Source organism: Microvirga lotononidis, assembly GCF_034627025.1.
In the GTDB taxonomy this organism is placed as follows: Bacteria; Pseudomonadota; Alphaproteobacteria; order Rhizobiales; family Beijerinckiaceae; genus Microvirga; species Microvirga lotononidis.
The window spans coordinates 848,513-906,183 of record NZ_CP141050.1 but is presented as its reverse complement, the minus strand read 5'-3'; the positions used below and the strand labels follow the sequence as shown (position 1 = coordinate 906,183).

51 protein-coding genes (2 of these 51 running past the window's edge) are annotated in these 57,671 nt (G+C 62.0%); 29 read left to right on the top strand and 22 right to left on the bottom strand.

The features are described 5' to 3' along the window. The 5 genes from U0023_RS33945 to U0023_RS33925 all read left to right on the top strand — a co-directional run. Window positions 1–914, top strand: the 3' portion of a protein-coding gene (locus U0023_RS33945; RefSeq protein ID WP_009491810.1) for a mandelate racemase/muconate lactonizing enzyme family protein. 274 nt of this gene lie to the left of the window's left edge; only the last 914 of its 1,188 coding nucleotides appear in the window; its start codon lies beyond the left edge, outside the window; it ends in the stop codon at window positions 912–914. Continuing rightward, on the top strand, window positions 911–1,882 hold the full coding sequence (locus U0023_RS33940) for a carbohydrate ABC transporter permease (RefSeq protein ID WP_009491811.1): 972 nt from the start codon (window positions 911–913) through the stop codon (window positions 1,880–1,882). Before U0023_RS33945 ends, U0023_RS33940 begins: the two co-directional genes overlap by 4 nt. Beyond that, a complete protein-coding gene (locus tag U0023_RS33935; RefSeq protein WP_009491812.1) occupies window positions 1,879–2,727 on the top strand; it encodes a carbohydrate ABC transporter permease in 849 nt (282 codons plus the stop codon). The genes U0023_RS33940 and U0023_RS33935 overlap by 4 nt, the downstream gene beginning before the upstream one ends. Window positions 2,728–2,745: 18 nt before the next feature. Beyond that, window positions 2,746–3,993: an ABC transporter substrate-binding protein gene (locus U0023_RS33930; protein WP_009491813.1), complete on the top strand. Its 1,248-nt coding sequence runs from the start codon at window positions 2,746–2,748 to the stop codon at window positions 3,991–3,993. A 416-nt stretch (window positions 3,994–4,409) separates the two neighbouring features. Then, complete coding sequence (locus U0023_RS33925) at window positions 4,410–5,459, top strand: IS110 family RNA-guided transposase (RefSeq protein ID WP_322883876.1); 1,050 nt, start codon at window positions 4,410–4,412, stop codon at window positions 5,457–5,459. 866 nt (window positions 5,460–6,325) lie between these two features. Here the strand turns inward: U0023_RS33925 and U0023_RS33920 are convergent. The 3 genes from U0023_RS33920 to U0023_RS33910 form a co-directional block, all read right to left on the bottom strand. Further along, window positions 6,326–6,943, bottom strand: coding sequence for a GNAT family N-acetyltransferase (locus U0023_RS33920; RefSeq protein WP_009762672.1), 618 nt, complete (start codon window positions 6,941–6,943; stop codon window positions 6,326–6,328). A 1-nt stretch (window position 6,944) separates the two neighbouring features. Next, window positions 6,945–8,120 carry a Gfo/Idh/MocA family protein gene (locus U0023_RS33915; RefSeq protein ID WP_009762671.1) on the bottom strand — a complete coding sequence of 392 codons (1,176 nt, stop codon included), beginning with the start codon at window positions 8,118–8,120 and terminating at the stop codon, window positions 6,945–6,947. Between the two features lie 62 nt (window positions 8,121–8,182). After that, window positions 8,183–9,469, bottom strand: coding sequence for an ROK family transcriptional regulator (locus U0023_RS33910; RefSeq protein ID WP_009762670.1), 1,287 nt, complete (start codon window positions 9,467–9,469; stop codon window positions 8,183–8,185). 242 nt (window positions 9,470–9,711) lie between these two features. Between U0023_RS33910 and U0023_RS33905 the strand changes: the two genes are divergently transcribed. The 6 genes from U0023_RS33905 (at window position 9,712) to U0023_RS35850 (ending at window position 15,237) form a co-directional block, all read left to right on the top strand. Continuing rightward, window positions 9,712–10,671, top strand: coding sequence for an extracellular solute-binding protein (locus U0023_RS33905; RefSeq protein ID WP_009762669.1), 960 nt, complete (start codon window positions 9,712–9,714; stop codon window positions 10,669–10,671). Next, a complete protein-coding gene (locus U0023_RS33900) occupies window positions 10,668–12,683 on the top strand; it encodes an ABC transporter permease (protein ID WP_009762668.1) in 2,016 nt (671 codons plus the stop codon). Before U0023_RS33905 ends, U0023_RS33900 begins: the two co-directional genes overlap by 4 nt. Then, entirely contained in the window at window positions 12,676–13,734 is a 1,059-nt protein-coding gene (locus U0023_RS33895; RefSeq protein WP_009762667.1) for an ABC transporter ATP-binding protein, read from the top strand. Before U0023_RS33900 ends, U0023_RS33895 begins: the two co-directional genes overlap by 8 nt. Further along, window positions 13,731–14,534 (top strand): inositol monophosphatase family protein, encoded by an 804-nt coding sequence (locus U0023_RS33890; protein WP_009762666.1) that lies wholly within the window; start codon window positions 13,731–13,733, stop codon window positions 14,532–14,534. The genes U0023_RS33895 and U0023_RS33890 overlap by 4 nt, the downstream gene beginning before the upstream one ends. 272 nt (window positions 14,535–14,806) lie before the next feature. Beyond that, a complete protein-coding gene (locus U0023_RS33885; RefSeq protein WP_009762665.1) occupies window positions 14,807–15,001 on the top strand; it encodes a hypothetical protein in 195 nt (64 codons plus the stop codon). After that, a complete protein-coding gene (locus U0023_RS35850) occupies window positions 14,956–15,237 on the top strand; it encodes a DUF3574 domain-containing protein (protein ID WP_195904195.1) in 282 nt (93 codons plus the stop codon). The genes U0023_RS33885 and U0023_RS35850 overlap by 46 nt, the downstream gene beginning before the upstream one ends. A gap of 609 nt (window positions 15,238–15,846) precedes the next feature. Here the strand turns inward: U0023_RS35850 and U0023_RS33880 are convergent. The 8 genes from U0023_RS33880 to U0023_RS33845 all read right to left on the bottom strand — a co-directional run bounded on the left by U0023_RS33880 (window position 15,847) and on the right by U0023_RS33845 (window position 25,681). Next, a complete protein-coding gene (locus U0023_RS33880; protein ID WP_009762664.1) occupies window positions 15,847–16,689 on the bottom strand; it encodes a BKACE family enzyme in 843 nt (280 codons plus the stop codon). Between the two features lie 112 nt (window positions 16,690–16,801). After that, window positions 16,802–17,704: a carbon-nitrogen hydrolase family protein gene (locus tag U0023_RS33875; protein ID WP_009762663.1), complete on the bottom strand. Its 903-nt coding sequence runs from the start codon at window positions 17,702–17,704 to the stop codon at window positions 16,802–16,804. After that, entirely contained in the window at window positions 17,701–19,377 is a 1,677-nt protein-coding gene (locus U0023_RS33870; protein ID WP_009762662.1) for an ABC transporter ATP-binding protein, read from the bottom strand. Before U0023_RS33870 ends, U0023_RS33875 begins: the two co-directional genes overlap by 4 nt. After that, window positions 19,374–20,225, bottom strand: a complete 852-nt coding sequence (locus tag U0023_RS33865) for an ABC transporter permease (protein ID WP_040638871.1) — start codon at window positions 20,223–20,225, stop codon at window positions 19,374–19,376. Before U0023_RS33865 ends, U0023_RS33870 begins: the two co-directional genes overlap by 4 nt. Before the next feature lie 17 nt (window positions 20,226–20,242). Then, window positions 20,243–21,187 (bottom strand): ABC transporter permease, encoded by a 945-nt coding sequence (locus tag U0023_RS33860; RefSeq protein WP_009762660.1) that lies wholly within the window; start codon window positions 21,185–21,187, stop codon window positions 20,243–20,245. 72 nt (window positions 21,188–21,259) lie between these two features. Next, complete coding sequence (locus U0023_RS33855) at window positions 21,260–22,840, bottom strand: ABC transporter substrate-binding protein (protein WP_009762659.1); 1,581 nt, start codon at window positions 22,838–22,840, stop codon at window positions 21,260–21,262. 35 nt (window positions 22,841–22,875) lie between these two features. Further along, a complete protein-coding gene (locus U0023_RS33850; protein WP_009762658.1) occupies window positions 22,876–24,345 on the bottom strand; it encodes a M81 family metallopeptidase in 1,470 nt (489 codons plus the stop codon). Window positions 24,346–24,355: 10 nt separating this feature from the next. Further along, window positions 24,356–25,681, bottom strand: coding sequence for an aspartate aminotransferase family protein (locus U0023_RS33845; protein WP_009762657.1), 1,326 nt, complete (start codon window positions 25,679–25,681; stop codon window positions 24,356–24,358). Window positions 25,682–25,863: 182 nt separating this feature from the next. On the opposite strand from U0023_RS33845, the gene U0023_RS33840 reads away from it, so the two are divergent. Then, a complete protein-coding gene (locus tag U0023_RS33840; protein ID WP_009762656.1) occupies window positions 25,864–26,814 on the top strand; it encodes a MurR/RpiR family transcriptional regulator in 951 nt (316 codons plus the stop codon). A gap of 297 nt (window positions 26,815–27,111) precedes the next feature. Here the strand turns inward: U0023_RS33840 and U0023_RS33835 are convergent, their stop codons facing one another. Beyond that, a complete protein-coding gene (locus tag U0023_RS33835; RefSeq protein ID WP_009762655.1) occupies window positions 27,112–28,005 on the bottom strand; it encodes a LysR family transcriptional regulator in 894 nt (297 codons plus the stop codon). 410 nt (window positions 28,006–28,415) lie between these two features. Between U0023_RS33835 and istA the strand changes: the two genes are divergently transcribed. The 3 genes from istA (at window position 28,416) to U0023_RS33820 (ending at window position 31,889) form a co-directional block, all read left to right on the top strand. Then, window positions 28,416–29,924 (top strand): IS21 family transposase, encoded by a 1,509-nt coding sequence (istA, locus tag U0023_RS33830; protein WP_195904271.1) that lies wholly within the window; start codon window positions 28,416–28,418, stop codon window positions 29,922–29,924. A 13-nt stretch (window positions 29,925–29,937) separates the two neighbouring features. Continuing rightward, window positions 29,938–30,684: an IS21-like element helper ATPase IstB gene (gene istB / locus U0023_RS33825; RefSeq protein ID WP_009494081.1), complete on the top strand. Its 747-nt coding sequence runs from the start codon at window positions 29,938–29,940 to the stop codon at window positions 30,682–30,684. 350 nt (window positions 30,685–31,034) lie between these two features. Beyond that, on the top strand, window positions 31,035–31,889 hold the full coding sequence (locus tag U0023_RS33820) for a D-amino-acid transaminase (protein WP_009762654.1): 855 nt from the start codon (window positions 31,035–31,037) through the stop codon (window positions 31,887–31,889). A gap of 47 nt (window positions 31,890–31,936) precedes the next feature. Here the strand turns inward: U0023_RS33820 and U0023_RS33815 are convergent, their stop codons facing one another. From U0023_RS33815 to U0023_RS33790, 6 genes are read right to left on the bottom strand one after another with little or no spacing between them, the layout of a single operon-like run. After that, on the bottom strand, window positions 31,937–33,460 hold the full coding sequence (locus U0023_RS33815; RefSeq protein ID WP_009762653.1) for a serine hydrolase domain-containing protein: 1,524 nt from the start codon (window positions 33,458–33,460) through the stop codon (window positions 31,937–31,939). 49 nt (window positions 33,461–33,509) lie between these two features. After that, a complete protein-coding gene (locus U0023_RS33810) occupies window positions 33,510–34,250 on the bottom strand; it encodes an ABC transporter ATP-binding protein (protein ID WP_009762652.1) in 741 nt (246 codons plus the stop codon). Beyond that, on the bottom strand, window positions 34,247–35,077 hold the full coding sequence (locus tag U0023_RS33805; protein ID WP_040638604.1) for an ABC transporter ATP-binding protein: 831 nt from the start codon (window positions 35,075–35,077) through the stop codon (window positions 34,247–34,249). The genes U0023_RS33810 and U0023_RS33805 overlap by 4 nt, the downstream gene beginning before the upstream one ends. Continuing rightward, on the bottom strand, window positions 35,077–35,979 hold the full coding sequence (locus U0023_RS33800; RefSeq protein ID WP_009762650.1) for an ABC transporter permease: 903 nt from the start codon (window positions 35,977–35,979) through the stop codon (window positions 35,077–35,079). The genes U0023_RS33805 and U0023_RS33800 overlap by 1 nt, the downstream gene beginning before the upstream one ends. Further along, window positions 35,976–36,989, bottom strand: coding sequence for an ABC transporter permease (locus tag U0023_RS33795; RefSeq protein WP_009762649.1), 1,014 nt, complete (start codon window positions 36,987–36,989; stop codon window positions 35,976–35,978). Before U0023_RS33795 ends, U0023_RS33800 begins: the two co-directional genes overlap by 4 nt. Beyond that, complete coding sequence (locus tag U0023_RS33790) at window positions 36,986–38,584, bottom strand: ABC transporter substrate-binding protein (protein WP_009762648.1); 1,599 nt, start codon at window positions 38,582–38,584, stop codon at window positions 36,986–36,988. The genes U0023_RS33795 and U0023_RS33790 overlap by 4 nt, the downstream gene beginning before the upstream one ends. 397 nt (window positions 38,585–38,981) lie before the next feature. Here U0023_RS33790 and U0023_RS33785 point away from each other — a divergent pair, with 397 nt between their 5' ends. From U0023_RS33785 to U0023_RS33745, 9 genes are all read left to right on the top strand, one after another. Further along, the gene (locus U0023_RS33785; RefSeq protein WP_009762647.1) at window positions 38,982–40,028 is read left to right on the top strand and encodes a dipeptidase; all 1,047 of its coding nucleotides are present in this window, start codon (window positions 38,982–38,984) and stop codon (window positions 40,026–40,028) included. A gap of 51 nt (window positions 40,029–40,079) precedes the next feature. After that, window positions 40,080–41,111 carry an asparaginase gene (locus tag U0023_RS33780; protein ID WP_009762646.1) on the top strand — a complete coding sequence of 344 codons (1,032 nt, stop codon included), beginning with the start codon at window positions 40,080–40,082 and terminating at the stop codon, window positions 41,109–41,111. 293 nt (window positions 41,112–41,404) lie between these two features. Next, on the top strand, window positions 41,405–43,246 hold the full coding sequence (locus U0023_RS33775) for an ABC transporter ATP-binding protein (protein ID WP_009762645.1): 1,842 nt from the start codon (window positions 41,405–41,407) through the stop codon (window positions 43,244–43,246). Window positions 43,247–43,269: 23 nt separating this feature from the next. Continuing rightward, window positions 43,270–44,796 (top strand): glutathione ABC transporter substrate-binding protein, encoded by a 1,527-nt coding sequence (locus U0023_RS33770; RefSeq protein WP_009762644.1) that lies wholly within the window; start codon window positions 43,270–43,272, stop codon window positions 44,794–44,796. Window positions 44,797–44,850: 54 nt separating this feature from the next. Then, window positions 44,851–45,771: a glutathione ABC transporter permease GsiC gene (gsiC, locus tag U0023_RS33765; protein ID WP_009762643.1), complete on the top strand. Its 921-nt coding sequence runs from the start codon at window positions 44,851–44,853 to the stop codon at window positions 45,769–45,771. Beyond that, the gene (locus U0023_RS33760; RefSeq protein ID WP_009762642.1) at window positions 45,768–46,661 is read left to right on the top strand and encodes an ABC transporter permease subunit; all 894 of its coding nucleotides are present in this window, start codon (window positions 45,768–45,770) and stop codon (window positions 46,659–46,661) included. Before gsiC ends, U0023_RS33760 begins: the two co-directional genes overlap by 4 nt. Window positions 46,662–46,692: 31 nt before the next feature. Beyond that, window positions 46,693–47,511 (top strand): M55 family metallopeptidase, encoded by an 819-nt coding sequence (locus tag U0023_RS33755; RefSeq protein WP_009762641.1) that lies wholly within the window; start codon window positions 46,693–46,695, stop codon window positions 47,509–47,511. A gap of 46 nt (window positions 47,512–47,557) precedes the next feature. Next, window positions 47,558–47,818: a WGR domain-containing protein gene (locus U0023_RS33750; RefSeq protein WP_280941390.1), complete on the top strand. Its 261-nt coding sequence runs from the start codon at window positions 47,558–47,560 to the stop codon at window positions 47,816–47,818. 113 nt (window positions 47,819–47,931) lie between these two features. Beyond that, entirely contained in the window at window positions 47,932–48,255 is a 324-nt protein-coding gene (locus U0023_RS33745) for a hypothetical protein (RefSeq protein WP_009762639.1), read from the top strand. Between the two features lie 29 nt (window positions 48,256–48,284). Here the strand turns inward: U0023_RS33745 and U0023_RS33740 are convergent, their stop codons facing one another. From U0023_RS33740 to U0023_RS33730, 3 genes are all read right to left on the bottom strand, one after another. Then, on the bottom strand, window positions 48,285–49,001 hold the full coding sequence (locus U0023_RS33740; protein ID WP_154661178.1) for an IS6 family transposase: 717 nt from the start codon (window positions 48,999–49,001) through the stop codon (window positions 48,285–48,287). A gap of 818 nt (window positions 49,002–49,819) precedes the next feature. Beyond that, on the bottom strand, window positions 49,820–50,083 hold the full coding sequence (locus U0023_RS33735; RefSeq protein ID WP_009762637.1) for a hypothetical protein: 264 nt from the start codon (window positions 50,081–50,083) through the stop codon (window positions 49,820–49,822). After that, window positions 50,083–50,262, bottom strand: a complete 180-nt coding sequence (locus tag U0023_RS33730) for a hypothetical protein (protein ID WP_009762636.1) — start codon at window positions 50,260–50,262, stop codon at window positions 50,083–50,085. Before U0023_RS33730 ends, U0023_RS33735 begins: the two co-directional genes overlap by 1 nt. A 1,234-nt stretch (window positions 50,263–51,496) precedes the next feature. On the opposite strand from U0023_RS33730, the gene U0023_RS33725 reads away from it, so the two are divergent. Both U0023_RS33725 and U0023_RS33720 read left to right on the top strand, forming a co-directional pair. Continuing rightward, window positions 51,497–51,814, top strand: coding sequence for a hypothetical protein (locus tag U0023_RS33725; protein WP_009762634.1), 318 nt, complete (start codon window positions 51,497–51,499; stop codon window positions 51,812–51,814). 262 nt (window positions 51,815–52,076) lie between these two features. After that, window positions 52,077–52,241 (top strand): hypothetical protein, encoded by a 165-nt coding sequence (locus U0023_RS33720; RefSeq protein WP_009762633.1) that lies wholly within the window; start codon window positions 52,077–52,079, stop codon window positions 52,239–52,241. Window positions 52,242–52,462: 221 nt separating this feature from the next. Here U0023_RS33720 and U0023_RS33715 read toward each other — a convergent pair whose 3' ends face one another. Further along, window positions 52,463–53,239: a M10 family metallopeptidase C-terminal domain-containing protein gene (locus tag U0023_RS33715; RefSeq protein WP_009762632.1), complete on the bottom strand. Its 777-nt coding sequence runs from the start codon at window positions 53,237–53,239 to the stop codon at window positions 52,463–52,465. Between the two features lie 1,124 nt (window positions 53,240–54,363). Here U0023_RS33715 and U0023_RS33710 point away from each other — a divergent pair. The 3 genes from U0023_RS33710 to U0023_RS33700 form a co-directional block, all read left to right on the top strand. After that, complete coding sequence (locus U0023_RS33710; protein ID WP_009762631.1) at window positions 54,364–54,609, top strand: DUF6894 family protein; 246 nt, start codon at window positions 54,364–54,366, stop codon at window positions 54,607–54,609. 909 nt (window positions 54,610–55,518) lie between these two features. Further along, on the top strand, window positions 55,519–56,145 hold the full coding sequence (locus tag U0023_RS33705; RefSeq protein WP_009762629.1) for a TetR/AcrR family transcriptional regulator: 627 nt from the start codon (window positions 55,519–55,521) through the stop codon (window positions 56,143–56,145). 191 nt (window positions 56,146–56,336) lie between these two features. Beyond that, window positions 56,337–57,671, top strand: partial view of an aldehyde dehydrogenase family protein gene (locus tag U0023_RS33700; RefSeq protein WP_009762628.1) — the 5' portion only. 153 nt of this gene lie beyond the right edge of the window; 1,335 of the gene's 1,488 nt are visible here — the first part of the coding sequence; the start codon lies at window positions 56,337–56,339; its stop codon lies off the right edge, out of view.

Here is a 57,671-nt window from a genome sequence, read left to right as displayed (position 1 = left end):
CTGTCCTCATCAATCGCATCCTGCGCCCCCGCGGCGGCAATCGCCGGATGCTGCCCTACGGCTTCGCCGAGGCCATCGACCAAGCCCTATGGGATCTCCACGCCCAGTCCCTCGGGCTGCCATTGTGGCGGCTCCTCGGCGGAAAGGAGGGGCGCGTGCGCGCCTATGCTAGCGGCCTCGACTACCATCTGTCCGACAGTCACTACAGCCACTTCTTCGCCCAGGCCAAGGCCAAGGGATACGAGGCCTTCAAGATCAAGGTCGGCCACCGCGACGTTGCATGGGATCTCAACCGCCTCAGCCTGCTGCGTGATGCCGTTGGACCTGAGGCGCTGATCATGGTCGACTCCAACGAGGCCTGGACGCCCAAGGAGGCCATCCGGCGCATCAATGCCTATCAGGATGCTGGCTTCCCGATCTACTGGCTTGAGGATCCCTGCCTGCGCGAGGACTTCGAGGGCCTGCGCCAAGTCGGAGAGGCGTTGCATTACACCCATCTCAACACGGGCGAGTACCTCGACCTTGCGGGGAAGCGGGCGCTCATCGCGGCCCGCGCCGTCGACATCCTCAACGTCCACGGCAAGATCTCGGACTCGCTGCGGGCCGGGTGGCTTGCAGCCGAGCATGGCCTCGAGGTGTCGCTCGGCAACACCAGTATGGAAATCGGCGTCCACGTGGCCTGCGCGCTGCCCGAGTGCCACTGGCTCGAGTACAGCTTCCAGAATACGACGATCCTTGTCGAGGAAACCGTCCGGATCGAAGGTGGCTATGCCTACGCGCCGGACAGGCCGGGCCATGGGATTCGGCTCTCCGATCGGGCGCGGGCTGAGTTCCGCTGCCCCGAGGCTGGCCAGGAGACTGCCGCCCGCATCCTTCCCGCTCCTCCGATCCCCCTCGAGATGTCCGCCGCATGAGCGCTTTCCAGGATTCCTCGCAAGGGCAGGGGATGCCGCGGCTGGCGCTGATCGCCGACCGCTACAACCCCTTCTACCTCCTGGGTCACTGGTCCGACGGCAGGTTCTGGGTCGTCGCGCTGCTGGCGCCAGCCGTAATCCTGCTCGCCCTCATCGTGCTCTACCCGCTGTTCTATGGGCTCAGCCTCAGCGCGCATGAGATGCGCCTGACCCGACCCGAACTCGGAACGGGGTTCGTCGGACCGAAGCATTTCGTCGCCATGCTGTCCGACGACGTGTTCTGGCTTGCGGTACGCAACACCTTCCTGTGGGTCGGCATCGCCTGCGTCCTCGAGGTCGGCCTCGGCATGATCAGCGCGCTTGCCCTCAATCGTGCACTGCCGGGGCTGAAGGTCATCGCCGTGCTCGTGCTGCTGCCTTGGTTCCTGCCGAAGGTCGTGGCGGGCAATATGTGGGCGCTGATGCTCGACCCGCGTCTCGGCGTCCTCAACGACATCCTGGTCCATCTCGGCATCCTGGCGCAGTACAAAGCCTGGTTTTCGGATCCGGCCACGGCCTTCGGCACGGCCGTCGTCATCGAGGCCTGGTGCGGCTTTCCCTTCTTCACGCTGCTGTTTATGGCCGGGTTGAAGGGTATCCCGAATGAACTCTACGAGGCTGCGTCGATCGACGGCGCCACTCCCACGCAGCGATTCCGCTTCGTGACCCTGCCCATGCTCCGTAACGTGATGCTCGTGGCTGTGATCCTACGGGTGATCTCCCTCGTGAACTCGCCTGACCTGCTCCTCATCCTGACGCAGGGTGGACCGGGCCATTCGACCCTGGTGCTCTCGCTCTACGCCTTCGAGACCGCCTACCGCGGCTTCGACTTCGGGTACGGCTCGGCGCTCGCGGTTGTGATGCTTGTCATCCTGATGCTGTTCACGTTCCTCTATGTCCGGGCCTCGAGTGTCGGGAGACAAGCATGATCGTCGGAAGCGCGCGCGAACGCCGCCTTTGGAACGTCGCAACCTATGCGATTGCCGGGTTCTTCGGCCTCACGGCCCTGGGGCCAATCGTTTGGCTCGTGCTCACGTCCTTGAAGACGGAGGCCGACATCGTCACCGCACAGGGCGTCGTGTACTGGCCGAGCACCCTGACTCTGGCCAACTACCGGGAGCTCTGGGACCAGACCGATTTCCCGACCCTGTTCCGCAACAGCCTCTCGGCTACGACGCTCACTGTCGCCATCTGCCTGGTGGTGGGCACGCTGGCGGCCTATGCACTGTCGCGCGAGGCCTTCCGAGGGCGGCAGCCCCTGCTCATGGGTCTCTTGGCGATCAGGATGTTCCCAGCCGTGATGCAGATCATCCCGCTCTTCATCATCATGAAGGCTATCGGGCTCCTCGACACCAAGCTCGGTCTGGCGCTCGCCTATGCCAGCTTCCTGCTGCCCATGTTCATCTGGCTCATGAAGGGCTTCTTCGACGACCTGCCGGGTGAATTGGAGGAGGCAGCTCGTATCGACGGCTGCTCCAGGCTCGGGGCGCTGTGGCGGATCGCGCTTCCGGTCGCCCGCAACGGCATCCTGGCCACCACCGTGCTCATTGCCATTAGTGCCTGGAACGAGTTCCTGTTCGCCCTGATGCTCACGACCGGGGCGGACACGCGGACTTGGCCTGTCGGCCTGCAACTCATGATCGGCGACTTCCAGTTGCCGTGGGGACTACTCGCGGCGGGCGGGGTCATCAGCATCATTCCCGTCGTCGTGCTCTTCGCCTTCGTCCAGGGATCGATGGTGCGCGGTCTGACCGAAGGCGCCACTAAGGGATAACAATCAAGGGAGGAAACAATGAACAATTATCCGACACGCCGCGGAATACTCCAATACGGAGCCGCCCTCGCAGCACTCGGCGCACCGGGCTTAGCCCGCGCGCAAAGCCCGGTCCGCCTGAGCTACTGGCACCACTTCGCAAGCCAGAGCGAGCAGAAGGGCCTGCGCCGCCTGACCGAGATGTTCCGTGCCAAGTACCCCAACATCTCGATGGCGATCGAGACGATCCCGAACGCCGAGTACCTGACGAAGGTAACCGCCTCCGTGGTGGCCAACAGCCGTCCCGATACCTGCATGGTCGCAGCCGAACGCTTCGCCGACATGTACGCCATGAAGGCCTTGCTCGACCTCTCGCCCGAGGTCGCCAAATGGGATCGCAAGGCCGATTTCAAGCCCAGCGCTTGGAAGGGCGCCGAGCGCGACGGCAAGCCCTTCGGCGTCCCGGCCTATTCATTCGTCAACTGGATGTACTACCGCAAGGACTTCTTCGAGGAAGCAGGCCTGTCCGGGCCACCGGACACGATGCAGGAGTTCCTTGAGGTCTGCATCAAGCTCACGAACCCGGCCAAGAACCGCTACGGCTTTGGCATGCGGGGCGGCGGGGGCGGCCATCAATACCTGATGGACTTGCTGATCGCCTACGGTTCGCCGATCGTCTCCGATGGCAAGCCCGCGATCGATCGGGCGAAGGCAATCGAGGCGGTGCGTTTCTTCTCGGATCTCTACACCAAGTACAAGGTCGTGCCCCCGAGCGCGCCCAACGACAGCTTCCGGCAGATCATGGAGGGCTTCAAGACAGGTCAAACGGCCATCATCTGGCATCACACCGGATCGCTGGCAGAGCTGACAGCCGCGCTCAAGCCGAACCAAATCGGTACCACGTTGCGCCCGAAGGGCCCGGTTCTGCGGGCGGCCCGGGTCGACAACCTTTACAACGGCGTCTCCAACGACCGGAACCGGGAGGCGGCCTGGAACTGGGTCAGCTTCTGGGCCGAGCCGGATCCCGCAATCGCGCTCCTCGAGGAGACGGGCTACTTCCCAGCGTCCTTCAAAGTCGCCCAGGATCCGCGCATCACCGGCAATCCACTCTACAAGCCCGCCATCGAGACGCTATCGTTCGGTCAAAACGCGATCGACACCCCTGGCGTCGAGGCCTGGGGGCAGAACCAGATGTTCCCCGAGTTCCAAAAGATTCTGGTCGGGAGCTCCACGGTCGAGGACGCGGTCGACGCGATGATGCGGAGCCTCGACAAGACGTTGAGCTGACGCCCGGAGCCGAACGGCTAGCAGGAAAAGAGTATCCCACGTCGGCGCCCCGCTATCTGAAAGCGGGTGCCGTCGTGGAGTTGGCGATCGAAGGACTCCGTAAGTAATAGTGGATCCCTGACTACAGCTTGATGCGACTTTGGACATGCCAAGCCCACAGCGCGTCCGCCGAAGATCAGGTTAGTGGCTCAACAGGAAACTGATAGTGCGTGCTCCATGGCTTTCCGGCTTCTCAATACTCGGAAGATGCAAGCTGGAAGGTAGATGTCTTACCAGTTGATGGTGATGGAGAAATCCTGATCATACCGATCAACACGCAATGTTCCTTTGGTGCCGTTGAGCTGCACAATCTCCGCGCCTCCTACACCAGCAGCTTTGTGGATCTACCGTGCTATAGGGAGAGCACAGGTGTTGTCATGTCTGAGATTGCCACCGTCGGCCTTGATATCGCGAAGAACGTCTTCCAGGTCCACGGCATCGACCGAAATGGCAAGATCGTCCTGCGCAAGGCACTGCGCCGCAGCCAGGTGCCGGGCTTCTTCAGCGCCCTTCCGCCTTGCCTGATCGGGTTGGAGGCGTGCGCGACGGCTCACCACTGGGCCCGCACGCTCATGGCCTTCGGCCATGACGTCCGCCTGATCTCTCCCGCCTATGTCAAACCTTATCTGCGCCGGCAGAAGAACGATGCCGCCGACGCCGCTGCCATCTGCGAGGCGGTCACTCGGCCGTCGATGCGCTTCGTTCCGGTCAAGAGCCCGCAGCAGCAGAGCACCCTCATGCGGCACCGAGCCCGCGATCGTCTGATCGGGCAACGGACAGCCCTGATCAATGCCCTGCGCGGTCACTTTGCCGAGCTGGGCATCGTAGTGGCGCAAGGCGCTCGCAACACGCGGCAACTGATTGCCCTTATCCATGATGCCACCAGTCCCGGCCTCCCCGTCACAGCCCGGGTCGCACTCCAGCCTTTGGCGGCGATGCTGGTTGAGATCGAAGCGCAGATTGCCAGGCTCGACAAAGCCATTCTGGCCGCCCACCGCAGCGATCCGGTCAGCATGAGGCTCGCCAGCATTCCCGGCATTGGGCCGATTGTGGCCTCCTGTCTCTCGGCCAGTGTTCCAGACCCCAGCCTGTTCCACGGCAGTCGGGAGTTTGCCGCCTATCTCGGTCTCGTGCCGCGGCAGCCCTCAACCGGCGGTAAGCCGCGGTTGGGCTCCATCTCCAAGATGGGCAACCGGCACCTGCGCAAGCTGCTGGTCGTCGGCGCGCATGCGGCGCTCTACAGCCTGAAGTCCGGCAAGACCCGAACGCCCCTGGCGGACTGGGCCCGGTCTCTGCTGGTCAAGAAGCCGTTCAAGGTGGTCGCCATCGCACTGGCCAACAAGATCGCCCGGATCGCCTGGGCGGTGATGGCCAGGAGCACGGCTTATGAGCCTGGCAACAAGGGAGCTGCCGCGCCGGCGGTATAGCCGCCCCGTTCACACTATTCGCCCCTCGGGGCATCCAGTTGGCACGGTGATGATGAGATGATGTGAAGCCACAGCGGATATGGACCGCCAGATCTGGCAAACCCGTGGTGTTGTCTTGCGCCAGTCGAGCGCGATAACGTGAGAGGGACCAGGTTCAGCGGAAAACATCAGGGCCAGCGGTCATGCAGCACCGCGCTTACAGGCCGGAGACATGACTGCACCCGCCCCGCTAGGCCCAAGCATCATCAACAAGCACATTGCCAAACAGGCGCCATCCAGACATGACATCACCCCCCTGCTGCGGGACTGCAAAGCTATAATCCAGAAGTCCGGCTCTTCTGCCTCGCCGCGATTGCTGCGGTCCAGAAGCGTCCGCTGCTCAAGGCGGCGTTGTTCACCACTGGTATCGATCACTTCGCCAGAGTCGCCTTGCTGCGGACCTATCACAAGGAGGCCCGATTGCTCGCCACCGTCGATCGTATTGCGTGCCGGATACAGCACCGAGTTCGCACCTTGAGATCAAGGAGCCGCGAACAATCCTGATCGGCATCTCACCTTTAAGGGCAAAGAATATCGCTTGCCGTCACCCAACGCGACGAATCTCAGAGTTAAAGGCAAAGCGACAGCGGCCCATGAGGCCGGCCAGCTATAGAGGCGTGCTCGAGCGGATTCCCCATTGGGGCGCCCCAATGACGGGTGACGCCGGATAGGTGTTTGCAACTGACCAACGCCGATCAGAGCCACTTCTCGCGGCGAAATCAGGCGACCTGAAAGCGCGATTCAGTCGGGACAACGCGGACGTCACGCGACGGAGGGCAAGGCATCGATCAAGTGGCCTGAGGGTAGGCGGATCGGCCCCGGGCCCGCTAAAGCGGCCGACCGAGAATGATGGCCTGATCACGCGCGATCTCCCGGAAGCCCAGTTTTACGTAGAACGGGACCACCTTCTCGTTCGCCAAGCTGATCCCCAGGTGGACAGCCGGCGCACCGGACGCTTTCAGGGAAGCCATCTCGGCTTCAATCATCGCCCGTCCCCAGCCCTGGCCCTGGGCCTCCGGCAGGAGATTGACATGCAGGTGCGCCGGATAAGCGGCGGCCCTGTCCGGGCTTGTCCTCTCGGGTTCACGAATGCGGTCCAAGATGTCCTGGTCCGAGGCGCGCTCCGGGTGCCGCAGAGCGTATCCTGCGCGTAAGCCGGGCCACCATTCGCGCTCGAGCCGCTCCTCGAAGGCAAGGCTGTCGGGCGTGCCGACCACATAGCCCAGCGTTCGCGTCCCATCCGTCAGAACGAAGGCGTGAGACGGCTCATGGATCAGGTAGGGAACCGCCCAGATCAGGCCCGGATAGCGCGGGTCACCGAAGAGGGAGCTCGCGTCGGCCCCGGCATCGGCCGTCCTGAGGCAGATGTCGAACAGGGCGGGCTCGTCCTGCCGGTGGGCGGGCCTGATGCGCCACTGGCCCGCTTCGGTTCTTGCCTGGGTCATGTCAGACGGATCCGCCTTCAGCGCGGCACGCGGCGCTTCCCAACGCGTCGTCAAAGCGCTGCCAGCTCTCCGTCAGGTCGACCAGACGGCGGGTGCGGCGAGCCTCGTCGATCTTGATGGCCGTCAGACCGGCCTCAAGCGCGTCCAGCACTCCCACCGGCAGGGGCGTGCCGGTCCTGAAATGGTCAATCAGGTCGAACGCCATCTGGTCATCAGCTCCGTAGTGGTTGTGCTCGTGCCCGGCATAGCTGGTCTCGAGGATCTTCTCGCCATTGCGCGCGTCGTGGACCCGGAAATAGTTTCGGATAAAGTCTCCTTCGGCCATGCCATTCGAACCGACGATGCAGAAGCGTCGGAACTGATCCGGCACGTTGAGATTCGCGTGGAACGCCATGGTGGCGCCATTCGCGTACTCGATCAGGGCCGTCTGATAATCGATGATGTCGGCATCGCCGTCGAAGACGTGATCGCTGGCCATCCATCCACTGGGCTTGCGGTGGTACATTTCGCGCTCGGCATTTGAAAGATGGCCAGGAGCGTTCTCGGGAATGAACGACTTGCGCCCGCCGAAGCTCGCCACCGTCATCGCACGAGCCCCGACAACGCTCGCGTAGATGTCCAGATCGTGGCAGCACTTCTCCAGAATGTAGGGTCCGGCAAAGCGCTGGTAGCGCCGCCAGTCGCGCATGAAAAAGGCGCCGTGATAGGGTGCGATGTGCTCCGTCGCCTCGATAGACGCGATGGCGCCGAGATGGCCTGCCCGCTGGGCTGCCCGCAGGTCCTTGTACAGGGAAGCATAGCGCAGCACTAGGCCGACGAGAACTCTGTCGGAGCCGAACTCCCTTAGCAGCGCGGCCAGCTCAAAGGTCTGGTTTTCGTCGATCACGACAGGCTTCTCGGTAAAGACACGCACGCCGGCGCGGAGACCCGCCCTCACGTGCTCCAGATGCAGATGGTTGGGCGAACCCACCAGCAGCAGGTCCAGCGTCTCGGCCGCCAGCATCCGGTCTGGCGTGTCGTACATCGTCCCGATCCCGATCCTGGCCCTGCTGAGACCCGGCGCCCCCGCCGGCGAGGGATCGACGCAGGCGACCACCTGGATGTCCGGGTCTGCCTTCACCAGGCATTCCAGCACGGCGGCCATGCGGTAGCCGAGACCAATGACGCCGAGTTTCATGCGCAAACCTCGTTCCTATCTCTGACAGTGACTGACATCACGTATTCACCCTTGGGGCGCCGTCAGGGTGCCGCAGGCGCATACGCCGGGCGTCCTGACGGCGCTTCGTCCTGAGGCTTCGTGCCACCGCTTCCGGTGACATGATCGAAAAGGCTCTCGGCGTCGATGGGCTGCCCCCGGCCGCGGCCCAGCGACAGCCGCCGGAACTCGGGACTGCCGTTCACGATGAACGGCAGCATAGCGGCCCCGACGGCGGCAGCCTTCCGGTCGAGGCTGCCCACCTGAAGGCGCGGCATCTTGCGGTCCCGGCGTGCGGCCGGCGAGGCCTGCAAAGGGTAGGCGCGGTCCACGAGGGAGCTGCAGACGCTGCTCGGGAGAAGCCCGCCGACAATGATCGTCTGGGGATCGAGGAGGTTCTCGATGATCGAGGCCAGCAGGCGCAGGCGGCGCCCATTGAGCTCGAGCCAGCGCATCAGGCTAGCGTTCCGTTTCTCGTAAAGGACTGCCAGATAGGCCGGGTCGGCCAGCGCGGTCACACTGCATTCGAGCATATCGGCCAGTTCGTCCAGGGAAAACGGCGTCTTGCCGGAGGGATGCTCGTCAAGGTTCTCCGGCCATGACAAGAGCCCGATCTCGCCGGCGTTGTTCCAGGCGCCCTGAAACGGCAGGCCGTCCGCGATGATGCCTGCGCCAAGCCCGTTGCCGACGAAGACGTAGACGAAGTTCGACAGGCCCCGGCCTGCGCCAGTGATCAACTCCCCAAGCCCAGCAGCGGTCGCATCGTTCTCGACCACGGCCGGAAGGCCTGTGAGCGCCTGCAGCCGGTCGGCGATTGGGAAGCCGCTCCACGCCTGCCATCCCGGGCTGCCGACATATTCGTCGAATTCCGCATCCTGCAGGGTTGGCATGGCTACGCCGACGCCCCACAGATCCGCCGCCTCGCATTGTTCCGCCGTCAACTTTACAGCAGCCGCCATCGTGGCGACAGCAGCGGCCGGATCCGTCCACTCGATGACGTCTTCCCGGAACGCCAAAGGCTGACCTGCGAGGTCGTAGACCACACAGCTTAGACGGTCGCGATCGAGGTGGAGGCCCACCGACGACCCGGCACCCGGATTGATCTTCAGGTAAGTTTGCGGCGCACCCCTTCCGCCTTCCGAGCGGCCGCTCTCGAGGATCAGACCGCGATCCTGCAGCTCGCGCACGATGTTGGAAATCGTCTGCGCCCGTAGACCCGTCCGCGCAACGAGATCCGTCCGGCTGATCGGGCCCTCCCGCCAGATGAGCTCGAAGGCCAACCTCCGATTGCGCCTCGCGGAAACGGCATGGTTGTTGCCGACATGGGTCATGAATCCGCCAATCCTGAACACCCCTTGAGATCCGCGGGCCGCTTTAATCCATTTGATTGATGATATCGTAGGCGCTCTTTCGTGCGACCGCAACCTCAAAGCAGAGGTGGTTAGTCAACTTATCCAATTTTCGGGCTTGCGATTTCCGCAATTTAGCAATTCAATGGATAAATTGATTGCGGCAGGCACATGCCGGGGTCGGACAGGCCGAGCGAGGGAAGTCGGCCGTGAAGGAGAGGGCCATGGTGAACGTGAAGAGCGTTGCGGTCGCCGCGACAGTGCTGGTGGGCATTGCAGCATTCGGGCAGGTGCGAGCGGAGGATCTTGTCGTCTATACGTCGCACGGGGAGGTGACGTCCGGGCCCGTATTGGACGCCTTCAAGAAGGCCCGGCCTGACATCAACGTCACGGTAGTGCGCGGCGGAACGGGCGAGGTTCTGGAACGCCTCCGCGCCGAGGCCGGAAACCCCACGGCGGACATTCTCTGGGGAGGCCCCACACAGAGCTTCGACGAGAGCGCGGCCCTTTTTCAATCCTATGAGAGCCAGGCCGACAGCGTGATGGTGGCGGCAGATCCGAATCACAAGTGGCATGCCTATACGGTCCTTCTCCAGCCCGTCATTGTCAGCCGGAAGCGGGTTCAGGCCGAAGACATGCCAAAGACCCAGAAGGATCTCGCCAATCCCAAATGGGCCTCCCTGGGCAGCCTCATCATTCCGGATCCGTCGAAATCCGGCACCGGCTACACCATCCTGTCGGCACTTGCCGGCGCGAACGGCTGGGACTTCATCGCAGCGCTCGCCAAGGGAGCGAAGATCTCCCCTGGATCGGATGATGCCTTCAACGCCGTCCGCGACGGGGAAGCCGCCGTGGGGTGGATCAACGAGGATCTCGGGGCCAAGTGGAAGGCCGCGGGTCTCCCGATCGAAATCGTTTACACGACGGATGCGGTGACCGGCCAGATCGACGCGCAGGCGATCGTGAAGGGCGCCCCTCATCTGAAAGCCGCGCAGGCCTTTATCGACTTCCTGGGGACAAAGGAATCGCACGAGATCGTGCGTGACGCGACGATCCGTCGATCGGCCCGCCAGGACGTGGTACCGCCCACGCAGCTCCCCGACATCGGGAAGCTTAACATCGTCTCGCCTGTGGATCCCCGTCCGGTCGTGACGGCGCGCTTCCAGGAGGCGATTCGTCGATGAAGGTCTGGCGCGACAGTTGGTTTCTTTTCGCAATCGTCGCGCTGGCCCTTTGCCTGGGACTGATCGTCGTTCCGCAATTCCGGCTCCTAAGCGCATCGTTGATCACGGCCGGCGGGAGGTTCGCCGTCGTCCATCGGGCGACGGCGGGTCTCGAGGCCGTCAAGGAGCTGTCCGACCGGTTCGAGGTCAGCGGAATGCCGGAAGCCCTGTCGGTGGGAACGAACGGGGAGGCGCTGCTCACCCTACAGCCGGACGGCCCTCAGACCATCAGGCTGACCGCGCTGAGCGGGGGCGGCATCAGGGCCAGAATCGATTCTGACAGTTCCATCACCATCCTGGCGGGTGACAGGACCCTTCACGTCACCCAACAGGTGCCTACGGGCCTGTTCAATCGCAAGGCGCCCGATCCTCTGTCGGTAACTGACCTCGGGAACGGGAGCCTCCGCCTGAGCCATGGGCTCAATGCCTATCTGACCTTCGAAGACAGGACCCTATCGGCAACTCTTGCCAATTATGTGTCGTTCTTCACCAGCCGGGACACCCTGGCCGCCACCATCAACAGTCTCGTGGTCGCCATCGCCTCGACCACTCTCGCAGGCCTCATTGGGGTTTCGCTGGCCTATGTGGTCGCGCGCTTTGCCGTGCCGGGGCGGAAGATCATCATTCTCCTCATCACGATGGCGTCGATCTCGCCTCCGTTCTTGGGCGCCTATGCCTGGCGCCTTCTGCTCGGCCGCAACGGACTGATCACGCGCTCTCTCGACGTCCACTTCTCGATCGTCGGCATCCACGGGGTGATCTGGGTCATCGCATGGCTCGTCTTTCCGATCATCTTCCTGTTGAGCTACGATGCCTTCACGGGACTCGACGAAGGCCATGTGGAGGCAGCGGCGAGCCTGGGCGCCCGACCATCCCACATTCGCTGGACCGTCGAGGTGCCGCTCGCGATGCCCGGTATCCTGATCGGCCTTTACCTAGCCACCATGGCGGCGCTTGCCGATTTCGGAACGCCGCGCATCATCGCCCTCGATCTCAATGTGCTTCCCGTTCTGGTCTACACGTCCTTCCTCAGTGAGGGCGGCGGCAATCCGGGATTGGCCGCCACCGGATCGATGGTCCTCGTCGGCCTGTCCAGCGCTTTCCTGTACGCTCAGCAGGTCTATCTGGCACGGCGGACATTCGCCGTTGTGTCGGCGCGGCCGCCACGCGCGAAACCTATCAGCCCAGGCGGACGGATCGCTGCGATCGGGTTCGCCGCGTTGGTGCTGTTCTTTGCGTTCGTTCCCCACCTGACCGTGCTGGTAACAAGCTTCCTGCGCTGGCGGGTCGGACTGCCGGAACCCGTCTTCACCACGGCCAATTACCTGGCGATGTTCAATTCCAACCTGGCATCGGCATGGGTGACGCTGTCGCTCGGCATCGCCGGAACCCTAGCGGCCCTCGCCATAGGGGTCGGAATTGCCTACGTGCTCGTGCGCAAGCGCTATCGGATCATTGCACCCGCTCTAAATTTCATCGTCATGCTGCCTTACGTAATTCCCGGCACCGTGCTGGGCATCGGGCTGATCCTGATCTTCAACGATGGGCCAATCGTCCTGACCGGCACGTGGCTCATCCTGGCCATCGCCTATCTCATCCGGAACCTGCCGTTCACCGTCAAGGCAGCGGAGGCGGCTCTGAACCAGGTGCATCCCGCGCTGGAAGAAGCCGCCATGAGCTTGGGCGCCCGACCGCTGCGGAGCTTCCTGACGGTCACCGCCCCCTTGATGCTCGCAGGTGCCGTTACGGGAGCCACCCTGACCTTCCTGCATATCGTGACCGAGCTTTCATCCACCATCGTGCTGTACCGGCCGCCATGGAAGCCGCTCACGGCCGTGATCTTCGAAAATACCCTGCGCGACTCGGACTTCGGCGTGTCGGCGGCCCAGACCGTCCTGCTTATGCTCATCATCTACGTGCCGCTTTACCTCGTCGTGCGATACGGACGCTCTGAAAGGCGCATCGATGTCTGAACCTTCGACCATACGTCCCCCGTCCGGCTGCGCCGTCACCATCGACCAGGTCTCGAAGCGTTATGGCTCCAACACGGTGCTGAAATCGATCAATATGGCAATCAAGCCGGGCGAGTTCTTTACCCTGCTCGGTCCATCGGGGTGCGGGAAGACGACCTTGCTGCGCGCGCTCGCCGGCTTCCATGGCATCGACGAAGGGCGCATTCTCTTCAATGGCCAGGACGTCTCGCGGACACAGCCCTGGGACCGGAACATTGGGTTCGTATTCCAAAACTATGCGCTCTGGCCCAATAAGACCGTCTTCGACAACGTGGCCTACGGACTGCGGATCCGCAACGTCCCGAAAGCCGAGATTGCTCGGCGTGTCCGGGATGCTCTTGAGCGCGTCGAACTCAGGAATGTCGAGGCACGCTTTCCCGGCGAGATGAGTGGCGGCATGCAGCAACGCATTGCGCTGGCCCGCGCGCTGGTGATCGATCCGCCGCTGCTCCTGCTCGACGAGCCCATGTCGAACCTCGACGCCAAGCTGCGCGTGAGCCTGCGCCGGCAACTTCGTGACATCCAGGAGGCGCTCGGGGTCACGGCCATCTACGTGACTCACGACCAGGAGGAGGCTCTGGAGCTGTCCGACCGCGTTGCGGTGATGCAGGGCGGGATCGTTCAACAGCTCGGAAAGCCCGAGGATATCTATGCCTCTCCGAGCAATCGCTTCGTTGCCGAGTTCGTGGGCGCCGCAAACCTCGTCGATGGAGTTCTCCGCGAGGGACGATTCGAACTGAAAGGGGGCGGCCGGATCGAGGTGCCCGACGCCCAGACCGATGGGCCCGCAACTCTGTTCGTGCGCCCTGAAGGACTTCGCCTAGTCGATCCGCATGTCGCCGGGGTTCTTCCGGGCCATGTTGCCAGCGCCCGCTATGTCGGTCGGGCCTGGGTTCATGAAGTCCAAGTTTCCGACGATGAGATCCTGATCGTCGATGTGGCCACACGGATCCCGAACGGCACCCCCGTCGGCCTCGCCATCAACGCGCCACGCTTTCTGAGGGCCTCATGATATCCTTGCTGCCGGAGGGCGCTTCGCCCCATCTCGTCTTGATGGCCGAAGCCGCCCGGGCCGGTGCCACCGAGCTGAATACCCGCTATGGCAAACTCGACCGGTCATCCGTCGAGTCCAAGGGACCGGCGGATTTCGCTTCCGACGCTGACTTGGCGGCCGAGAACGCCATTGCTCTCGTTTTGAAACGAGGCGCCCCGGATTTCGGCTTTGAGGGCGAGGAGACCGGCATCACGAAGGCGGCCCACGGCCGGCTGCGCTGGATCGTCGACCCGCTCGACGGCTCGACCAATTTTATCTGGTCGGTTCCCTACTTCTCCGTCAGCATCGCTCTGGCAGAGGGAAGCCGGGTGCTCGCCGGGATCGTCCTCGACCCACTGCGGGAGGAGATGTTCTGCGCTGAGACCGGCAAGGGTGCCTGGCTCAACGGCAACCAACTCAAGGTGTCGGATCGGCAGCCTAGGCAGGCTCTGATCTCGGTTTCGCTGCCGGTTCCGGGACAGCTCAAGGGCATCGACGAAGATCGCTATCTGGCCGGCGTCAGAGCCGTCATGCATCACTCGGCCGGCATTCGGCGCCTGGGCTCTGCCGCCCTCGACCTGGCGTATGTGGCGGCCGGCCGTCTCGACGGCTACATCGAAGACGGTCTCAGCTACTATGACTTCGCGGCGGGCAAGCTCCTCGTTCAGGAGGCCGGCGGACGCATCAGCGATTTCGCTGGTCACGATCCCGTGGCGGGCTCGGTGGTGGCAGGAAATCCTGCCCTGCATGCATGGCTCAGAAACAGCTTCGTTGCCTGATAGACCCGAAAACGCTCAATCCCCCAAGGGGCGTGCCCTGTTATCATCTGGGTTCGGTCAAAAGGCGCAGAGCTCCTGACGGCACGTCGCATGGCTGGCCGGTTGTGGCGCGGCGCCAGGCGTACCACGTGACCCGCAGGGTTCCGACGCCCTTTCACTAGTTCCCAGAAGATCCGAAAGTCCATGGCTTGGCAGCTCAACGGAGAGGACGCACAGGAGGGCAGGCGGCCCGCGAGTAACATTATGTGAGCAGAAGTATCCTTATTGGCCGAATGGCGATGCTGACCGCGCTGGCCTCAGTTCCCATCGGCTGCGCCGAAACCGCCATTCCGCTTCCGTCGGGCTTTTACGCCTGCGATGCCGGCGACAAAGCCATGATCCGCGACACACTCTATTTCGGCCGCGACCGCCCAATGGCGGCGTGGTTCATGGTTCGGAGTGGCACGGCTTCCTCAATGATTTCGTGACCCCGCGCCGTCCGGCCGAGCTGGCCATGACCCATGCGATAGGGCAGTGGCGCGGCGCAAGCGGTTGGATCGAACGGGAGCCCTCCGAGGGTCTTATTGTGCTCCACAGCAGTGATCCTGCCGTACGGAAAACGTGGCGGATATCATTGTCGAATCCAGGAAGCGCTTCTACCAGGAGGCGATTCTGCGCGGACGCACCCGGATCTGCGCGCGGCTTTGACCTGCACTTCAGATAAGGACTTGAACTGTAGGATTATCGGAGCTTGGTCTGGATCAGAAAGCTCGGGTTTGGATCCGGAACACCCTCAGTGACATTTGATGCTAACAAATCCGTTGCGGAATGGGTCCGCCTGCGGGGTCAGAAACAGCTTGCTGGTAGTTTGTTGCCGCAGCGGAGCGGCCGTGAGCTTATTGGCGGCGCATGACCCCGTTAAAAACATCGTCTATGGGCTGTTGCGCGCTTGAGAGTGGTGACGCCCCAGGACGATCCGGTTAGGAAGTTGACCTGTGGCGCTGTCCAGCCCCTCCCACCCCAAGGAGGAGCCGATGAGACGCGAACGAGAAGCCGGCAAAGGTCGGCAGAACCTGCCGGAACTGAGTATTGCTGTTGAGCTACCCGACGAGGTCAGTTTGTGCACAGGCCAAGCCGTTGCTTTCTCTCCGCACGGGATTTTTCCTTGACGAGACCAGGGCAGTATTCGCCGTTAATGTGACATCCCCTCGAAGAGTGCATTTTAAGCGCTCGTTGACTGAAGAGAGGCGTGAGATTTGTCGTCACCTAGAAAGGTTTGTTCTTTCGCCGCGCTGTGCAAATAGCAGATTGTTGAACCCCGCTGTTTGCAAACCTACTCGAAGTCCTTTGACCACGTTTCCCGCAGCACAGTCCCCGTCGCGACAGGGCAGCCGCATGCGGCCATTGCTGTGGCGGCGCGCTCGACCAATTCCGCATTTGAGCCTGCCCTCGATCCGTCGGGGAGCTCCAGGTTATTCTCGAAGCCGACCCGCACGCTCCCACCTAGCAGGGCGCCAGCGGTGACGCAGGCCGTCTCATAGCGGCCGAAGGCACAAACCATCCAGTCCTTGAACGCTGGCATGTCGGGGGCGATGAAGGGAAGCAGGTCGGCGGGGCTGGATGTTTGCCCAACTGTGTAGCGTCCGAGAACATAAAGAACCGGGATGTTCTCAAACGGCACTATCCCGCGGCGTTGCATGTCTGCCAACCGCACAGCTTCGTCTGGAGAGTACAGAATGATTTGCGGCACAACCCGCTCACGCTTCGCCCAACTCAGGAACTGTGCGAACGCGGACTCGGCGGAATCGTCGGGCACGAGCTCGCGCAAGGCGAGGGAGACGGCCTCGGGCCGCACCGCACGTACTACCGCCATCTGGGTGTCGGGTTTGTAGATGCCGAGTGCCTCGCTGGTGATTTGTACGACCAGGCGCTCGCCCACGGCCTGACGGATTGCTGCGGTCGTGTCCCGGTAAGCGTCCGCATCAAGAAGATGGCCGCCTTCGCGATCCCTCACATGGACGTGGATCATGCAAGCTCCCGCCTCAAGGCACTGGGTCGCCGTGCCAGCCATTTCGCCAGGCGTCATTGGTAGGCTGGGATGATCGATCTTTGTCCGTCGCCCGCCGTTGGGAGCAACGGCGATCGCAACCGGTGAGCGGTGGTCGGTGTCCTGCATCAATCTCTCCGAGTTGAGTCACGTGTTGCTAATACTGGATCGAACGCTGGACATGGAGGGCGTGAGCGACGCCGCCTCTCATTTCAGCGATCTCGGCGGATCAGTCGTCTCCCTATGACTTTTCGGGTGGGGAGCGGCGGGAATCCGAGCGGTCCGGGGAGAGATACTTCTCATAGAGGGTAGGATCACGATCGGCCCAAATCCCGGTGAAGCTACGGTAGCGGGTGACGGCCTCGAGGTCGATCTCTACCCGCAACACGTCCTCCATGTCGTGGTCGAGGGCGCCAAGCACTGTCCCGTCCGGTGCTAATGCGCAGGAGCGGCCGAAAAAGCGCTGCCCGCCGTGGCTGCCGCTGCGGTTGCAACTCAGGAAGAAGACGCCGTTCTCGACTGCGCGGGTATAGGCGCGGTGGATGAACAGCGCCCCATCGGCGACTGGGGTCGCTTCGGCTCCAAAGGATGCCCAGACGGACGTGACAATACCGGCACCTCGGAGCGCCAGGATGCGGGTGATTTCGGGAAAGCGGATGTCGTAACAGATCTGCATTCCGAGATGCGTGCCGAGCGCGGCGAAGGTGTCGATGCGGTCGCCCTTGGTAAAGTAGAGCTTCTCGTTCTGCCACTGATGGACCTTGGTATATTGGCCCAACACGCCCTCCGGCCCGATCAGCAGCGAAGCATTGCGCATCACTCCGGCGCGGAGCTGGTCGCGCAGGCCGAGCCCGATCACCAGATGCACGCGATGCCGTGCCGCGAGCGTGACGAGTGCCTTGATCTCCTCACCGTCCGGAGCTGCGCAGGCCTCGTAAAGCGCCGCGCCGAAATGCGGCACGTCACTGACCATCGGCCCGCCCGGCACCAGCGGCTCGACATAGCCGGTGTTCGACAGCTCCGGGAACAGGATGAGCTGCGCGCCATGTGCCGCCTCGAGGGCGACGAAGTCGTGGATACGCCCGAAGTTCTCAGCCGGGGCCAAGCACTGGACGTCGAACTGGACAAGGCTGGCGGAAATCATGCGTCGGCTCCGGCGATGCGGCGTCCGGCGGCGAAATCCCAGTCCCGCCCCGGCGCTGCGTTGATCAAGGCGCGTGTATAGTCGTGACGCGGTCTGGCCAGCACTTCGGAGGCCGGTCCGTCCTCGACGACGCGGCCGCGCTGCATCACCATCACCTCGTCGCAGATCTGGGCTGCAACACGCAGGTCATGGGTGATGAACAGCACCGCGAGATTGCGGCGCTGCTGGATCTCAGCCAGCAGAGCGAGCACCTGCGCCTGCACCGAGACGTCGAGCGCCGAGACGGCCTCGTCAGCGACGATGACCTCCGGTTCCATCATTAGGGCGCGCGCGATCGCGATGCGCTGGCGCTGGCCACCGGAGAACTGGTGAGGAAAGCGTTCGAGGCTGGTGCGCGGCAGGCCGACCACCTCGACCAGCTCGCTAGCGCGCTTCAGCGCGGAGGCGCGATCCTCGCCAAGATTGAGCGGCCCCTCGATCAGGCTTTCGCCGATGCGCAGGCGCGGATTGAGCGAACGGTTGGGGTCCTGGAAGACCATCTGCACGCGCCGCCGAGCCGGCGCCAGCGCCGCTTGGCCCTCGAGCAACGCGATGTCTTGGCCGTTGACACGGATCTCGCCGCCGGTCGGATGCTCAAGCCTAAGCAGGCAGCGCGCGACCGTCGACTTACCCGAGCCACTCTCGCCGACGATGCCGAGCGTGCGCCCTCGCGCCAACTTGAAGCTGACGTTGTTCACGGCGCGCACAGTGCGGATGTCGCGCCCCATCAGCTTCCCGAAAAGTGAGGAAAAGCTGAAGGTCTTTTCGAGATTTCGGATCTCAACGACGGCTTCCGCCTCCTGTGCCGGGGCGCGTGGGGCGCGCGGAACCAGCGACGGCACTGCCTGCAGCAGGTCGCGCGTATAGGCCTCCTGAGGCTGGCTCAGCACCTGCTCGACCGGACCAGTCTCGACGATCTCGCCCCGGCGCATGACGCAGACGCGGTCGGCGACATCGACGACCACGCCCATATCGTGGGTGATGAACAGAACGGCGGTGTTCTGCTTGTCCTGTAACTCACGGATCAGGCTGAGGATCTGTTTCTGCGTGGTGACGTCGAGCGCGGTAGTCGGCTCGTCGGCGATCAGGAGTTTCGGCTTCAGGGCGAGTGCCATCGCGATCATCACACGCTGGCGCTGGCCGCCGGAGAGCTGGTGCGGGAAGCTCTCGTAGATCCGCGCCGGATCAGGCAGGTGCACCGCTTCGAACGCGGCGAGCGCAGCCTCGCGACGCTCTTTCGGCCGCATCTGCGTATGCGCCCAGTAGACCTCGTCCATCTGCAGCCCGATGGTCAGCACCGGGTTAAGCGCCGTCATCGGCTCCTGGAAGATCATCGCCATCTCGGCGCCGCGCAGCGCCTTAGTGCGTGACGGCGTGGCGGTCAGGATGTCTTCACCGTTGAGCAACACCGTGCCGCCCGTCGCCTGCAGTTCGTCGCGCGGCAGCAGGCCCATAGCGACCAGAGAGGTCACCGACTTGCCCGAGCCGGATTCGCCGACGAGGCACAGCGTCTCGCCCGGCTGGATGTCGAAGGTGATGCCCTTCAGAATCTTGGAGGGCTCACGCCCTCGCGTCGCGACGCGCAGGTCGCGGATCGAGAGCACGGGCTGCGTCGGGCGGGCCATCTCGGTCATGCGTTCCTCCCTTGCATTTTCGGATCGAGCCGGTCACGCAGCGTATCGCCGAGCAGATTGATCGACAGGATGCACAGCGACAGCACGATGGCCGGCCAGAACACCAGCCAATGGTTGATCGCGAAATAGAGCCGACCCTCGGCCATGATATTGCCCCAGCTTGGGATCTCGGTGCCGATTCCAACGCCCAGGAACGACAGGGCCGCCTCCGTGAGGATGGCGGAGGCGTACATGTAGGTGCCCTGCACGATCAGGGGCGCGATCGTCGTCGGAAGCAGATGCTTCCAGATCAGCTTGGCCGGCGGCGTCCCGAGCAGGACCGCCGCGTCGACATAGGTCTCCTCGCGGGCTGCAATCACGCGCGCCCTCACCAAGCGCACGACCTGCGGGATCGCCGGGATCATGATGGCGAAGATCACAGTCACGAGCCCGCCGCGGGTCAGCGCGACGATCGCGATGGCGAGCAAGATGCCGGGGATCGCCATCAGGCCGTCCATCATCCGCATCAGCACGCCGTCGATCCCGCGATACCAGCCCGCGAGTAAGCCGAGCGGCAGGCCAATCAGGATCGCGCCGGCGGCGACGCCAGCACCCACCAGGAGCGAGACCCGCGCGCCATACACCACCCGCGAATAGAGATCGCGGCCGAAGCTGTCCGTACCTAGCCAGTAGGTGTCGGACGAAGGCTTTAGCCGCATGGCGGCATTGAGCTTGGTCGGCTCGAAATTGGCGAGCAGCGGCGCGAACACAGCCATCGCGACAACGGCGAGCAAGACGATGACGGCGAGCACCGTCGTCCAGTGCGGCGGGTTCTGCAGCAGGCGGCGCCGGGGAAGCGTGACCTGCATGGGATTCGATGAGGCGCTCATTGGTAGCGGATCCTCGGGTCGCTCAATGCATAGGACAGGTCGATCAAGAGGTTGATCAGAACATACGTGCCGGCGGTCAGCAGGATAATCGCCTGGATCAGGGGGTAATCGCGCGCCAGAACGCCGTCGACGACCAGCCGTCCAAGGCCGGGAATATTGAAGACCGTCTCGGTGACGACGACGCCGGAGATCATCATCGCGAAGCCCGTGCCGACCACCGTGAGGATCGGGATCGCGGCGTTGCGCAGAGCGTGGCGGAACAGGACGACGCGCTCGCCTAGTCCCTTCGCCCGCGCCGTGCGCACATAATCCTCGCGCAGCACCTCCAGCATCGAGGCGCGCGTCATCCGCGAAACCAGCGCGATATAGAAGGAGGAGAGCGCCAACCCAGGCAGCAGAATGCGGTGGAGAAATGGGCCGAAGCCCTCAGAGAGGGGCTTGTAGCCCTGCACCGGGAACCACTTCAGATCGACCGCGAAAACTGCGATCAGCACATAGCCGATCACAAAGATTGGCACCGAGAAGCCGACAACCGACAGGGCCATGACGAAGCGGTCGACCAGCCCGCCGTGGCGCCAGGCCGCGAGCACGCCGAGCGGAAGCGAAATGACGACCGTGAAGATCATCGCCATGACGGCGAGGGCCAGCGTCGGGCCGATGCGTTGGCCGATCATCTCCAGCACCGGTCGCTGCGAGATCAGCGAGTGACCGAAATCGCCTCCGGCCATGGCACCGATCCAGGCGACGAACTGGCTGGTGAGCGGCTTGTCGAGGCCGAGATTCTCGCGGATGGCGGCGAGTTGGGCTGGCGTGGCCTGATCGCCGGCGATCGCCTGGGCCGGGTCGCCGGGCGTCAGACGCAACAACAGAAAGACGAATAGCGCCACGAAGAACATGACGGGGATCGCCATTAGCAGCCTGCGCAGGAAGTAAGAAGCCATGCGGTGCTCCGCGCCGAAAACGATGCCTGCAGGACCGGGCGACGGCTCCCGCCGTCGCCCGTTGTAGGAGGGCTACTTGCTTACGCCCCAGAATAACGTGAGCGGACCGGGCTGGAGGTTCTTCAGGTTCGCCCGCCAGGCGGCGACGGACTGGAACTCGCCGGCATTGAAATAGAAGCCTTCGTCATAGGCGATCTGCTGGATCTCCTTGGCGATCTTCTTCTGCTCGTCGAGTGTCGGTGCGGTGAGATAGGCGGAGCGCAGTTCCTCGACGCGGGCGCTACGTGGCCAGCCCGACCATGCGGTGTCCGAGCCCGAACCGTCGAGCAGGGCATGCACGGTCGGGTTCCAGATGCCGGAAACACCCCAATAGGTGAACAGCATGTTCCAGCCGCCCTGCGCCACCGGCTGCGTGCTGTTCTTGCGCGACTGCAGCGTCGCCCAGTCCATCGCGGCCACATCGACCTTGAAGCCGGCCTCGCGCAGACGCTCGGCCGCGACGATCGGCTGGGTGGAGAGGATCGTCAGATCCGTCGGCTGCATCATCAGCACCGGCGTGCCGTCGTAGCCGGAGGCCTTCAGCAGCTCCTTGGCTTTCGCCAGGCGCTCCTTGGCGCTGCCCTTGAGATATTCCGAGCCGGCATCTGAAGCGAGCGGCACGTCGCAGCCATAAACCGAGGCGCAGAGCTTGTAATACTGGCTGTCGCCGATTGCGGTCTGCATGAGCTGGTCCTGATCAAGCGCATACATCGCCGCCTGGCGGACCTTCGGATTGTCGAAGGGCGGCAGGCGGTGGTTGAAGCGGCCGGTGACTTGGCTGCCGAGCGCGTTGATGGCGCCGGTCTTGATCTCGTCATTGGCCGTGAGCAGCGGCAGGAGGTCGATCGTGACCTGCTCGATCAGGTCGACGTCGCCGGACTGCAGCGCGTTGATCGAGGTCTGCATGTCTGGCATCGCCTTCCAGACGACCTTGTCGACATTCACGACCTTGCCGCCGGCGGTCCAGCTCATTGGCTCGGGACGCGGATTGTAGTCGGAGTTCTTGACGTAGACGGCCTGATCGCCGGGCCGATATTGGTCGGCGACGAACTTGAACGGACCGGAACCGATCATCTCGGTCACTTGCTGGCCGGCGGGCGTCTCGGCGAGGCGTTTGGGCATCATGAAGGGCGGCACCGGCGAGGGCTTCGCCAGGAGTTCCAGTACTTGGCCGAAGGGCTTCGCCAGCTTGATGACGAGCTGCTTGTCGGAGGTCGCCTCGACGGAAGCGACATACGTCATCATCGTGCGACCGGCGCCGTCGTTGGCGGCCCAGCGCTTGATCGAGGCTACGCAATCCTCAGCCTTCACCGGCGTGCCGTCATGCCATTTGAGCCCGTCGCGCAGGGTGAAGGTATAGGTCATCTTGTCGGCCGAGACGGTGTAATCGGCCATCTGCGGCTGCGGGTTGTACTTGGCGTCCATGCCGAGCAGCGTCTCGAACACCATGAAGCCATGCGTGCGCACGATCTGGGCGGTGCTCAGGATCGGATCGAGGGTCCTGAGCGGTGCCTGCATCACGACGTTGAGCGTCGTCTCGGCAAAAGCCGGGAAGGCGTGGAGGGAACCGGCGAGCAGCGCGGCAATCCCGAATGTCTTTAACCGTAATGTCATTGTTCCCTCGCTTCTGGTTTGGTTGGTTCTTGGTGTCAGGCTGGAGCGTCGCTCCACGGATAGGCTTTGGCCGTGTCGAGCTGCCGATACGGGATTAGTCGGACATCGGCCGGGCCGAGATCGGGCGTATCGACCACCAGGATGCGGTCGGCCAGCGGCTCGTAAAAATCACGGAAATGCGTTTTTGAGCGCAGCAGGATGACGTCGTAGTCTTCCGGCTGCTCGCCGAAGATGGAAAAGGGATCTCCGTCGACCGCGAAGGCGAAATGCGAGACGACCGAGACGCGGATCGCGCCGATCTGAATCAGCGCTGTCATCCCGAGGTCAACGAAGGAGCCGCGCTGGTAGCGGCCCGAGACAGTGAAGGATTTTGGACCAGACCAGAGGACGCGCGCTACCGCCTCGACCGGCCCGCCCGTTTCCGGCGCCGTCTTGCCGGCCAAGGCGACCGCGATCTCGGCACCCTCTCCTGCCGCATGGGCCTGGGCGGCGGTCTCGGGATCGAGCAGGAAAGGCACAGCGACCCGTCCAACATCGCGGCCGAGCAGGGCACGCAACAGGTGGGTCGAGTCGTTCATGCGGTCGGCATGTTCGAGCAGCACAATCGGGCGGCCGTTCGCTGGCTTGCGCTCGATATCGGCCAAAGCCTCCTCGGCGCTTAGGATCGGAATAGCGCTTGCGATGGCGTGGCGCGCGTCGTGCAGCCGAGTGGAGAAGGCCGCGGCCTTGGCTTCGGCCGCTTCCCGCCCGTTCCAATCAAGGCAGATTACCGACATGCCGGTATTGGCGCTGTCGGCGTAGGAGAAACCGGCCATCACCGAGATGTCGCAATCGCCCGCCGCCTCGGCGGCACGCGCCTCGGCGATGATCGAAGCCAGCGGCTCCAGGGCCGTGGCCGACATGATTGAGGGGATGACGACATTGGGGCGCGCCACTGCAAGGCCAGGGCGGCGCCCTTCGCGCAGCAGCCTGAGCAGTGCCCGCGCGGCCCGCTCACCGGTCTCGCCCATGTCGATATGCGGCGAGTTGCGATAGGCGACGGCGATATCCGCTCCGCGCAGGGTCTGCCGGTCGATATTGCCGTGATAGTCGAGCGCGACGGCGACCGGCAGCGACGGCGCCGCGGCGCGCACCGCATCGATCACATGCCGCTCGACATCCGCATAGCCCGCGGCCCAGCAGGCGCCGTGCAGGAACAGGATCACGCCGTCGAGAGAGCCGTTACTGCCGAGGCCCTCGATGATCTCACGGGTGTAGTGGTCGACCGCCTCGTCAGTCGCCGGACCTAGAGCGCCCAGCAAAGTGTGGAACAGCGGCACGAATTCAGCGCCAAGCTCCTCGCACACCTTCATACAGCCGCCCGGCACCGTGTTGGTGCCGCGGAAGCGAACAGTGATCTGTTCTCCGCGCACACAGACGCGTTCGAACTCATTGAGGCCGACCGACTGTGGGACGGCCGTCACGGATTCGAGGTTGAAACCGGCGAATGCGATGCGGAGGCCCATCTCGGTGATCTCAGTCCCGAAGCGCGGCGTCGATCGCCGCAGCGAGGCGTTCGACGAGCAGGTCGATCTCCTCCGGCCTGATGATGTATGGCGGGGCGAGCAGCACGTGATCGCCGTGCACACCGTCGATGGTGCCGCCCATTGGGTAGCAGAGAAGGCCGCGCGCCATCGCCTCTCTCTTGATCCGTGAGTGGACGCGGCGTGACGGATCGAAGGGAGCCTTTGTCTCCTTGTCAGCAACGATTTCGATGCCGCGGAAGAGACCGCGGCCGCGGATGTCGCCGACGTGCGGCGACTGGCCGAGCGCCGCATCGAGACCAGCTTGTAGGCGCTCGCCCCTATCCCGCACGTCCTCCATCATACCCGGTTGGGCTAGGATCTCGACCACCTTGTTCGCGGCAGCTGCCGCGATCGGGTGGCCGATGTAGGTGTGGCCGTGCTGAAACAGGCCTGAGCCCTCGGCGAACGCCCGGTAAATCCGGTCAGACAGGAGCACGGCGCCGATCGGCTGATAGCCACCGCCGAGGCCTTTGGCGATGGTGACGAGATCGGGGACTATCCCGTCCTGCTCGCAGGCGAACAGTGTGCCCGTGCGACCCATACCGCACATCACCTCGTCGAGGATCAGCAGCACGCCGTACTTGTCGCAGATCCTGCGGATCCGCGCGAAATAGTCAGCCACGGGCCCGACGGCACCGAGCGTTGCCCCGACGACCGGCTCTGCGACGAAGGCGATAACCTCGTCGGGTCCAAGTTCCAGAATCTTCGCCTCGAGTTCGTCGGCAAGGCGCGCCGCATAGGCCTCCGGCGTCTCGTCGGCCTGCTGGTCCCGGTAGGCATAGCAGGGGGAGACGTGGTGGGTCTTAGGTAGGATGGGTTGGAACTGCGCCCGCCGCCAAGCATTGCCGCCGGTCGCCAGCGCGCCGATCGTGTTGCCGTGGTAGCTCTGGCGGCGCGCGATAATGTGGCGACGCTGGGGCTGGCCGATCTCGACGAAATACTGCCGGGCCATCTTGAGCGCCGCCTCAACGGCCTCCGAGCCGCCGGAGACCAGATAGACGTGATCGAGGCCCTCCGGTGCCAGCGCGGCGAGGCGCTCGGCGAGGGATTCCGCGACGTCTGTCGTGAAGAACGAAGTGTGGGCATAGGCGATCCGGTCCATCTGCGCCCGCATCGCATCGAGCACTTCCACATGGCCGTGGCCAAGACAGGAGACGGCGGCGCCGCCCGAACCGTCAATGTAGCTCTTGCCGTCGCTATCTGTGATGTAGATGCCCTGGCCGGCCACGGCTTCTGGCAACCGTGATCCGATAGTGCGGTGGAGAATCCTAGTCATCTTGGCTCCGGTTCGTCGTTCGGCTTCAACCTCGGAGGGCCGCGGGCCCGAACCTTGCATGCCATTAGGACCGATGCAACAATAATTTTAAAAACATGGTCAGTGAAACATTTATGTAATAAGCTTGGAATGATGAAACATTCGAATCCGTATGCAAGTGGCCAAAAGCTCAGAAAAAGGGTATGAAGACGGCCCCGTTGACCGACAACGCTCGCGTAGAGTTCCAAGCGGAAGCGATCCAAATGTTGCAAAATGCCTCCTTGCGCGACCTCATCGTCAGTAGGTTCGACGACATGCCTCCTCAGTTGCAGCAGGCGGCGCGCTATGTTCTCGAGCACCCCGAAGAGGTGGCCCTCGTCTCCATGCGTGAGCTCTCGCGCAATGCGGGCGTTCAGCCCTCGACGATGACACGTATGGCGAAGTTTCTCGGGCTCCCGGGCTATGACGATGTCCGTGCCCACTACGCCGAAGCGATCCGCCACCGCATCGACGGCTTCGCAGCGCGCGCGCTGCAGAGGGGAGAGAGCGGGCAGGAGGTAGGCAGCGAGACATTCGCGCGCCAGATGCTTCAGGGTGTCGCCGGGCAAATCGCGCGCCTGTGCGAGCCCGAGTCGCTCGCTCGGTTGAGCGCGGCGGCGGAACGGCTTGCGCGGGCGCGCCGAGTCTACGTCCTCGGGCTGCGCTCGTGTCATTTGGTGGCTTGGCACTTTCATTACGTGATGGCGCTGATCGGCGATAAGACGGTCCATCTCGACGGCCCAGCCGGGACTATCGGCGACGGTCTTATCCGGGCGGGAGCCGAGGACGTGCTTCTGGTCGCCTCCATCAATCCCTATGCGGTCCACAGCCTCGAACTCGCCGAGCTCGCTCGCGAGAAAGGGCTCGGCATTGTCGCCATCACCGACAGTGAAGTGTCACCTTTGGTCTCAATCTCGGATAGCGTGATCCTCTGTACAATCGAGAGCCCGACCTTTTTCCATACGCTAACCCCGGCGCTCGCCGTCTCCGAAGTGCTCTGTGGCCTATTGGCTAACATGGACCGCGCTGCCGCCGTGGAGGCCCTGCAGAAGACTGACCGCCACTTATCGTCGCTCAACACCTACGCGACAGCTATTCCCAGACGCAGAGTGTGACTACGGCGGGGGATGTCACATTAACCGGGAATACTGCCCTGTACTGGTCAAGGAAAAATCTCGGACAGAGGAAAATCAACGGCTTGCGGGATGCAAAAACTGACCTTGCCGGACCGCACGACGGCTATACTCAGTTAATGTGACATTCCCCTTCGGCCAAAGCGTTTTGACACGACCAAGACCCGGACCGGACAGTACCTTGGTAAAGCAGTATTATGATCGTTTGGATCTACCTGGAAGTTTTATCGGATAAATAAAGTCGGCCATCGTTACTGCGGATTGCTGCTTGTCGGACGATCAGGCTTCGAGCAGGTTCCAAAAGCGTCTGACGATCGGGCGGTCATTCGCAAGAAAGCGGTAAAGACGAATATTGACACTTAGATCCCAAGATGGATCTCCGGCTCGCACGATGCGCTTGGCGGCCAAGTCATCCACGATGATACTCTCTGGGATCCAGGCAAGACCCCAGCCAGCGAGGGCCATGGCCTTCAAGCCTTCAGACATGGTGTTCTCGTAGATCGTGGTACGTTCCAGCGGACGTTGCTCAAACAGACTCGTCAGCGCATGTCCGAAGAAGGCGCCTGGGCCATAGGCTAGGTAGCGGACCGGTTTGCTGCCCTCATCGATCCGGTGGAGGGCGCGGCCTTCCGGATCGGGTGCTGACACGGGAATGATGTTCTCCCGACCCAAGGTTTTGTAGGCAAATCGCGCCTCATCAATCATGACCGGTACAGCAGGGTGGGCATAGATGAGCAGGAAGTCGCTTTCCCCCTCCGTGAGCGAGTTTATGAAACCCTCCATGCTGCTATTGTCGGCGCTCAGGCGTGTCGAGAGTGGGCCGAACCGCGGCTCGATGCTCTGGAGCCAGCGCGGGAAAAACGTGATCGAGAGGGTGTGGAGCGCTGCAAAACTGAGCGTGTTGGCTTTGATGCCGTGGCTTCCTCGAACGTCATTGCGCGTCCGGTAGAGATTGGCGACAACCTCCTGCGCGACCGGAAGGAAGTCCTGCCCCGCCTGAGTGAGATGAGCCGGAAAAGTGGCGCGATCGACCAGGGGAACGCCCATCCAGGTTTCGAGCTGCTTGATGCGCCGGCTGAAGGCGGACTGCGTGACGTGGCGCTCTTCCGCTGCCCGCGAGAAGCTCAAGGTGTTCGCAAGGCTGATGAAGTCCTCTAGCCACTTGATTTCCATGCCTTACTCCGAGCGCGGACGAGGGGTGCCTCACGGTTCACCAGGCCAGTCCGTGACGTTTCTCGGCCGAGCTGGTTGCCAGCTGCGACGAACGGTCCTGATGAGCCCCGCACACTACCTAAGTCGAACTGGCTTGCAAACGCGACAAACTCCGGCAGCTATCGAAACTTTTTAAAATGACGATATCGAGCCTGCGGATACCGACGCAATCCGTCCATGTGTACCGACTTGAAGTCGTCCCCGGTTCCGATTTGATCCCGTCCACCCTTCCGACTTGAAGCCGTCCCTCCTTCCGATTTGATCCCGTCCAGGGATCGGTCTGAAGAACCCTGCTGCACCGGGTCATCCGATTGGGGCATTGCGACCTCTCCACCAGAGAGGACGCGATGCCAGCAAACAGAGAGATGACCATGCGACAGATGCGGCAAGTGCTGCGGCTCCACGCCAGCCAAACCAGCGATCGCGAGATCGGCCGGATTGTCGGTGCGGCGCGCTCGACCGTGCGCGATGCCATCCAGCGGGCCAAGGCGGCCGGGCTGGCCTGGCCCCTGCCGGAGGACCTGACCGACGCGGCCCTGGAGGAGAAGCTGTTCGCCCGGGCGGGCACCCGGGTCGGAACGCGCCGCCGGCCGGAGCCGGATTGGGCTCACCTGGTCCAGGAACTCAAGCGGCCCGGCGTCAGCATCGCCATCCTGCATGAGGAGTACCGGGCAGACCATCCGGACGGCTACGGCTATTCGCGTTTCTGCGACCTGGTCCGCTCCTTCGAGCGCCGCCTGACGCCGACCATGCGTCAGCATCACGTCGCCGGCGACAAGGTGTTCGTGGATTACTCGGGCAAGAAGCTGCCGATCGTCGATCCACTCACCGGCGAGATCCGCCAGGCCGAGATCTTCGTCGCGGTGCTCGGCGCCTCCAACCTGACCTATGCCGAAGCCACCTGGACCCAGACCCTGCCGGATTGGATCGAGGCGCATGTGCGCATGTTCCGGTTCCAGGGTGGCGTGACCAAGCTCGTCGTGCCGGACAACCTGAAGAGCGGCGTCCACAAGGCCTCGTTCTACGATCCCGAGATCAACCGCAGCTACGGCAAGATGGCGGCCCATTACGCGGTCGGCATTTTGCCAGCCCGACCGCGCCGGCCGAAGGACAAAGCCAAAGTCGAGGCCGGGGTGCGCTTCGCCCAATCCTACATTCTCGGTCGCCTGCGCCACCGCACCTTCTTCTCGCTCCAGGAGGCCAATGCCGCGATCGCCGAGGCCGTCGAGCGGATGAACAGCGTACCCATGCGCCGGCTCGGCGTCAGCCGGCGCCAGTTGTTCGAGACGATCGAGAAGCCGGCCCTCGCACCCCTGCCGGCCGAGGACTACGTCTTCGCGCAGTGGCAGTTCGCCCGGGTCGGGCTCGACTACCACATCGAGGTCGAGGGCTTCTTCTACTCGGTGCCATTTGGCCTCATCGGCCAGCAGGTCGAGGTGCGCGTCACCCAGCGCACGATCGAGGCCTTCCACAAAGGCGGACGCGTCGCGGCCCACGCGCGGCGTTATGCGGGACGGGCGCATGGCACGCAGGCCGAGCACATGCCGAGCTCGCATCGCCGCTATGCCGCCTGGTCGCCCGAGCGCTTCCGCTCCTGGGCGGCGTCGATCGGCCCCAACACCGAGGGGCTGATTGCCGCCATTCTGTCCGCCCGCCGCCATCCCGAGCAGGGCTTTCGCACCTGCATCGGGGTTTTGCAGCACATGCGCGGCATCCCGCAGGAGCGTGTCGAGGCGGTCGCGGCCAAAGCCCTGGCGATCCAGGCGCTGACCTACAAGAGCATCGTGTCGCTTCTCGACACCTACCGCGAGCGCGCTCCCGCCGCCGATACGCCCGTTCTCACCCACCCCAATGTCCGCGGACCGGGGTATTTCCACTGACAGGAGACCGACCATGTTGATCCATCCCACCCTCGACCAGCTTCACGCGCTGGGCCTGCACGGCATGGCCAAAGGCTTCAAGGCGCTCAGCGCCACTCCCGAGGCTGACGCGCTCGGCCATGCCGAATGGCTCGGCCTGATCCTCGATCATGAAGTGACGACGCGGCAGCAGAAGCGCTGCGAGACCCGGGCCAAAACGGCCAAACTGCGCCATCCCGCCAGCGTCGAGGATGTTGACTTCCGGGCCGCACGCGGCCTCGACCGGGCGCTGTTTCTCAAGCTGGCCACCTGCGACTGGATCCGCGAGCGGCGCAATCTGTTGATCACCGGCCCGTGCGGGGTCGGGAAGAGCTGGCTCGCCTGCGCCCTGGGACACCGGGCCTGCCGGGAGGACCTGTCGGTGCTCTACCATCGTGTGCCACGGCTGTTTGCGGCGCTCGATCTCGCCCGCAGCGATGGCCGCTACTCTCGCCTGTTACGCAGTCTTGCCCGGGCCAAGCTGCTGATCCTCGACGACTGGGGTCCTGAGGCGCTCACCGGCGAGCAGCAGCGCGATCTGCTGGAAATCGTCGAGGACCGCTACGATGCCGGTTCGCTGCTGATCACGAGCCAGGTGCCGGTCGAGAACTGGTACGCGATGATCGGCAGCGTTCCGACGCTGGCGGACGCCATCCTCGATCGGGTCGTGCACAACGCCTACCGGATTAATCTGACCGGCGAGAGCCTGCGCAAGACCCGCCACACGCCAGCCGACGCTTGACCAGCGTCACCACCTCAACCACCATCCATCACTGACCCGAAGAGCGGCGCTCAGGTGGACGACTTCACCTCGGACCCATGGACGGCTTGAAATCGGAATGCCTGGACGGCTTCAGATTGGACGAAGTGGACGGCTTCGTCGGTATCCTCATCGAGCCTATGCGGAACCCGCATGAAGTGGTTCGCAATACGAATTGGGCAAAGTCGGAATCAATCCTTAAAGATCCTCGCGACAAAGCCTCTCTGCTTTCAAAGGGGGCATGGTTAGCGCCTTTACGAAGAGGCCGACATTATCTGTGGGAGCACAACTCGGAACCGGGTTGGCTCGGTTAAACTGAGGAGACGACGAACTTGAGCCGCATTGCCTATGTGAATGGAGAGTTCGTGCCACTCGACGAGGCCCGCATATCGATCCTCGATCGCGGGTTCCTATTCGCTGACGGGATCTACGAGGTTTCGGCGGTGCTCGATGGCAAGCTCGTCGACAACGAGGCGCATCTCGTCCGGCTAGCCCGCTCGGTCGGGGAGATCGCCCTGCCTCTGCCGGAAACTCTGGAGCGCATCGAGGAAATCCAGAAGGAGCTCATCGCCCGTAACGATCTCGTCGAAGGGGTCGTCTATCTGCAGGTGACCCGTGGCGCGGCCGACCGAGACTTCGCCTTTCCGAAGGGTGTGAAGCCGACCCTTGTTATATTTACCCAAGTCAAGAACATCGTCGATTCTCCGGCCGCCCGGAACGGCATTGCGGTGAAAACCCTGCCTGATATCCGCTGGGCCCGGCGTGACATCAAGAGCGTGGCTCTCCTAGCTCAGGTCCTCGCCAAGCAGGCTGCGGCGGAAGCCGGCTGTCAGGAAGCCTGGATGGTCGAGGATGGACTAATTACGGAAGGCGGCTCGTCGACCGTCTTCATCGTGACCCGGAACGATGTGATCGTCACACGTCCCAATTCCAACGCCATCCTGCCGGGATGCACGCGTAAGGCTCTTATCGCCCTGGCAGAGGAGCGTCAGATCCGTATCGAGGAGAGGGCCTTCTCCGTCGAGGAGGCGCGGGCCGCCAAGGAAGCGTTCATCACCAGCGCTTCGAGCTTCCTGCAGCCCGTGGTAACGATTGATGGCGCTCCGGTGGGCGATGGCAAGCCGGGTCCGGTCGCGAAGCGTCTGCGTGAGATCTATATTGACTTCGCGCGCACCACGTCGCAGTGAACCGGGGAGGGGTCTCCGCGGCCGGGCCGCGGAGACCCCTCCCTTCTTCAGGCAGCCCGTTCGAATTGGATCACGCGGCTGCGGTTCAGGAACAGTCCCACACGGTTGCCCTTGAAGACGAGACTGGAGCGTTTCGTCCAGGGGCCATCCTTGCCGTCCATGAGAAGCCTGTTGCCACCCAGGGATGAGAGCGGCGCGCTCGTCCGAGCTGGACCGATGCCCATCTCAAGCCTGTCGCCCCTGATCTCGAAATCTGAGTGATAGGCCCGGCACACCCAATGTCCCTGAACACGCGACAGGCAATCGTCGGGCCGGACCGGGACGAAGCGGCGCGTGGCATGTCCGATCTCGCCCTCGACAGCCCCGCCCGTCCAGCGCAGGCGCATCGGCATGTGAGCCGAAAGGGAAACGGACCATCCATCCTCGCCCTCATAGAGGGTCTCTCCGGCTCCAAGGAATGTAGCGGCGCCATCCTTCATCTCGAGCCAGAACGGTCCCTCCTCGGCCGCGTAAAGTCCATCGGGGATGCGCGTGCTGCGCGCGGGAAGGGCCTCCCCGAGCAGCGCCGCCATCACTTGGAGGGCAAGCCCTGAGGGTAGTGTGTCCTCGCGATTTGAGACGAGCGCAACGCCTGCCCGACGCTGCGGGTCGATAAGGAAGTAGTTCTTATAGCCTGCATGGGCGCCGCCATGCCCGACCAGACGATTGCCGCCAATCTGCGACCAGGCGAGGCCGAGCCCGTACTGGGTTGGCCGTCCATCCGTAAGGTACCGGGGGGCAGAGAGGCGCTCGAGCCAACCTGCGCCGGGGCCTCTGTTGCCCAGGAGCGCCTGCAGCCAGATCGCAAGATCGTGCGCGCTCCCGGTCAGGCTGCCGGACGCCGAGAGATGCAGCCCGGCATTTCCGAGCTGCCAGCCATGTTCGGAGCGCCAATAGCCCGGAACCAAGTCTGGCACGGGGTCGAACCACAATTCGGGAGCACGAAAGGCGATTCCGAGGGGACGGGAGATCCGCTCCTGCACCATCTCGTCGAACAGCAGGCCTTTGTTCTTCAGAGCGGCTTCAATGAGGCGGTAGCCCGTGTTGGAGTATGAAATCTCCTGACCTGCCGGGAAATTCAACTCTCCGAGGCTGTCAAGAAAGTCCAGGATCGGCTGCGCCTCCGTTGCGGTGTGAACGGAAAGCCCCAGGAGCGAGAGAGTGTCGCGCACATCGGGCAGTCCACCCGTCATGTCGAGGGCACGTCCGACGGTCACATCCGCCATGGAACCGCGCAGGCCCGGCAGGTGGGAGCCCAGTCGATCGTCAAGACCGATCTTGTCGTCATGGCGCAGGGCCATGGCGGCGAAGATGTGCTTGGTGATCGATGCGTAGCGCACCACGCTGTGGCCCGAGAACGGAACGCCTGTGGCGAGACTTTCTAGGCCGCCGCAGGATTCCTCCCGGATGTCGTTCTCGTCGAAGATCACAATCGCGCCACCGGGGCCAGCCTCCTGCCTCCAGGCATCCGCGATCTTTGCCGCCGTTTCCGCGGCCGATGACCAGTGCAATTCGGACAAAGCAAAAGACATGGTTATATCCTGAACCGAAAGAGAGGGATGGCCTACGCAAGAAGCGGGCTCACGCGACCTCTTCGAGATCGACGCTGAGCGCGCGCAGCTGCGACGTGTGCGGGTGATGGATCCTACCGGCGCGCAGGTCTTCTGCGCTCAGCTGCTCGACCATTTCGCCGCCGATCATGACTCCGACCTGCGGGCAGAGATGCGTGACGACGGCAAGGTTGTGGCTCACGAGGACATAGGTCAGGCGGCGCGTCTCCCGGAGATCGGCGAGGAGATTCAAGATTTCCGCCTGGACCGACACATCGAGGGCGCTGGTCGGTTCGTCGAGAAGCAGGATTTCCGGCTCGGCGATCAGCGCTCTCGCGATCGCGACGCGCTGACGCTGGCCGCCGGAGAGCTGATGCGGGTAGCGGAAGCGCACGGTACTCGGCAACGCGACTTCGGCCAGAACCTTCTCGATACGTGCTTCGATCTCGCCGATCCCGTGCACCAGCAGGGGCTCGCTCAGGATGCGGTCGATGGTCTGGCGGGGGTGCAGAGAGCCGTAGGGGTCCTGAAAGACCATCTGGACCTTCCGGAAGAACGCTCGGTCGCGGCGGGGTTTCATGGTCTCGCCCTCGATCACGATGCGTCCTGACCATTCGGCATTCAGGCCGGAGATGGCACGAAGGACGGTCGACTTGCCGGAGCCGCTCTCCCCGACGATGCCGAAGCTGCCCCCGACGGGAACATGGAACGAAACGCCCTTGACCACCTCGTTGCTGCCGAAACGGACGCGCAAGCTGTCAACGTCGATCATGATTGAAGCCATGCTGCGTCGCGGCTAAGGACCGGCAGACGTGGTTTGGGATGGATGAGGGAAGGCAGGCAGTTGAGCAGGCCGCGCGTATAGGGGTGCCTTGCCTGAGCGAGGTTGCCAGCACCAACCTCCTCAACGATGCGTCCGGCATACATGACTGCGACACGGTCGCAGAAATGGGAAACCAGAGGCAAATCGTGGCTGATGAGGATGAGACCCATGCCGCGCCGGGACACGAGATCCTCCATCAGTCGCAGGATCTCCGCCTGAACCGTGGCGTCCAGGGCGCTCGTCGGCTCGTCGGCAATGAGCAGTGCCGGATCGGGGGCCAGCATCATGGCGATCATGACGCGTTGGCCCATACCTCCAGAGACCTCATGCGGATAGAGGTCGTAGACCTTGCGCGGCTCCCGGATACGGACCTGATCGAGAAGGTCGATGGCCGCCTCGGTAGCTTCCTTGCGGCTGCCGCCCTTGTGGGTGCGCCAGGCCTCCGCCACCTGCCGTCCGATGGTCATGACGGGATTGAGGGAATATTTCGGGTCCTGAAGGATGAACCCGGCCCGCTTCCCGCGAATACGCCGCATGGTCCGCTCGTCGGCGTTGAGGATGTCAATGCCATCGAAGGTCAGCCGGTCTGCCGCAATGCTGGCGTTCGGAGGCAGCAGGCGCATCAGGGCACGCGCGGTCAGCGACTTTCCCGAGCCGCTTTCCCCTACGATGCCGAGCTTCTCGGTCCCAATCGCCATCGACACGCCGCGCACGGCCTCGAAAGTACCCGTCCGAGTTTTGAAGGAAATCCGGAGATTGTTGATGTCAACCAGCATCATCGTTGCTTTGGATCGAGGATGTCGCGCAGGCCGTCCCCCAGGAAGTTGAAGGCGAGGGAGGCCAGGAAGATGGCAATTCCCGGAATGGTCGGAACCCACCATTGCTCGAAGATGAAGCGCTTGGCGGTAGCGATCATCGCGCCCCATTCCGGGGATGGCGGCTGCGCGCCCATGCCGAGGAAGCCGAGACTCGCCGCCGTGATGATGATGGAGCTCATGTCGAGTGTGACGCGCACGATCAGGCTCGGGACGCATAGCGGGGCGACGTGCCGCAGCACGATGCGTCCGGCCGGAGCACCGGTCAGGCGGCAGGCGGCGATGAAGTCGCTGTTGCGCACTGTCATGGTCTCGGCGCGGGCGAGGCGTGCATAGGGAGGCCAGGTCGTCAGCGCGATGGCCAGGATGGCACTTTCCACCCCGGGCTTCAGAGCCGCCACGAAGGCCAGGGCCAGGATCAGGCGGGGAAAGGCCAGGAAGATGTCGGTCACGCGCATCAGGACGCGGTCGACGATACCGCCCGCATAGCCGGCGATGCATCCGACGGCGAGGCCGATCGGCGCCACGAGAACCACCACGGCAATAACCATACCGAGCGTCACGCGACCGCCGTAGAGAATGCGCGAATAGATGTCGCGGCCGAGTTCGTCTGTTCCCAACCAATGTGCTGCCGAAGGACGGGCCAAGCGGTTTGCGAGGTCCTGAGCGCTGGGATCATGGGGCGCCAGCAGGGGCGCTGCCAGGGACAGAACCACGAAGGCGACGACGATCGTGAGCCCGATCATCGCCAGGGGATTGGAGCGGAGATCGAGCCAGGCCCGATACCGACGGCCCCAGGACGCCTGGGTTCGGGATGTTGGCGTTTCCGCCAGAAGCCATTCGCGGGAAAGGACTGCGCTCATCGTACACGAGGATCCAGTTGACGATAAAGGGCATCGGCGAGGAGGTTGAGGCCGACATAGACCAAGCCGACCAGAAGAGTCGCACCGATGACGGGATTCATGTCGGCATTCATGAGGGAAACCGTGAGATACTGGCCGAGCCCGGGCCAGCTGAAGACCGTCTCGGTGACGACCGCGCCTTCGAGGAGACCCGCATAGGTCAGGGCGAGCACGGTCACGAGCTGCACTCCGACATTCGGAAAGGCGTGGCGCCAGATCACAGTCGCCGGCGAAAGGCCTTTGGCGCGCGCGGTAATGACATATTCCCCATGCAGGGCATCGAGCATGAAGGCGCGCGTCATCCGGGTGATGTAGGCCATGCTGAAATAGGCCAGGATGCAGACGGGCTGCACCATATGCGCCAATGCATCCCAGAACGCATCCCAGTCGCCGGCGATCAGGGTATCGATGGTCAGAAGTCCCGTCACATGCGGGACCATGTCCTGGAAGATGATGTCCTGTCGTCCGGGGCCCGGTGCGATTCCGAGGACCGCGTAGAAGACGAGCAGACATATGAGAGCCAAGACGAAGACTGGCACCGAGTGGCCAGCTAGACAGACGACCCGGATCGTCTGGTCGATCCAGGTGCCTTGCCGGACTGCGGCCCATACGCCCAGGGGAATCCCGATCAGGGCCGCGACGATGATCGCCGCCGTAGCAAGCTCCAGGGTCGCTGGGAAATATCGGGCGATGTCACTGGTGACGGGATTTTTCGTCAGGATCGAACGGCCGAGATCTCCATGCAGCAATTGCCCCACGAAGGCGAGGAATTGCTGCAGCAGAGGCTGGTCGAAACCCATTTCCTGACGGGCCCTTTCGACCACCTCCTGAGGCGCGTTGTCCCCGACCGCGGCGAGAACCGGGTCGATGGGCATGACGCGCCCGATCAGGAAGGTGACGATGACGAGCCCGAGCAGGGTAAGAGAGACGCTGGCGAGAAGACCCGCCAGTGCACCGAGTCGCTTATTCACGCCTTGCTGGCTCCAGAGTAGGTATGAGTGTCCGAGAGCGTGCCCAGGCGGACACCCGAGATATTCTTGCGGCAGGCCGCCGTCGTGATCCCTTGCATCATGATCGCGAAGGGGCTGTTGGCCATGTGATCGCGCTGGAGCTGCTCGTAGAGAGCGATGCGCCTGGCCGGGTCACGCTCCTTCAGAGCCTCGTTGGAGCGATCCGTTATCTGTTTGTCCTGCCAGGACGAGCGCCAAGCGAGGGTGCGATTGAGGGCATTCTCGCCGTTATCCGTGTTGACGCAGAACGCCTCCACGTTGGTGTTCGGATCGAAGTAGTCGGAGCCCCAGGCCGTCAGGATGAGCTCGTGCTGACGGGCACGCATTTTGGTCAGGACCTGGCGGTTCTCCGATGCCATCAGCTTCACGCGGATGCCAATCTCGGCGAGATTCGCCTGGATGGTCTGGGCGATGTCAGGATAGGGCTGCGCCGAGTAGTGATCCATGGTCACCTCGAAGCCGTCGGTAAGACCAGCCTCAGCCAGCAGCGCCTTCGCCTTCGCCACATTCTTCTGATAGGGCTTGTCCTCGATGGCGCCCGGGAATCCCTTCGGCACCATGGTCTGATGCACGATATGGGTCAGGGGAACGATGTTCTTCTGAATGCCCTCGTAGTCGAGAGCCCACTTGATCGCCTGCCAGACTTGCGGCTTCGCCAGGTTGGGAGTCATCTGGTTCATGGAAATGACCATCAGAGACGCCACGCCCGACTGAACGAGGTTGTAGTTGGCATCGCCCTTGAGCGTGCGGAGCTGCTCGGTGGTCAGATTACGGGCGACGTCTGCGTCGCCCTTCTGCAGCATCAGGAGCTGCGCCGACGGATCGACGATGTGCCGGAGGATGATACGCTTGATATTGCCTTTATACGACCCGTTCGGATTGGCGTCGAGCATGATGCTCTCGCTCGGCTTCCAGGAGCGCAGCACCCACGCGCCGGAGCCGGCGGTGTTCTGGCGCAGCCAGCCATTGCCGAGATCGTCGCTCTGGGCTTTCTCGAGGGCAACTTTCTTCTCGACTACGCTGCCGACATTGGCGGAGAGGCAGTAAAGCAGGAAGGACGGGGAGGTGGGCTCCTGCAGCGTCAGCACTAGGGTGTTGGCGTCCTTGGCCTTGATGCGCTCCGCCGCATTCTCCTTCGTAAATCCGAACTGGTTGATGATAAAGGCCGGACCTTTGTTCAGGATCACAGCGCGCTGCAGAGAGAAGGCCGCGTCCTCTGCCGTGACGGGCTGGCCGCTGGCGAATTTCGCATCCTTGCGCAGCCGGAAGGTGACGGTCTTGCCGTCGGCGCCTGTTTCCCAGGATTCCGCCAGATCGCCCACGACCTCGGACGGCTTGTCCAGGTTGGCCTTGATCAGCTTCTGGTAGCAATTGCTGCTGATTTCGCTTCCCACCGCCTCGAAGCTCTCGTGTGGATCGAGGCTCGTCATGTTGTCGAGCTGCTGTGCCACGACGAGGATATCCTTGGGCGTGTCAGCGAAGGCCGCCGACAGACCCCCATAGCTGAAGAACGATGCAGCTGCGGAACTTGCGAGAAATGTGCGCCGATTAAGCATCCCGTATCACCTCTGTTGAGAAGGGTCCGGCCTTCCAGGCCATTCTTACTGCCACTCGCAACCGGCGGTCGCGGATTGGCAGCCCTTCGCGTTTCTGAGTGCTTCAGGTCGCTCCGAAATCCTGTGCTAGTGTTGCATTGAGAACCATGCGGTTTCGAATGCGCTCAGTCTTCGGAGCCCCTCCGCCTGAGCAAGAACCTATACGGCCCAGGTTTTGCCTGACAAATTCGGAAAATGGCATGCCTTATGCATCCTTTGCATTGCCGGCCTCCGCGTCGACCTCCTATGCAAGTCCGGTATCACTTCTGCCGGAAATTGAATTGGCCGAGAGGCCCCATGGGATCCTACACGAGATGCTCTCCGGACGACGCCGCTTGGCTTATTGCGTTGGAAAACCATGATACCTGAAACCCGCATACCCGTTTTTGATGGACATAACGATGTGCTGCTTCGCCTCTGGAAATCAGGGAAGAAGACAGCCGAACTCGATTTCCTGAAAGAGGGGACGTCCGGTCACCTGGATCTCCCCCGCGCGCGGGTCGGAGGTTTCGCAGGCGGGCTGTTTGCGGTCTATATCCCATCGTCGGCCGATGGGGTGGGGAGTGACGGCAAGCCCCAGGCTCTGCCGCCGTCTCTCGCAGAGGCGCAAGCGGCAACCTATGAGCTAATCTCCCTCCTTGTGCGCATGGAACGAGCTTCGGAAGGCGGCATCCGCATCTGCCGAAGCGGGCGCGACATCCGTGCGGCCATGGCAGGCGGCGCCCTTGCCGTGGTGTTCCACGTCGAAGGGGCCGAGATGATCGACCCCGACCTGAAGATGCTCGACGTGCTGTATCAGGCGGGATTGCGCTCCATTGGGCCGGTCTGGAGTCGCTCGAACATCTTCGGCCATGGCGTGCCGTTTCGCTTCCCATCCTCTCCCGACATCGGGCCCGGTCTGACCGATCAGGGCCGAGAGCTGGTTCGGGCATGCAACAAGTTGCGCATTCTCATCGACCTGTCGCATTTCAACGAGCAGGGTTTTTGGGATGTGGCCGCCCTATCGGACGCTCCGCTCGTGGCAAGCCACTCCAACGTTCATGCCTTGACGCCGCATTCGCGCAATCTGACCAATCGGCAGCTCGATGCGATCCGGGACTCTGATGGTTTCGTTGGCGTAAATTTCGGCACGATGTTCATGCGAGCAGATGGCCGCAAGGACCCAGATACCAAACTCGACGAACTCGTGAACCATATTGACTACCTCGTCGATCGGATCGGGCTCGAACGGGTCGGCTTTGGGTCCGATTTCGATGGGACCACGGTTCCGATCGATCTGAGCGACGTCAGCCGCCTCCCAGCTCTCGTCGATCTCTTGAAGAGCAGGGGATATGACGACGCAGCGGTGCGAAAGATCTGTGCGGAGAACTGGATCAGGGTCCTCGAACGAACCTGGGGCGAGTAAATCAGCCGGCTAAAAGGTGATTTCGACGGCAGACAGGCAGGGGATTTTTCGATGGTAAATCCATTCCTCATTGAGGTAACGCGCGGGAGTCTGATCGAGTCGCGCCACCGCGGCGGCGTGGCGATCGTCGATGCTGACGGCACGCCGGTCCTGTCTTTGGGTGATGTCGAACGTCGGGTCTATCCGCGCTCCGCCGTTAAGGCGATCCAGGCTTTGCCCCTTGTGGAGAGTGGGATTGCGGATCGCTTTGGACTGTCGGACGTGGAGATCGCCCTGACCTGTGCGTCCCATTCCGGCGAGGAGAAGCATGCGGCGACGGCCGCCTCCATCCTCGCCAAGGCAGGGCGGGACGCATCCTGCCTCGAATGCGGAGCGCACTGGCCCAGCGGTGAGGCAGCCAACCGGGCTCTAGCGGCAACCGGCGGGCAACCGAGTGCGCTTCATAACAACTGCTCCGGCAAGCATTCGGGATTTATCTGTCTTTCCTGCGGATTGGACGAAGATCCAAAAGGCTATGTGACGGCGCAGCACCTGGTTCAAAAAACAGTTAGGCGCGTCCTGGAGGATCTGACCGGCGCTCCTCATACGGAAGCCGAAAGAGGCACCGACGGGTGCTCGATCCCGACCTACGCCATCCCGCTCTCGGCTCTGGCCCTCGGCTTCGCACGGTTCGGCACCGGAGATGGGTTGTCTGGCGAACGCAGGATTGCCGCAGGCCGGATCCGGCGTGCGGTCGCGCAGCATCCCTTCATGGTCGCCGGAACCGACCGCTTCGATACAAAGCTGATGGAGTGCCTTGGAGAGCGCGCTTTCGTGAAGTCCGGCGCGGAGGGCGTCTATTGCGCCACCTTGCCGGAGCTTGGTTACGGTATCGCGCTGAAGATCGATGATGGCACGCCGAGAGCGTCAGCCGTCGTCATGGCGACCCTTATCCAGCACCTTCTGTCGTTGAGCGATGTGGAGCGAACTCAGGTTGAGGCGCTGGCCCGGCCTGTCCTCAAGAATTGGAATGGAATTGAGGTGGGGCATGTCCAGCCGGGTGCCGCCCTCCTTCGGTCTTTCCCGAAGCGCTATGATTCATGATAATCCGACTGAGGCCTTTGGAAACGAGGGATGATCGCTCGCGGCGTTCCTGTGGTTCGCGGCTACGTCGCTTCGATCCCAATAATGCAAATGATGCATAGGAAATGCCATTTTCGGAATTTGCCTCTCGAAAGAGGTGGCATGTAGTGTCGCGAGTATGACGTTCCTGGAGTAGCCGCCGTTTGCTAACCGACTGTGCCGCGAGGCGACTGGAATTGTCCGGGAACATTGTAACGGGATCCGAAGGCTCTCGGGGTGCAGGGTTGATTCGAACTGAGGCATTCGGAAGCATGATGGCCAGTGACGTATTGCTGTCGGTCCGCGATCTAGTGGTGGAGTTCCCGACGGAACGTGGCGCCGCGACCGTGGTCGATGGCGTCAACTTCGACATCAGGCCACGGGAAACCCTTGCAGTGGTTGGTGAATCGGGATCCGGCAAGTCGGTCACGGCACTGAGTATCATGCGCCTGCTCGAATACGGCGGCGGCCGGATTGCCCGGGGCAACATGCTCTATCGCACCCGCGACGGTTCGGTCCGCGATCTCGTACAGGGTCCGTCCTCGGATCTCCGGCCGATACGCGGCGACGAGATCGCCATGATCTTCCAGGAGCCGATGACATCGCTCAACCCGGTCTTCACCATTGGCGACCAGATCAGCGAGGCAATCCTCCTCCATCAGGACATGGATCGTGCTGCCGCGCGCGCGGAGACGATCCGGCTTCTGGAGAAGGTGCGGATTCCGGAGGCCAAGCGGCTTCTCGATGCCCATCCGCACCAGCTGTCAGGCGGCATGCGCCAGCGCGTGATGATTGCAATGGCGCTCTCCTGCCGGCCCGGCCTTCTCATCGCCGACGAGCCGACCACAGCCTTGGACGTGACGATTCAGGCCCAGATCCTGCGGCTGATGCAGCAGCTGCAGGAAGAAATGGGCATGGCAATGATGTTCATTACCCATGACATGGGTGTTGTAGCCGAGATCGCCGATCGCGTGGTCGTCATGTATAAGGGGCGCAAGGTCGAGGAGGGGACGACCGAGGAGATCTTCAGCTCTCCGCAGCATCCCTATACGAAATCGCTTCTGAGCGCCGTTCCCAGGCTCGGCGCCATGAAAGGGCGCAACCTGCCGGCGCGCTTCCCACTTGTCGATCTCAGCAAGGGAGGCGAAGTTTCCGAGGTCTCACAGGATACGGTGAAGCCGGTAGCCGAGCCGCTTCTGAGCGTGCGTGATCTCGCCACGCGGTTCGATATCCAGAAAGGGATCTTCAGCCGGGTCGTCGCGCGGGTTCATGCGGTGGAACGGGTCAGCTTCGACATCCTGCCTGGAGAGACACTGTCCCTTGTCGGGGAATCAGGCTGCGGGAAATCCACGACGGGCCGCACGCTGATGCAGCTCATTGAGCCGACGAGCGGCACAATCCGGTTCGAAGGTCGCGACATCGCGGCGCTGTCCGCCGCCGAGCGCCGGGGTCTCCGTCGCAAGATCCAGTATATTTTTCAAGACCCGTATGCCTCACTGAACCCGCGATTGACGGTGGGTTTCAGCATTGCCGAACCGCTCATCACCCATGGATTGGCATCTGGGCCTGCCGTAAGGGAGCGGGTTGCCGAGCTCCTGCGCCTCGTCGGACTTCAGCCCGAGCATGCCGAGCGCTACCCGCACGAGTTCTCGGGAGGGCAGCGCCAGCGCATCTCGATTGCACGAGCTTTAGCCTCTGACCCGAAGCTTGTGATCGCGGATGAATCGGTTGCGGCCCTCGACGTCTCGATTCGAGCCCAGGTCATCAACCTGCTGATGGACCTGCAGGAGCGGCTGGGCGTCGCCTATCTTTTCATCTCGCACGACATGGCCGTGGTTGAGCGGATCAGTCACCGTGTCGCTGTCATGTATCTCGGGCAGATCGTGGAGATCGGATCGCGCCAGGATATCTTCGAGAACCCACAGCATCCCTACACCCGGCGGCTGCTGTCGGCTGTTCCGATCGCTGATCCGAGACTGCGTAGCCGAGATCGCGAGCTGATCACGGGAGAGGTTCCAAGCCCGACCCGGCGCGTCGGCGATGAGCCTATCGTCGCAAAGCTCGCCGCCGTTTCACCGACCCACTTCGTCGCCAAGCACACGGTCGGCGCGTATTGAGAGCGATAACCAGAGGAGAAAGCATGTTCAACTTCAGGAAACTCGTCGTGGCGGGAGCGCTGCTGTTGTCGGTATCGACACCGGCATTGGCGGCCAAGGATCTGGTGGTCGGCGTTCCGGATAACCTGACTGGGCTTGATCCCCACAACGTCAACGATACGCTGTCGCAATCCGCGTCGCGCCTGATCCTTCAGGGCCTCTTCGGCTTCGACAAAGACATGAAGCTCGTGCCCGTGCTCGCCGAGAGCTACGAGGCCAATCCCGATGCAACTGAGTTCACCATTCGCCTGCGCAAGAACGTGAAGTTCCATGACGGCACGCCATTCAACGCCCAGGCTGTGAAGATCAATTTCGAGCGCCTCGCTAATCCCGAGAACCGCTTGAGCCGCGCGAGCCTTGTGAACATGGTCTCCCAATTCACGGTGGTGGACGACTCGACCATCAAGCTCACGCTGAAGGAGCCCTTCGGCGCCATGATCAATAATCTCGCCCATCCGGGCGCGATGATCCACAGCCCGGCAGCACTCGAGAAATACGGCAAAGAGGTGAACCGCAATCCCGTCGGAACAGGTCCCTACAAGTTTGTAAGCTGGCAAGCCGATACCCTGAAGGTTGCCAAGAACGAGAACTACTGGAAGCAGGGGCTGCCGAAGATCGACAGCGTTACGCTCCGGAGCGTTCCGGAGAACGGCTCCCGGCTTGCTATGCTTCAGGCGGGAGAGGCGCAGTTCATCTATCCGCTGCCGCCGGAGATGATGTCCGTCGCCGAGAAGAGCCCGAAGCTCGACATCATCAGTAAGCCGTCCATCGTCACCTGGTACGTGGCGATGAACAACATGAAGAAGCCGTTCAACGACCTCCGCGTGCGTCAGGCGCTGAACTATGCCGTCGACAAGCGGGCCTATGCCAAGATCGTCTATAACGGCAACATGGATCCGATGGACTCGGTCGTGCCTCCGGGCCTCCCGTTCTATGCCAAGCAGGGAGAGTGGCCGTACGATGTTGCCAAGGCCAAGGAGCTTCTGAAGGAGGCTGGGTATCCCGACGGCTTCGAGACGGAAATCTTCGCTAGCAACAGCACGACATCGATCCGCGCGATGCAGTTCCTGCAGCAGCAGCTGGCACAGGTGAACGTGAAGCTGAAAGTCACGCCGCTCGAAGCCGGAGTCGCCGCGCAGAAGATCTGGGGCGTGTCGAAGCCGGAAGACACGACCGTTCAGCTCTATTACGGCGGCTGGTCCGCCTCGACCGGTGACACCGACTGGCAGCTCCGTCCGCTCCTGTTCGGCGAGAGCTTCCCGCCGAAGATGTTCAACGTCGCCTATTTCAGCAATCCCGACGCCGATGCCGGAATCAAAGCCGGTATCGCGACGGCTGACAACGAAAAGCGGGCCGAGGCGTACAAGAAGGCCCAAGATGCCGCATGGACGAATGCTCCGTGGATCTATCTCGGCGTGGAGCGTCTCCTAGCCGCCAAGTCCAAGTCCCTGTCGGGCGCCTATTATCTTCCCGACCGCGGCATTCTGCTCGAAGAAGCGGACTTCAACTGATGAAGGATAGCCCCGGAGCCCTTCACGGCTCCGGGGCGCCGATCGCGAAGCGCCATGTTCAGATATCTCATCCACCGATTGCTCGGCATCCTGCCGGTCCTTTTGCTTGTCTCAGTGCTCGTCTTTGCGTTCGTGCATCTTTTGCCGGGCGATCCTGCTCGTCTTGTCGCGGGCCAGGACGCAACCGATCAGGACATTGCCGCCGTCCGCGCAGCACTCGGGCTCGACCGGCCCCTGTGGGAACAGTACGTCACCTATGTGTGGAACACCCTACACGGCGATTTCGGCACTTCGCTGAAGACGCGCCGCGCGGTCTCTGAGGAGATCGGCGAACGCTTCTTCCCAACCTTCTGGCTTACGCTTATCAGCATGGTCTGGGCCACGCTGTTGGGCCTTGTCATCGGTGTGTCATCCGCCGTTAGGCGAGGGCGCTGGCAGGATCATGGCGGCATGCTGGTTGCCGTTTCAGGAATCTCCTTGCCGTCCTTCTGGCTCGGCCTGCTCCTGATCGACTGGTTTTCCGTACGGCTCGGCTGGTTTCCGACCAGCGGTTACGGGACGCTCGCGCATTTCGTGCTCCCATCCATCACCCTGGGCGTAGGCGTTGCCGCTGTGATGGCCCGCTTCACGCGGTCCTCCTTCATTGAGATCGCTCGGGAGGACTACATCCGGACGGCGCGAGCCAAAGGAGCCTTCGAGCGGCTTGTCGTATGGAAGCATGTGCTGCGCAATGCCTTGATTCCTATCATTACGATGGTCGGACTCCAGTTCGGCTTCCTTCTCGGCGGCTCGATCGTAGTGGAAACCGTTTTCGCCTGGCCGGGGCTCGGTCGTCTTCTCGTGGACTCGGTTTCGTACCGTGACTACCCAGTCATCCAAGCTGAAATTCTGTTGTTCTCCCTTGAGTTCATCCTTATCAATCTCATCGTCGACGTTCTTTACGCGCTGGTGAATCCGGAGATCCGCTATCGATGACCAGCGTCGTCCTGTCCTCCACCTCTAAGCCAGCGGCCGAGCGGATCCGCACGCCCTGGTCTGAGTTCTGGCGCAAGTTCCGGCGGCAGAAATTGGCTGTCGCCTCGGGCGTCGTTCTGCTGCTTCTTGTCTTCGTTGCTCTCCTGGCACCTTGGATCGCGCCTTATGATCCCGCAGCTCCGGATTACGAGCATGTTCTCGAGGGGCCATCGTGGCTGCATTGGGCCGGAACGGACGATTACGGCCGCGATATCCTCAGCCGCGTCATTCACGGAGCGGGAATCTCACTCATGGTCGGCTTCCTGGCTGTTACGGTGGGCGGCATCGTCGGCATCGTGATGGGACTGCTCAGCGGTTTCTATGGAGGCTGGCTTGATCGAATCATCATGCGGATTTGTGATGTTCTTCTCGCTTTTCCGGGCATCCTTCTCGCCATCGGGATCGTGGCGATCCTCGGGCCAGGCGTCGAGAACGTGATCTGGGCGGTGGCTGTCTTCAGCATTCCGGTCTTCGCTAGGCTGGTGCGGGGCTCGACCCTGGCGCTCAAGCGAGCTGTCTATGTGGATGCCGCGCGAGCGATCGGTGTGCGCAACATCATCCTCATGGCTCGCCACATTCTGCCCGGAGCCCTGCCAAGCGTGATCGTGTACTTCTCGATGCGTTTTGGCACCTCGATTCTGACGGCTGCGAGTCTGAGTTTCATTGGCCTTGGTGCACAACCTCCGACCCCGGAATGGGGAGCCATGCTTTCGGCCGGGCGAAGCTTCATCGGCGTCGCCGATCATCTGACCTTCTTTCCGGGGTTGGCCATTTTCGTCACGGTTCTTGCCTTCAATCTTCTCGGCGATGGGTTGCGTGATGCACTCGATCCAAAGCTGAGCCAGCTCTGACGCCCGAGGCCAACAGGAAACCAACAATCCGATGAAGATCTACATCTCGGCAGATATTGAGGGCGTAGCTGGCGTCGTAAACCCGCAGCAGGGCAGCATGGGCAATGGCGAGTATGAGCGCGCCCGTCGGCTCATGACCCAGGAGGCGAACGCCGCCATCGAGGGGGCCTTGGCCGGGGGAGCCACCGAGGTGTTAGTCAATGACGCCCACGGCGATATGCGCAACCTGCTTCCCGACGAACTCGATCCACGCGCGGAACTGATCTCCGGCAAGCCGAAGCCGCTCAATATGTTTGAGGGGCTGGCTCCTGATCATGCGGGCGTGATCTGCCTTGGGTACCATGCCAGGGCACGGGACGCCGGTGTTCTAGCCCATACAACGAACGGCTTTGCCTTCGGCCGCATTCGATTGAACGATGCGGAACTCGGAGAGGCCGGGCTGTATGGCGCCTATGCCGGGAGCCTTGGGATTCCAGTCATCATGCTCAGTGGCGATGATCGCCTGAAATCTGAGACGCAGCCACTTTTCACTGACGCGCGATATGCGGTGGTGAAACAAGCCATCAGCCAGCGAGCCGCACGCAGTTTATCACCAGAGCTGGCGCGCGACCTCATTCGCCGCGAGAGCGAGGCAGCCGTCCGGCACGCCCCCTCGATCCCGCCTTTCACTATCGAAGGACCGTATAGGCTAGAGGTTGAGCTTAACACGCCCGCGCTCTGCGACCTTGCATCGATCATTCCCACTGCAACGCGGCTGGATGTCGTGACGGTAGCTTTCGCACCTGAAAGCGTCGAGCACGCGATCCGCTGGGTCAATACTCTGTCCGCACTTTCGGCGGCGCTGCGCTGACGGCTGTGGCATTCCTCCGAGCTCATGCAATGTCAAAAGTCTGATCGTGGCACATCTGAGAAATTGCGTCTTGGGCAGCTTGCGAGCGCAAAGCAGACGTTCACGACGGAGCAAGAAGTCTCTTGCAATCAAACCGGAGTACGGCGCCTCGCGCTTCTACTCTCTCGTGGTTAAGCGGGATCTGTTCGGGACCGTGCGCCTGGTGCGCAACTGGGGCCAGATCGACACAATCGGGCAGGAACTGGTCGAGATCCACGCCGATGAAGCCGCTGGCGGGCCAGGCGCTGGAGGGTACCGGGATCTGTGATGCCGTCAGGCTGAGGGCTTCTCGACCCATTGGGAATAAAACGTGCGCTGAGGTGTCCTTGAGCAGGTGGCCTTGCGCTGCAGCCCCTAATCAACAGCCAGGAGGCGTGCCCGATGCCCCGATCCTCGTCGAACAACTCTGATGATCCTTTCGATGGTCTGCTCCTGCCCATGAGTGCCTGGAAGGCCCTGGAGGATGCGAAGATCACCAGCCTTGAGCAACTCAAGACCATCGCTCCACGGCTCGCGCAGATACGGGGCATGCACTCGGAAACCGCCCATATCATCAAAGACCGCCTGGAGCGTTTAGCCGCCCGGCGCACCGTGCGGGTCCGGCTGATCTTCCCCAAGCGACTGCAGCGCGAAGCGGGGCGCAGACGGAACAACCGCCAGAGGCAGAGGGCTCTTTCGGCGGTTCTGTTGCAAACCCAGATGTAGGTCAAGTGACGGCTGGATAGGGCCTCGGGTTAGGCAGCGGTGCGGAACAGAGCCGCGATGAAGTCACTCTGGGCCCTCATGTCATTCGCCGGTACACCTACGACCTGTCCCTTGCGGATCATCGCCATGACCTCGTAGCCCGCAATCGTCCGTGAGGCTCTCGTGTAGCTCTTGAAGCCCAGCCCCGGCCTGACCAGCCGCTTGATGCGCCGGTGATCCTGCTCGACAATGTTGTTCAAGAATTTCACCCATCGCAGCTTGGCGAAACGCCAGAGCTCTCCATCCCGTTTCATGGCTTTCGCTGCAATCGGGTAAGCGGCGTTCTTGTAGACCGTGATGGTCCGCGGATTGACTGTATGTGGCTGTCCCAAAGCCTTGCGGAAGAACCGCCGGGCGGCAGCCGCATCGCGCCTGCGGGAGAGCAAAAAGTCGATGGTGTGCCCGTGAGCATCGGCGGCGCGGTATAGATAGACCCATTCACCCTTCACTCGAATGTAAGTTTTATCCACGCGCCATGAGCCATTCGTCATGCGCAGATGCGTGCGGACGCGCCTGTCGATCTCAGGGGCATAAGTCTGGATCCAACGGAACAGGGTGCTATGATCCACCTGAACACCACGGTCAGAGAGCATGCATTCGAGATCACGATAGCTGATCGGGAAACGCAGGTACCAGCGGACTGCCCAGAGAATGATCTCCGCCGTGAACTGCCGACCCTTGAACAGCTTCTTCTTGGCCCCTCTCACCCCCTCCTGTCTTAGCTCAGGCCGAGCAAGCTTCAAAGCTGCAACAGAACCCGCGTCGATCCTCAGCCCGAACTCGCCAAGGTGGAGGCGATCCGACAGAAGGCGATTGCCGACGGGGTGCTCAATCCTGACGGAAGCACGAAACAGTAGAAGGACATCGGCGTAAACCACAACGTTCATGCGTGATCCCGCAGGACCTGCCGGCCATGCCCGTTCCGCAGCTCTGAACCCTTGCCGCCAAGCTCCCCGACTCTATCTCGGGCCCTCCCAGGAGATGCGGCACATCGCCTGAAAGGGCCTCGCTGGTTCACGCTGGCGGGGCCTTTTATTTGGGGTCCAAGAGCTGATCAGCGGCCTTGTTCGCTGTCGCTCCCTCATTCGCAACAGGTTGTTGCAGTTCTCCTAACTCGCTCTGGACGGGTCGGGGTTGCCGGAACAACTTCGCTTTGAGCCTGCGTTCAACCCATCGGAGTTCGGTCTGAAGCTTCGCCAACCGGCGCAACAACTCGTCATCAGTCATTGAGCCTGGATGGGCTAAATCATTCTCCTCGACAGACCGAATTTGCCTCAACGAAGCGCGACCAATGTTGAGAGTTGAAAGCCAATGTTCGTCTGAGATCTCGGCGATCTCCCCTCGGCTGGGGCAACGCCAATGGAATTTTCTTAGGATTACATTTCGCAAGCGGGGTGGAAGAACGTCGAGGGGAAAGGGCTCATCAAGAGACATGGGTTTTTCTCCCAGCTTTCCACATCCCGATGATACGAATTGATTTCGGCTCCCATGCGGCAGGTTAGGGGCTAAGGCCAAGCCCATTTTTTCACGCTGACGGGGGGATCATCAGTCCCGAACGCTCCAGCCAAACATCAAAGATCTCGTCAGCCGCCCGTTGCGCTTCGTCAGCCGTGTCGGCGAACCCAAGGAGCGGCACCTTGGCGTTATGCGGCATACCATTCATGGTCCAGACCCACTGTCCGTCGCCGAAGCCGCCCGTCATATGTTGGTACACGAGACAGAAGGCGTGAGAGCCTAAGCCGCCCTCCATGCCGTCCCGCCACGTGCAGGCTCTCCACTTGAGAGGCATCAGCGGCCCCTCGGCGGCATAGGTAGGTCTTTGAAGGTTTTACCGAGCACCGCGTTGGTGATGGTCGAGCGGGCAATCCGATACGCTTCGGCGAGCTTCTTGAAGTCCCGCTCGCCGGCCGCATCGCGGAGCCTAGCTTCCAAAACCTGTTCGACGGTCAGCTTCTTGGTCTGGTTCATGTTCATTCGACTCAATTGGAACGAATGGCGAACATGGCTCTTGAGCAGGAGTGAAGTCGAGCCCTAGGAAAAGGAGCCAGGGACACGCTGTGGAAACAGTGGAAAGGCGTATGCGGCTTGTGGGATCAGCCAGCCTCATTCAGTTGGTGGAACAGGCATCAAGGAAGAGATAAGCAGCGATCAATATGCCAAATAGGACTAGAAATGCTGTCGTAGTCAGAATAGGCCAGCCAATTCGGGTCTCTCGAGCGAGACGCTCTCCCACCTCATGCCGCTTCTGATGGAGCGCCATATCCCGCTGATTGTCCCCGTAAATCATTACTGCCCCATTAGAGTGGCGCATCTCTGGCAAGGTCTCAGGTGCGCCGTTATTCGAAGTCTAAAGGCAACACAAACCTAGAGGCGATACGCCCTAAATGGGTAGGAAGGCGGCTACTCCTCAGACCAGATGCTGAGTCGTGCACTCCTAGGAGATGCGGCACATCACCTGATTAGGCCCCGCTGGCTCCGGACGGCGGGGGTTATATGATATCTCCAGGGGCTCTGATGGTTCGGCGGCCATATTCGCTGCCGCACCCTGCGTTCAACCCATCGGAGTTCGGCCTGAAGCTTCGCTAACCGGCGCAACAGCTCAGCATCTGTCATTAAGCACACATGGGATAAATCACTTCCACGAGAGCCCGAATTTGCCTCAACGAAACGTGACCGAACTCGGGAGTTGCGAGCCATTGTGCGTCTGGAATATCGGCCACCTCCCGTTGGCTGGGGCAACGCCCATCGAATTTCTTCAGGACTACATTTTGCAAGCGACGTGGAAGATGGTCGAGGGGAAAGGGCTCATCAAGCGACATGGGTTCTGCTCCAGGCTCTCCACATCCCGATGACGAGATTTGACTTTGGCTCCCCCGCGGCAGAATGAGGACCAAGGCTAGGCATTCCAAGCTGACTATCCCTTTGAGCTTCTATCACTTAGTCGGGGCAATATACCTGACGAGCTCCGCTCCCCAGTCAACTACCATGTTGCCCGGCATTGGACCGACCCAAAGCAAGGCGTCCGGCACCTCTCCCATGGTACTCAGCAATGGCTGACAGTAGCCCTATAGTAGTCCAAGAGCACAGGTGTGACGCAGTTCACAGTTGCCCTCTGCAAAGTGGCTCAAAGTCCAATCATCGCCAATCGAGAGACCATCTCAGGCGGTATGGAGCGCAATACTTACTTGCGGAGGATTAAATCATGTCGCTCAATCTTAATGCTAGCCCGATTACTCAAGTTGCTGACACGACCGCTTTTGGTGGTCCCGGGATCGGTGGCCATGGTGGTGATGCTCTCGCGACAACAGACCAGAGCGCTCATAGCTCGAATGTCCAGCTGTCGGACTACAGCTGCTTCCCGTGGGGTAACCACGCCTCCGACCTTACTGTGAATGCTAGCCCGATCACCCAGGTTGCCGATACTACGGCGGTTGGCGGCCATGGCCTCTTCTGTGGTGATGGCGGTGACGCCCTCGGGTTCACATGCCAGAGCGCCGACATCTTCAACGTCCAGGGCTAACCATTCCCCCCTGGAGCGGCATCGGCTCGCAGTCGATGCCGCTCCCTTCTTGCATCTCAGTCCGCTCTCCGGCACCACCTGAAGAGCAGACAAACGGTGAGATGCGGCAGGTCCCATGATGCGCAAGTTCGCAGAACGTCCAGTATGGGTTGGCATAAGAGTAGGTGCGGAGCTCTGAAATCTGCAGCCCAGCTCAGCCTATGTTACTCATACCGAGGCTCGGTTCGGGTAAACTGAGGATCTTCATGAAGGGGAGGCACCCATGGCTGCCCGTCCCGCGTCCAATCACAAGGAAGCTGTGCGTCTTGCCTGGAAGTCCAGGCACGTTCCATTTGGCAGCATAGCCCTGGGCATTTTGCTCCTGAGTGGAATTCTCTCGATGGTGACCATGGTCTGGGGCTACGGCCCTGTGAACCCGATCCCATAAGGCATCAAACCGACCGCGAAACTCACAGAACGGGTCTTATGGAATCGGCCGTCCTATTTCTGTGCGGCTCTGGCTTCCTGCAACTGGCGACAGACTTCCAGGATTGCCTCGGCAGCCTGGGACCCTCGGATCCCGACCAAGCCCCGATCTATGGTCTTTCCGTTCTCGTCCTTTTGGCCGTTGAAGGTTGCTGGAGGGAGCACTGCGCCATCCTCCGTCGATCACACAACGAAGAAGTCCTCGTAGGTCATCTTGAGGTTCTTGGAGAGGGTGGCGATCTCGACCGCCTTGCCTTTGCCTGAACCGTCAGCATCGTAATAGAGCACGCCCTTCTTGCTGTCATAGATCAGGTAATCGTTCTTGTCCTTCGCCTTGTTGCCGATGGTGAAGAACGACTTGTTCAGCTGCGCCGGGTGGTCGGGCGTCCCCTTCTTGCCGAGCTTGGTGAACACGGCATTGTCGAGCCAGATCGAGTCGTCATTCACATTGAAGTCGACGATCCTGTCGAGGTTGGTCTGCTTGTTTGGCATGGTGTCGAACACGAAGATGTCCTTGCCGGATCCGCCACGCAGAATATCTGAACCCTCGCCGCCGTACAGGCGATCTGCGCCGCTTCCGCCGCTGAGCGTGTCATCGTCCATGCCGCCCTGAACCTCGTCGTCGCCATTCCCTGCCGAGATGGCATTGGCCTCATGCACGATGAGGTCGAACGAGACGTCCGGTTTTCGAGAGAACGCGTCGCTGTCCGCGAGGGTGACCGTGTATTCGCCTGGCTTTAGGACGGATTGGTACTCATAGCTCTGTTGTGCCTTGGCGGAACCAGTCAGGACTTGCCACGCATGGATATCGTAGTTCTGAGCTTTGGCGACTGGTTTGACGTAAACCAGGACCGGCTGCCCGCTGGGGAATACGCCGGGAGGAAGGTTGAACCGGACTGCGGAGGCAGCCAGGACATGAACGTCATCGAGCCGTACTGTGTTGTTGTGTCCAGTCACCATGTGCCCCCGCAGGATCTACGTTGGTCCGGTTATTCGGTCCAAATCCTAGTAGAACCACATAAAGGATTATCTTCCCTTGCGGAAGGGCGACGTGTTTAAGCGCACGTGGCGGCGTGGGCTCCGGTCTCTGCTCCCAGTCCTCAGACCAGGTGCTGACGGGTTGGCCAGTGAGTTCGGATATGGCGGTGCCGCGGGAGTAGATTATACTTAGATCTGTTCCCGCTTGCGTGGACGCATCTCTAGTCTTCGTTGTGCCGCGTTATTGACGGCGAACGAGATCCACTTCGCCCTCACAGAAGCTCTAGCGATCCACTCAGTCGGCATAGACAAGTCGGGGCAGGAGGGTCTGTTTATGTCCACACCTCCGATTGAGATCGCCAAGTTGTGGTTCCAGTTATACTCCAGCCTCTGGAAGGTACGTCGATTGCGGCGCCTTCAAAGGCTTCCTACCTCAGTTCCCGGTATGTATCGGCGGGACATCGTCGAAGAATTGAGGAAGGCACGGGTAGCGCGTGAAATCCTGTTCAATGAAACCCTCTGGTGTCTGTAAACGCCCCCGCGGATGAGACTATTATCAAAGTAGCTTGACCGTCTGCCTGGTTCTCACAAAAAAAGAGCACTCTCCCTGTCACCAGGAGGCGCTCTGAGGTCCGGACCGTTGGGGCAATATGGCCCGTAATCGTTTGATATCTGGACCGCGCTCCCCTGTCTGTCGGGTAAGTTACCGTTCTCGGCAAAAATTGCCGAGCTAAGAGCCATGGCTCAGTCTTACGGCAAGGATCTGCCATCCTCATGCCTATGTTCTGACTGGATACCTGTTTACTGAGCTTTTCTCGATAGCAGGCATATCGACATCACCGTTGGGGCAAATACGGTCTAAGGGTCGCGAACACAGCCGATAAGGCTGGGCGCGGCCCTTTTTGCTGTGCTTGCGCATTCTTGGCCTCTCGGGCTCCTGTCCCAATTCGCCATTCCTCCGACCAGGTGCTGACGGGTCGGCCGGTGAGTTCGGAGATAGCGGTGGTGTCGCGGGAGTAGGTCATGAGACAGGCAATAGTCTGGTACGATGAACAAAGGATGCTGTCCTTCGGTTGTCCACGCAGTTCAACGTATCTGGAGCACCGATGCCTCGCTTTTTCTTTGATACCTTCGACGGTGATTTCTCTTCCCGGGACGATGTTGGTCAGGATCTGCCCGATATGGAGGCGGCCCGACATGAGGCGCAGATAGCTCTCCCCCATATGGCCCATGATGCTCTACCCAACGGCAATTACCGCACCTTTGTCGTGAATGTCCGGGATGAGAGCGGAAAGAGCGTGTTAAGGGCTGCGCTTTCGCTGGTCATGTCCGAGGGGCCATTTGACGACTGATCTCGGTGCCTCGGAAGTTGGTTATCGGGCTGGGCTGACAATACGATCTTGCTCACCCCCGAGGGCAAGCAGCGCGAAATCCGGCGGCAGAACAGGATGGTATGCCCATGCCCGTCCCTTGCCATGGATGGCCGTGACTTGCGCACGTGTGATCAGGCCTAAAGTCTCCAGACGTTTCGCCAACGCGATTAGGGCTGTGGAGGTGAGGCGTGTCTGCCGACGGAGTGTGCCTGTTGTTACTGTGTCGCCTGCTGTCGTTCCATCAATGATGAGCCAGTAGATCGCGAAGCACTCGAGAGCCTTGTTCTGTGCCTCAGGCGGCTCAACGCTGGCGTGGATTCGCTGGAAGATTGCTTTGGTGAGGGAGGGGCTTTGGTCGGCGAAAGTCATGCCGACGGTATGGCATCAAGGGGTGAAGCGAGGGTAAGCTGGGAAATAGGCCGCGCCCGATACTTGTGAATTCTGGGCGCGGCCCCGGCCCATAGTTGCCCCTACGGGTAGGCGGTAACATAGAGCCAACCTTGGCTTCAATGGGGCCGCGCTTCGGAGATTATTGGACGATTGTGTGGGTCGGCGGTGGTGTCTCGGGAGTAGGGCATGGGGAGGGTTTAGCGGGGAGGGGTGAAGATTGGCCTAGACGGACCGAAGGGGGATGTCACATTAACGGCGAATACTACCCCGTACTCGTCAAGGAGAAATTCTCATACCGAGGAAGATCAAGGAATTGGACTTAGCAAAAGCTGACTTGTCGGTCAGCCCAACGGCTATACTCAGTTAATGTGACATCCCCAACTGGTGATACCGCCTTCTTTGGGCAGCAACCAAAAACGCAATGTGGAATGAGCGCTGACAATAACGCTAGGGTAGATAATTCTTGAAGCGACCGCTCATTCATATATATCATGTTTCATGAGTAAGACCAAGAACCCAGTCCAGCGCGGCCGCCCGGTGAATGAGCAGGCCCGTCACGAGCGTATGGCCCAGATTCTCGACGGCGCACGCATATGCTTCATTGGGCGCGGCTTTCATGCCTCTTCCATCGCCGAGATCAGCGCGGCCGCCGGCGTCAGCGTCGCTAACATCTATCAATACTTTCCTAACAAGGAGGCGCTGATTCTCGCGCTGATCGAGGCGGACCTGGAGCGCCATCACGATATGATCGTCCGGTTCTGGGCAAGCGATCTAGGCCCAGCGGCTGTCAAAGGGGCCCTCAGCGATATTTTCCTGACAAAGGAAGGTCACGATATCGCGGTTCTCCGCGTAGAAATCGCGAGTGAGGGTGCGCGCAACCCGGAAGTCGCCGCCATGCTTCGCCGCTCCGAGGTCGGGCTCATCCAGGTTCTGCAACGCAGCATTCTTGCTGCCCGGGATGAAGGGCGTGTGCCCCGCGACATCGACCCGATCGCCGTCGGCGAACGCCTGTCCCTTGTTTTCGAAGGCATCATGCGCCTTTATGTCTTTTCCCCCTCTGACGGCGCGATCCTGCTTGATCGCTATTATGGCCAAGTTGCGGAAAGCCTGCATCTGACCTCTTGACCCGGCTCCATCGGAGCTGACGGAAGACGAGCATTTGACATTATATAAATGATCGTTCACACATATATTTATGGCTGATGCGCCGATGGATGAAAGCCCTGATGCCCAATGCAGCCTGATGATCATGCCGGATCCCGCTCACGGCTTGATCTCACCTCCGGTGACCGCGGAGATCCCAAAGGACCAAAGCCATGACCCAACACTTCTCGACCCCGCATTTCTCAACCCAGTCCGAACCGCGTCCGAACTGGATCAACGGCACCTGGAACGATGGAGGCACAATCGGAGAGACGATCAACCCGTCGACCGGAAAGGCGCTCGGCCGCTATGTCGATATCGGCCCTGAGGAAGCGCGTCAGGCGATCGAAGCTGCCCGTACTGCGTTCGATACAACGAATTGGTCGCGAGACCGGAGCCTGCGCTCTCGCGCCCTCTTTGAGCTGGCCGACCGGATTGAGGCGTCAGGGGCTGAAATGGCGCTCATGCTCAGCCGGGAGGGTGGCAAGCTGCTCGCTCAGACGCAGTGGGAACTGCAAGGGTCGGTCGAGTGGCTCCGCTATTCCGCCGCGAGCGCCATGCTTCAGACGGGCGGCCGGGCCCTTGAGACGGCTCCGGGAGTGTACTTCCACTCCGACCCCGAGCCGATGGGCGTGGTCGGCGTGATCTCGCCCTGGAACTCGCCGATCGTCCTCTCCATTCGCGCCATCGGCCCGGCTCTTGCCGCGGGATGCACCGTCGTGCTCAAGATGCCGCACCAGACCGCGCTGACCAATGCGCTGTTCGCCGAGGCGGTGGCGGCGACAACACTTCTCCCGCCCGGCGCGCTGAATGTCATCACCGAGAGCGGCAGCATCGGTGCGGAAATGCTGGTCGAATCCTCCGAGGTGAACGCGATCAGCTACACGGGCAGCACTAAGGTCGGGCGGATCATCGCTGAGAATGGCGCTAAGACGCTGAAGCGGCTCAACCTTGAACTGGGCGGGAAGACGCCCCTGGTTGTCTTCGACGACGCGGACCTGAGCGTCGTCGTCCCGCAGATCGTTACGGCTCTGGTCGTGATGAACGGGCAGTTCTGCTGCACGGGTTCGCGTGTTCTCGCCCAGCGCGGCATCGCCGACGCCCTCCGGGAAGCGTTGATCGAGGCCTATCAGAATGTCCGGCTCGGCGAGAGCGAGGATCCCAATGCGCAGCTCGGGCCATTGATCGACAAGGCAAGCGTCAGGCGGGTCGACGAACTCGTAGTTGAGGCGGCGGCCTCCACCAAGATCCTGGTGCGCGGCGGGCCCGTCACAGAGGGGCCACTGGCCGGTGGCGCGTTCTACAAGCCGACACTGATCGAGGTGCAGCCGCTCGACTGCTTCGTCATTCAGAATGAGCTGTTCGGCCCGGTGCAGACCTTCGAGGTGTTCGACGATGAAGCCGATGCGATCCTCCGTGCCAACGCGACGGAGTTCGGCCTTGCTGCATCCGTCTTTACCGCGGACGCCGCTCGCGCCCGTCGTGTCGGCAAGGCCATCCAGGCTGGC

Coding starts and splice junctions, on each gene's coding strand:
- U0023_RS33805 (WP_040638604.1), bottom strand. CDS start 35,077: ATGCTGGTTGACATCAACAATCTCCGGATTTCCTTCAAAACTCGGACG.
- U0023_RS33920 (WP_009762672.1), bottom strand. CDS start 6,943: ATGACCCAGGCAAGAACCGAAGCGGGCCAGTGGCGCATCAGGCCCGCC.
- U0023_RS33905 (WP_009762669.1), top strand. CDS start 9,712: ATGGTGAACGTGAAGAGCGTTGCGGTCGCCGCGACAGTGCTGGTGGGC.
- U0023_RS33705 (WP_009762629.1), top strand. CDS start 55,519: ATGAGTAAGACCAAGAACCCAGTCCAGCGCGGCCGCCCGGTGAATGAG.
- U0023_RS33895 (WP_009762667.1), top strand. CDS start 12,676: ATGTCTGAACCTTCGACCATACGTCCCCCGTCCGGCTGCGCCGTCACC.
- U0023_RS33760 (WP_009762642.1), top strand. CDS start 45,768: ATGACCAGCGTCGTCCTGTCCTCCACCTCTAAGCCAGCGGCCGAGCGG.
- U0023_RS33875 (WP_009762663.1), bottom strand. CDS start 17,704: ATGATTTCCGCCAGCCTTGTCCAGTTCGACGTCCAGTGCTTGGCCCCG.
- U0023_RS33860 (WP_009762660.1), bottom strand. CDS start 21,187: ATGGCTTCTTACTTCCTGCGCAGGCTGCTAATGGCGATCCCCGTCATG.
- U0023_RS33710 (WP_009762631.1), top strand. CDS start 54,364: ATGCCTCGCTTTTTCTTTGATACCTTCGACGGTGATTTCTCTTCCCGG.
- U0023_RS33870 (WP_009762662.1), bottom strand. CDS start 19,377: ATGACCGAGATGGCCCGCCCGACGCAGCCCGTGCTCTCGATCCGCGAC.
- gsiC (WP_009762643.1), top strand. CDS start 44,851: ATGTTCAGATATCTCATCCACCGATTGCTCGGCATCCTGCCGGTCCTT.
- istB (WP_009494081.1), top strand. CDS start 29,938: ATGTTGATCCATCCCACCCTCGACCAGCTTCACGCGCTGGGCCTGCAC.
- U0023_RS33730 (WP_009762636.1), bottom strand. CDS start 50,262: ATGAACCAGACCAAGAAGCTGACCGTCGAACAGGTTTTGGAAGCTAGG.
- U0023_RS33845 (WP_009762657.1), bottom strand. CDS start 25,681: ATGACTAGGATTCTCCACCGCACTATCGGATCACGGTTGCCAGAAGCC.
- U0023_RS33900 (WP_009762668.1), top strand. CDS start 10,668: ATGAAGGTCTGGCGCGACAGTTGGTTTCTTTTCGCAATCGTCGCGCTG.
- U0023_RS33770 (WP_009762644.1), top strand. CDS start 43,270: ATGTTCAACTTCAGGAAACTCGTCGTGGCGGGAGCGCTGCTGTTGTCG.
- U0023_RS33715 (WP_009762632.1), bottom strand. CDS start 53,239: ATGGTGACTGGACACAACAACACAGTACGGCTCGATGACGTTCATGTC.
- U0023_RS33880 (WP_009762664.1), bottom strand. CDS start 16,689: ATGCAGGACACCGACCACCGCTCACCGGTTGCGATCGCCGTTGCTCCC.
- U0023_RS33720 (WP_009762633.1), top strand. CDS start 52,077: ATGGCTGCCCGTCCCGCGTCCAATCACAAGGAAGCTGTGCGTCTTGCC.
- U0023_RS33800 (WP_009762650.1), bottom strand. CDS start 35,979: ATGAGCGCAGTCCTTTCCCGCGAATGGCTTCTGGCGGAAACGCCAACA.
- U0023_RS33930 (WP_009491813.1), top strand. CDS start 2,746: ATGAACAATTATCCGACACGCCGCGGAATACTCCAATACGGAGCCGCC.
- U0023_RS33790 (WP_009762648.1), bottom strand. CDS start 38,584: ATGCTTAATCGGCGCACATTTCTCGCAAGTTCCGCAGCTGCATCGTTC.
- U0023_RS33755 (WP_009762641.1), top strand. CDS start 46,693: ATGAAGATCTACATCTCGGCAGATATTGAGGGCGTAGCTGGCGTCGTA.
- U0023_RS33815 (WP_009762653.1), bottom strand. CDS start 33,460: ATGTCTTTTGCTTTGTCCGAATTGCACTGGTCATCGGCCGCGGAAACG.
- istA (WP_195904271.1), top strand. CDS start 28,416: ATGCGACAGATGCGGCAAGTGCTGCGGCTCCACGCCAGCCAAACCAGC.
- U0023_RS33910 (WP_009762670.1), bottom strand. CDS start 9,469: ATGACCCATGTCGGCAACAACCATGCCGTTTCCGCGAGGCGCAATCGG.
- U0023_RS33935 (WP_009491812.1), top strand. CDS start 1,879: ATGATCGTCGGAAGCGCGCGCGAACGCCGCCTTTGGAACGTCGCAACC.
- U0023_RS33735 (WP_009762637.1), bottom strand. CDS start 50,083: ATGCCTCTCAAGTGGAGAGCCTGCACGTGGCGGGACGGCATGGAGGGC.
- U0023_RS33915 (WP_009762671.1), bottom strand. CDS start 8,120: ATGAAACTCGGCGTCATTGGTCTCGGCTACCGCATGGCCGCCGTGCTG.
- U0023_RS33785 (WP_009762647.1), top strand. CDS start 38,982: ATGATACCTGAAACCCGCATACCCGTTTTTGATGGACATAACGATGTG.
- U0023_RS33835 (WP_009762655.1), bottom strand. CDS start 28,005: ATGGAAATCAAGTGGCTAGAGGACTTCATCAGCCTTGCGAACACCTTG.
- U0023_RS33725 (WP_009762634.1), top strand. CDS start 51,497: ATGTCGCTCAATCTTAATGCTAGCCCGATTACTCAAGTTGCTGACACG.
- U0023_RS33855 (WP_009762659.1), bottom strand. CDS start 22,840: ATGACATTACGGTTAAAGACATTCGGGATTGCCGCGCTGCTCGCCGGT.
- U0023_RS33810 (WP_009762652.1), bottom strand. CDS start 34,250: ATGATCGACGTTGACAGCTTGCGCGTCCGTTTCGGCAGCAACGAGGTG.
- U0023_RS33865 (WP_040638871.1), bottom strand. CDS start 20,225: ATGCAGGTCACGCTTCCCCGGCGCCGCCTGCTGCAGAACCCGCCGCAC.
- U0023_RS33780 (WP_009762646.1), top strand. CDS start 40,080: ATGGTAAATCCATTCCTCATTGAGGTAACGCGCGGGAGTCTGATCGAG.
- U0023_RS33925 (WP_322883876.1), top strand. CDS start 4,410: ATGTCTGAGATTGCCACCGTCGGCCTTGATATCGCGAAGAACGTCTTC.
- U0023_RS33850 (WP_009762658.1), bottom strand. CDS start 24,345: ATGGGCCTCCGCATCGCATTCGCCGGTTTCAACCTCGAATCCGTGACG.
- U0023_RS33940 (WP_009491811.1), top strand. CDS start 911: ATGAGCGCTTTCCAGGATTCCTCGCAAGGGCAGGGGATGCCGCGGCTG.
- U0023_RS33840 (WP_009762656.1), top strand. CDS start 25,864: ATGAAGACGGCCCCGTTGACCGACAACGCTCGCGTAGAGTTCCAAGCG.
- U0023_RS33885 (WP_009762665.1), top strand. CDS start 14,807: ATGGCGATGCTGACCGCGCTGGCCTCAGTTCCCATCGGCTGCGCCGAA.
- U0023_RS33775 (WP_009762645.1), top strand. CDS start 41,405: ATGGCCAGTGACGTATTGCTGTCGGTCCGCGATCTAGTGGTGGAGTTC.
- U0023_RS33745 (WP_009762639.1), top strand. CDS start 47,932: ATGCCCCGATCCTCGTCGAACAACTCTGATGATCCTTTCGATGGTCTG.
- U0023_RS33890 (WP_009762666.1), top strand. CDS start 13,731: ATGATATCCTTGCTGCCGGAGGGCGCTTCGCCCCATCTCGTCTTGATG.